Genomic DNA, 51104 nt, shown 5'->3' with positions numbered 1-51104 from the left:
GTGTTTAGCGATTTTATGAAGCCGGTCATCCGCATGGCGGCTCTTCAGGGGCTTCCGGTCAAGTATGTCTTTACGCACGACAGTTTCCGCGTCGGCGAAGACGGCCCGACTCACCAGCCCATTGAACATGAAACGCAGCTTCGGCTTTTGGAAGACCTTGTGAAGGAAGATGGGCGTCCGCAGATGCTCGTCTTGCGCCCGGCAGATGCCGCCGAAACGACGGTTGCATGGGAAATGGCTTTTGAAAACGAGGACAGCCCGACCGCTTTGATTTTGACCCGTCAGAAAGTGGGCGCTCTTCCTGTGCCGCAGGGAACTTCCCGTTATGCGGAAGCCGCCAAATGTCGGCGGGGCGCTTACATTGTCAGCGACAATACGCCGTCTGGCAAAAATCCGGATTTGACCTTTGTGGCTAATGGTTCCGACGTTCTGCTTTGTCATGATGCTGCGGAAATTTTGCGCGGCGAAGGCAAAAATGTGCGGGTCGTTTCCATGATAAGCCCGAAGTTGTTCCTGATTCAGGATGCAGCCTATCGCGAATCCGTCATCGTGCCATGGACGCCGGTGTATGCGCTTTCGAGCGGGCTTCCCGTTCTTTTCAAGGACGTGGTCGGCGGATTTGGCAAGGTTGCTGGGTTGGAACGCTTTGGGGCTTCGGCTCCGGCTTCCGTTCTCGAAAAGAAGTTCGGCTATGAACCGGAATCGGTGGCGAAAAATGCTCGGAAGTATTTGGCTGAATTTGCGCAGAACATTGCGGCCTTTAAAAAGGTGAACGGCTAATTTTTTGGCCCGTTGATTGTTTTTCTATCCCGGTTTCGTTCTTGCGGACCGGGATTTTTTTTGGAAAGGGCTTTGCTTTTTAGGGAAAAACTTCTTTTCAAAGGGGAACAACTTCTCTTTCCAGTGAAACGGCTTTTTTAAATAGTGAATTTCGGATGGGAAGGAAAAGTTTATTCGGGCATTGTACTGCTTTTGCGGATGGCGAGTTGGTGGTTAGCGGTCAGCGGCTAGCGGCTAGTTCGACAACCGGTCCCTGAGCCTTGGTTAGTGAGCCTACCGAACTAGCCGAAGGGCTGGAACTGTGAAAGAGGGGCGTTTGGAGAAACGGTTGCCTGCCCGTTTTTCGTCTGGGACGGCGAATGTCACGATGCCGCGGTCCGTTTTTTGCGCGGGGCAGTGAATGGCACGATGCCACGAATCGTTTTCATCCGGGACAGTGAATGTCACGATGCCGCGCCCCGTTTTTTGAATCGGAAGAAACGAAATTTTTTGGAAAAGGCTTTTAGAAACGGAATAGAAAGGACTCTGTTTTTGCAGGAACGTTGTTTTGAGGAATGGGAAGTAGCTGGAAATGATTTTGCGTGAGGCATGTGGAGGGTGGCGCTTGCGCCAGTGCGAAGCACCGACTGGAAGTGAGCCCGGAACACGCCGACCCGCCGAAGGCGGGGCACGCCCAGAAAGATCAGCGCATAACGAGATACGCGGTATAGCCGACGTAGCAGATGAGAAAGAAGATTCCTTCGATGCGGTCGAAGTATTTGGGCCTGAAGGTGCAGGTGACGAGGAATGTGCAGAGGGTCGCAAAAATCATGACGGCGAAATCTTCTACCCGGACGCCTTGGATGGCAATCGGTTTGGCGACCGACGAGACGCCGAGAATAAGGAAGATGTTGAAGATGTTGGATCCGATGACATTGCCGAAGGCGAGTTCCGAATTTTTTTTGAGGGCGGCGACGATGGATGTAATCAGTTCGGGAAGAGATGTTCCGAGGGCGACGACGGTGATGGCGATGACCGCATCGCTGACTCCCCAAGCCCGCGCCAGATTTTCTGCGGCCCCGAGAAAGAGTTTGCCGCCAAAGACAAGTCCGGCAAGGGACGCGATGGCGATTGGAATCAAAAGGAAAACCGGCTTTCCGGTGAGGCGGGAAATGGCTTCGTCTTCCGTGCCGCTTGTTTCCTTTCGGCTTTTGTAAATCGTGAATCCCATGTAGGCGAAAAAGAGGACGAGAAAAACGATGCCGTCGATGCGGGTGATCGTGTTGGAAAAATTATCGGAGAGCAGGGATTTGTGCCCGAGGAGGGTGACTAGAACGGCGGCGAAAATGCCAAACGGAATGTCCCGGCGGATGATGTTTCCCTGGATGGCAAATGGAAGGATGGTTGCCGATGCGCCGAGAATGAGAAAGATGTTGCAGATGTTGGAACCGATGATGTTTCCTACGGCGACATCGCCGTTGCCGTTCCAGGCCGAGGAGAGCGATACGAACATTTCTGGCGCAGAAGTTCCCATGCCGACAATGGTCAGGCCGATGACGAAGCTGGAAACTTTGGCGCGCTTGGCAATAGCGACGGAGGAATCGACTAGAAATTCCGCTCCCAGAAGCAGCAGGGCTAGTCCGGCAAAAAGAAACAAATAATCCATGGTGAAAAAAATAGATAAAATCCGCATCGTCATATTTGAGGCGTGCGGGCGGAGTTTTGTTAAATTTGTAGATTTGCTCCAATGAATTCTCCTCGTTATGTTTTGATGAAACTCCTCCCGAAGAATCTGGAATCCCGGCTCTTTGGAAATCTTGTGCATCTGAAAATTCCCGTACTTTCAAAATGGGCTCGGAATCTTTTCGCCAAGGCTTACCGTCTGGATATGTCGGAGTCGGCGCTGCCGCTTTCGTCGTATGCGAATATCGGCGAACTGTTTGTTCGGCAGCTGGCGCCGGGCAAGCGCCCGCTGGCGAATGCCGAAGTGGTCAGCCCGGTCGATGGCCGGGAATCGCAGACGGGAATCTTGAACGGAAAAAATCCGCAGATGATCCAGGCAAAGGGCAAGACGTATTCCCTTGCCGAGTTGATCCGGGACGAAGATTTGGCGGCGCATTTTGCGAATGGACGCTTTGCGACGATTTATTTGGCTCCGTTCAATTATCACCGGATCCATTCGCCTGTAGCGGGGAAGCTTCTTTCGGCGAGCTATTGTCCGGGAACGCTTTGGCCGGTAAACCCTTGGAGCGTGGAACGCGTTGAAGGGCTTTTTTGCATTAACGAACGCATAACCACCCGGATAGCCGTTGACGGCGGCGGGGAATTGCTTTTGGTAAAAGTCGGGGCGACGAATGTGGGGCGCATTGTGGTGAATTATGCGCCGAACTGGATAACGAATGTGGGAAAATTGCCGAGAAAAGCGCCGCGAATCGATTACATTCCCCGCTCGGAATACCGTTTTGAACGGGGCGCGGAATTGGGGCGTTTTGAAATGGGCAGCACGGTGATTCTCGTCGCCGACGAAATTCTTGCCAGCCGGCTTCCCGAACTTTTCCAATCGACGCTTGGCAAAGCTATTAAAATGGGCGAATCGCTGGTTTAAAAATCTTCGTTGCACGGACGATTTTTGCACAAAAGATGAGATGGGAAATCGAACATCCGGACGTTATGCGGGCTACGGCAGATTTTGTGCGGGCGTTTGCATCTGTTCCTGATCCGATTGTCGCTGTCGCCGAGCATTCGAAAACGCTGGAAGGCCGTATCGCTTGGGTTTTGTTCGGTTCTTGTCTTGCGCAGGAAATTCCGCTTTATTTGTTGCAGAAAGTTCTCGAAGTCCTCTCTCGGCAATATCCCGATGAAAGGCTTTGGACTTTTCCGCTTCCTCAAGAAGTGGAAATTCGGGATTTGGTTCGCCAAGCCAAAAAGACGTACGACTGGCCTTTGGAAGAAAGCGTTCCCGGCATTTTCTGGAGCGTCGGCAATTTTGTCCGCAGGCGTTCTCCGCTGGTGGGCTGGGCGACTTCTATATCGTATAAAGGAATCCTCAGGGATTTGAGCGAAATTTTTTTTATGGGCAAGGGCGCCTATCAGCCCAAGGCGATTTTTGCCTTGTCCCGCCTTTTTTCGGCGCAGCCCAGAGGTCTTGCCATTTCTAGGAATAAAGAGCCTGGCGATATTTGCCCGATTCCTTTTTCTTTTGGCATTCGCTGCTGGATGGGCTTTTTGGGGCCCGGCAAGGAAATCGGATTTTCCCAAAAAGAGGAACGTCAAAAACGAATGCTTTCGGCGACTTTTTGCAAGGCGCTCTCGCCCCAAGATCCGCATAAGGTTTCTCACGCGTTTCAGTTCTTTTGGGAATCTTCGCCGTCGGGATGGCTTTGCGCAGATTTCACCGAACACTGCGAAAAGTGCCCGCTCGCTGCGTTTTGTCCTCGGAGTTTAAAAAATGAAAAAAATTAAAAGGTGGATGATTTTAGGGGCGCTGCTTGCTTTTTGCGGTTGCAACCAAGAAGAATCTCTTCTGGAATTGAATTTGTACAAATTTCTGTATCGAGAAAAAGCTCCCGTAAATGTGCAGCTGTATGATTCCGTTTCTGTTCTTCGACGAGTTCCTTCGGCTTGGCAGCTGCGGAATTATGCCATTTCCAATATGGCGGAATTGGAATATGTGCCTGTGGAAGGGGACACTCTTCACGTTCGCCTTCTGGAATTTTCTTCCGACATGTCGGCTTTGGCGTTCTTTTTGAATAGCGGGCTTGTGCAGGAATCTTTCCCTGTCGTCGAAGGGAATTTCCGGGAAATCGCTATGCGTGGCGGTCGGCGGCTCTTTGTTTTCCGCTACGGGCTTCTGCGCAATTATGAACGGAGCGAGTTGGAACGCTTTGTGCAAGGATTTCCGAATTATCGCGCTGGCCTTCCACAGGAATTTTTGAGTTTGCCGATTTCGAATCGGGCGATTGGACAGACTTCTATCCAGATGCGGGATTTTTTGGGCGTCGAATCGGAATTTCCGATGTTGATTTTGGGCTATAGGGGCGATGACGTTTTTTGGAATGCGGCTCGGAGTTGGGGCTCTGTCCCGCAGGACGCTTGGCAGGTGTGGGTGGCAAACAGCCGCAAGTTGCATCGGAATGTCGCCCTTTCCGCGGACACTGTCTTTTTTAATGCTGGGGCGGAAACCCGGGGAGCAGCCCTTCGTCTTCCGGACGGTCGGGTAGTTTGCGTTTGGGGCGCCCTTTCCGCAGAAAACCTGCGAAATCATTTTCAAAAGGCGGCGCAGAGCGTTTACGATTCTCCGAAATAATTATATTGGGACTATATGTCACAAATCGATACTTTTGCAGAAACAATTCTTGAAAAGCTCCGTATGGTTTCCCAGGCGGAAACCGTCATCGGCAAACCCATTCAGGCGGGAGCCGTTACCCTTATTCCGGTAAACCGTGTTTCGATGGGCTTTGGACTCGGCGGAAAAAAGGAAAATGTGGCGGCTTCCGGCGGCGGACTCTCTATCCATCCGCTCGCTTTTGTCGTGATTGCGGGCGACGATGTTCGCATCATGCCGGTTTCGCGGGAAAATGACATGGTTTCCAAAATTGCGGATCTGGTTCCGGATGTCCTGTCGGCTTTCAAGAACAAGAAACCTTCGGACGAGTGATATCTCCACTGTAAATTTTCTATATTTTCCCCGTCAGAAAAATTAACCAAGGCTATCTATGCGCTTTTTGAATCTTGTTAAAAAATCCATTCTCCCTGTGATGATTTGCTCGACGCTGGCTTCCGCCCAGCTGATGAGTGGAAGCAATTTGGATGTTATTCGTGTCGGAAAAACCGGTATTTCCCGGGCTCGGATCGATAGTCTCTCCGATGCGTTGGCAAAGGCTCAGGCGCGTGGACGTCAAGTGCCACCCGAAGCGATGAAGCAGGTTCGCTGGGCGGTTATCGACAATCTGGTCGGCCAGGAACTGGTCAAATTGGAAGCGAAGGCTTTGAATATCAAGGTTCCCAAGGCTCGGATTGACAGCGTGGCGGCTCTTTTCAAATCGCAATATCCCAGCACCGAAGTTTTTAAGAACGAACTCAAGAAAAACAACATCAGCGAAAAGCAGTTCAATGAACGCATCGAACAGCAGTTGCAGAGCGACATCATCCTGGAACAGAAAGTGCCGTATCCCAAGGATCCGACTGACAAACAGATTGCCGCTTATTGGGAACTCAACAAGTCCAAGGTTCCTCTGAACGATACGATTAGCGGAGCCCGGATTCTTTTGAAAAGCAAAAAGGGGGAATCCAAGCAGGCGGTTGCCGATAAAAAGGAACTTTTGAAAGGCCTTGCCGCTCAAGTCCGTTTGGGCAAAGCGAGTTTTGCGACCCTTGCCGCTCAATACAGCGACGATGCGGACGCTCGTAAAACCGGCGGCGTGATGAATAAATTCATCGCCAAGTCCAAGGGGGCCGATTTTGCCAAGGCGATTGGCAATCTGAACGTCGGCGACATCTCGGACGTTTTCTCCACTACTGAAGGCCTCCAGATTTTTATGCTTACCGAAAAGAACGACGGCAAGTTTGAAAATTACAAGGTGCAGATTGAATACATCCTTCGCGTGCAGGCGGAACAGGAACGCCAGCTGAAAGTGAAAGCCTATCTCGACGAGCTGGCCGCCAAGTATAAAGTGCAGTATCTGAACAAGGACTACACACCGGAAAATGCGATTGGAGGCTCCAAGTAATGGCTACAACTTCCCATGTAGGGCTTACAGAGCTCCGCTCCCGAATTGACAAACTTCGGGGGTATCTTTGACCTCGAGTCTAAAGAAGTAGAACTCTCCGTCCTTGAAAAGGAGTCCGGAAATCCGGAACTCTGGAACGATCAGGATAAGGCCCAGGCCCTCCTGAAAAAAATCACGTCGCTCAAAAAAGTCATCGCCGATTGGAATGAAGTTTCTTCGACTTGTAACGACTTGTCCGAACTTTATGAAATGGCAAAATCCGAACCGGATTCGCAGGAACTTTTCGACAATGTGGAAGAAGAATTCAAAACCCTTCTCCATCGGGTCGATGAAATGGAATTTCGCCGGATGCTTTCCGGGCCCGATGATGCTTGCGCCGCTGTGCTGACCATTCATCCGGGAGCCGGTGGAACAGAAGCTCACGATTGGGCGGAAATGCTGCTTCGTATGTATAAGCGCTTTTTGGAACGGGAAGGCATGGACTTTAAAGTCATCGATGTTCAGGAAGGTGAAGAGGCGGGAATCAACAGTGCGACCATCGAAGTCAAAGATGAATATGCTTATGGACTTCTCCGCTCGGAAATCGGCGTGCATCGTCTGGTGCGCATCAGTCCTTTCGATGCGAATGCGCGGCGGCACACCAGTTTTTGCGCTGTCTATCTGTATCCGGAACACGACGAAGTGCAATTTGAAATCAACCCCGCGGACATTCGAGTCGATGTCTATCGCTCTTCGGGGGCGGGCGGCCAGTATATCAACAAAACCGATTCCGCCGTCCGTATGACGCATATTCCGACTGGGATTGTCGCCAGTTGCCAGACGGAGCGTTCGCAGATTCAGAACCGAGCTACGGCTTTGAAAATGCTGACGACAATGGTTGCGGAACATTACCGCCAAGAAGAAGAAGCGAAGCGCGATGCCCGCCTTGCCGAGAAGAAAAAAGTGGAATGGGGCTCGCAAATTCGTAGCTATGTTTTGCAGCCGTATCAGCTGGTCAAGGATTTGCGTACAAACGAAGAAACGTCCGATACGACGGGCGTTCTTGACGGGAAAATCAAAGCTTTTGTAAATGCCTACTTGCTGCATGAAGCGCAGCAAGCGTAAGCATTCGACCGCTTATTCCTGAATTTCTTGGAGATACCTTTTCAGGGCGTCTTGCCATGTCGGGAGCGGTTTAAATCCGTTTTTGACAAGCTTGGATTTGTCTAGGCGACTGTTGAAGGGGCGCTTGGCTTTGGAAATGCCGTATTCCGCCGTGGTCACGGGAATGACGCTGGTCTTCAATCCCGCCTGTCGATAGATTTCTCGCGTAAAATCATACCAGCTGATGTAGCCGCCTTCGTTGGTCGCATGGTAATAGCCGTATTTGTCGGATTCTATCATGTCTATCAGCAGGCGTGCCAGATCGTAAGTGTAAGTAGGCGTTCCGATTTGGTCGTGGACTACGCGGACAGTGTCGTGGGATTTTCCTACGTTCAACATCGTTTTGATAAAGTTCTTGCCGTTTTTGCCAAAAACCCAGGCGATGCGAACGATAAAGTATTTATCCAGATTCAAAGCGACGGCGAGTTCCCCTTCTAATTTGGTTTGCCCATAAATGTTTAGAGGTTTGTAATCTTTGCAATCGGGCTCCCAAGGCGTAGTACCTTGTCCGTCGAATACGTAGTCGGTGCTGATGTAAATCATTTTGCAGTCCAGCTGCTTGCACATCCGGGCGATGTTTTCGGTGCCTTTTGCATTGATGGCGCGGACTTTTTCCTGCTTGTCTAGGTCTTCGGCTAAATCAACCGCGGTCCATGCCGCACAATGAATGACCGCATCGGGACGGACTTGCCCCAAAACTTTTTCAACAGTTTCTTTGTCGGTAATGTCCAAAGGAATATAGGTCGCTTTGGTCACATAACTGTCGTCTTGTACACCGCTATAAACGGAAGCGATATCGCTGCCGACGCCTTCGTGATTTCTTTTGGCGAGCTCGTTCATGACATCGTGGCCGAGCTGTCCTGCCACTCCGGTAACAAAAATTTTCATACGATGAAATTTAGAAAAGGGCAAGGAAAAAAACGGGCGATGCAATAAAAGAATGGGGAATGATATGTAATCCTCCCAACTTTCAACTAGTCACCAACCATGGTTCGACAGCTCATCAACCGTGGTTCAACAACCGGTTGCTGAGTCCGTCGAAGCACACCAACCGGCGGTCCCTGAGCCTGCCGAAGGGCAGGGACCGGTTGGAACTGAATCCTGATAACTGATAACCGAATTCCCCTTGCGAAAGAAAATGCCCCGTTTGAAAAGGAGTTCACCATGTGAAAGAAAGTTCAGGTTTTGAAAAAAATTTTATTTGAGGGGATTTGGAGGAAGATTGTATATAATTCCCGAAATTAGCGACAATGATGGGATGATTTCTAAAATAGTTGTGATAAAAAACGAGCAAAGGCGGTGATAAAATGCAGGGCAGATTTCCGCGGAAACGGCATTTTCCATTTGCCTTGAATATCTTCCCGATTGCTTTTTTGTAAATTCTGTTCCATGCGATTTATCGTGATGGCTATCAGTTTTTTAGTTTTTTCTTCCGCCGCGTTTGCGCAGGTGCGGGACTTGTTTGCTGAATTTGACGAGGAAACAAAAAAAGCGGACTCGTTGAGTTCCTCTTCGGTGGCGGTGAGCTCCGCGGTCGAGGAAAGCAGCTCTAGTGCAGAGCCGAGTTCTTCTTCGGAAGCTCTTGTTTCTTCTTCGTCTGCGATGAGTTCCGCTGCCGCAGAAAGCAGTTCCAGTTTAGCTGCGTCCTCTTCGGCGACGTTGCCGAGCAGTTCATCGCAAGAAACGAGTTCATCCTCGGTGGTGGCGTCTAGCAGCAGCCTGATGAGTTCTTCGAGTTTGGCTTTGGATTCTTCTGCGGTGGAAAGTTCCTCGTCTGGATATCTTTCGTCTGCGGTAGCGGATTCGTTGCCGCCGGATTCCGCAGCGGTTGCTTCGGCGGATTCTGCCGTTTCGGATTCGGCGTTGTCGGCTTTGGCGGACACCATATCCAGTTCCTCATCGCTTTCTTCTTCGTCAGCGGCGTCCAGTTCTTCTTCCGTGCTCGTCGCTAGTTCGTCCTCCATTTCCCGTCGGGACATTCTCGGCCCCACGAAGGTTTCCAAGGTTTACAGCATCGATGAAATGAAAGGCAAATACAAGAGTCCGCGAAAGGCTCTCTTCATGTCGCTGGTCGTTCCGGGAGCGGGACAGCTCTATGTGGGCGGTTCGACGTTTAATTATGTCCGCGGAGCCGTATATCTGGCTTTGGAAGGCGCTTTGTGGGGAAGCTGGTATTACTATTCCGTTTACAAGTATGACAAGCAGACGGACCGCTACAAGAATTTTGCGAAAAAGCATTTTTCGGCTCACCAATATGAATCGAAAATGCACGACTTGCGCAACGGGCTGGATGATTCCGATGAAGAAAGCAAATTTGTGGAGCGTTATCTTTCTAGCCGGGAATCCTATTGCAAGTCGATTTATGGGGACGCTTCGACGAATGGCTGCTATACGGGAGACGCTTCTACCGAAATGACGAAGGACAACAATCACGTCAATCATCTGAACGGTTCGTTCAGCCTGTATAATTCGGGTTCGTTCTATTCTACAATTGCCGGTTCGGCTTATGTTTTGGGTTGGGATGATGTGGAAAATGAAACTCCCGTATCTGCACTGAATCTGGGCGATCGCGATTCGGAAGTTGTTCCGCTCGGTGAATCCGCCAACTGGAAAACCTACCGCAGCATGCGAAGCAAGGCGAATGATTATGCCGATATGCAGGCCTGGTTCTTTGGCGGGTTGATTTTGAACCACATTGTTTCCGCTTTAGATGCCGCCTGGTCCGCTCATGCGCATAACAAAGTCCTTTACGAAGAAGAGCTTTCCTGGTTTGACCGGTTGCATTTTGAAGGCGGATTTGTTCCGTCGGATTCCCGTTCGATGTTGAATGTCTATTTCAATTTCTAGACCATGAAAAAATTGCTCGCTGCCTTTGTTCTCTTTCTTTGCGTCGCCGAAATTTCTGCGCAGCCTGTAGTGATTTCGGTGGATGAATCGATCAGCAGAAATTCGCAAAAAAGTTTGCCGCTGGCTATTGGTGCTTCGCTTTTGCTTCCGGGAATGGGACAGCATTATTTGGGCGAGGAAACATTTGTAAAAGCTTATGTTTGGACGGATGTCGCATTGTGGGTCGCCACTTTTGGCAGCTATTTCTTTGGGGAACGGCAAATTGCCAGCGCTCGTTCGTATGCGTCCCGTTATGCGGGAATTTCCAATCCGCCATCAAGCGAAAGCTTTTTGAATCTGCTCGGCGATTACCGGAGTCGTGGGGGGGTCGATGGGGAAAATGCCAATCCGGATTCGGACGAAGATTACAACCAGGCGATGATTCGCAGCGGCTACGCCATTGACAAGGATTATCCTTTTGACGAAGCGCACACCTGGAATTGGGGATCCAGCGACAATCCGGAAACCTCTCGCCGGATGTCGCATTACCGGGATATCTTGCGCAACTATCGGATTTCCCGAATCGCTTTTCAGGTTTCCATCGGGGCGCTGATTTTGAACCGCGTCATTTCGGTTTTGGATGTCATGCGGATTTACCGTTCCACTTCGAGTTCGCTGGCGGAAACATCGGCTGCGCGTCATTTGGCGATTTTCCCGGAATTTAGACCGGAAGGCCCTGGTGCGACATTGTTGCTTTCGTTTTAAAAACGGATTGCGCAAGGAATTATAGCGGTTAGTTTTCAGTTGTTAGTGATGAGTCCGAATTGTTTGTCTGACCACTTTTTCACTCCTCGCTTCTGATTTTTCGGAGATCACTAATCCCTATTTCTTTATTTTAATGCTGGTCTTGAATCGGCTTTGGGACGAAATGGAGTAACGCATCACCGTCTTGTAAATGGCGGAAATCCGAGTGCCTATTTTTTCGATGTCTTTTTGGGAAACGGAAGTTCGTTAAATATCGCTAGAAATAAATCGGTTAGATACGTTGCCGAATCGATATCTTCGATGAGAAGCATCTCTTTTGCTCCCGGATAAGGCGAAGCGAATTCAGGATTTTTCACAAACGCCAAGGCCGATGGCACCGGCTTCACAAGCAATCGATTATCGCATAGATAGGCCGCTATTTTCCCGCGAAAATAAATAATGTATTCGCCCATCATCTGCTTGGACGAAATTTTGTCTAGCGATGAAAGCTGATTGAGGATGAAGTTCCGAAAGTCAGGGCTGGTAGGCATGGGAGTCCTTTTGTTTCGGCAAAATTAAATTTTTTTGAAAAATAAGAAAGAGGGAGGAAAAATCGGAAATGGAAAATAGAATTTAGAGAATGCGCGATGGAAGCGGCAGCTACGTTCGAGGCTGCTGAATACTGGAGAATTCTGTTCTTTTTGTATGAAGAATCCTTTATATTGGCATTTGAAGCTTGGAATTTCTGAAAAGTATTTCTTGGAACAATTTGTTTCAAGGTGCGAATACGATTTTTATGGCGAGTATCTGCAATATAAAATGTGGCTTTGAATTATTCAATATATGAAGATGCGTTTTTTCACAAGGGAGAAGGCTTTTTCAAAGGGAAAATTTCTTCTTAGAAATGGCGCCCTTTCTCGCTGATTGCGAAAAGCTCGCTATTCTATGGGTCTAGAAAATTTCAGTTGGTCGGGAGATCGTCCTTTCTCGCATTTTCACAAAACGGGTTGCGAACAAGATTGATATGGCTTTGTTGCATTCGCGTCTTGCCATAATGTTCTCACTGAAAAATTCCTTTATACATTCACAAACAAGTTCCGCATCCGGTCGTCCCCTCTTCTCGGGTCCTCGTCCCTTTTAGCATAAAAAAAGACGCTTTGCAGCGTCTTTTTGTTTTAGAGCGGGAAAAGGGAGTGATTCGCTCGGAGTCTCGCGCAAGAGCGCGCTCCTCGCTCACCGCAAGGGCTCGACACAGGGCGTCGAGTCCCGTCCGCGTCCATGTTTCGCTACGCTCAGTCCGCGTCCGTTCGGCCTCTCTTCTCGGTTCCTCGTCCCTTTTAGCATAAAAAAAGACGCTTTGCAGCGTCTTTTTGTTTTAGAGCGGGAAAAGGGACTCGGACCCTCGACCCCGACCTTGGCAAGGTCGTGCTCTACCAACTGAGCTATTCCCGCGAGGACACGCCAATAATAACTATAAAAAATCGGAGTGTCAAGGGCAGAAAAGAGGGAAAATGAAAAAAAATGAATTTTTATTCCTCGTCCGACCTGTTTTCTTCGTGAACGTCGGGATGCATGAACTTTAAGGCGTACACGACCGTTTCATGGCTCTTGCCTTTGAGTTCAAAAGTTCCCTTGGGCAGCGGATGGTAACGGCCCACGTTCGGCAAGGCTTCTAAAAGTTCTTTGGAAATCAGGAATTCTTCACCGAGCATTCTGCAAAGATCCTGCAGGCGGGATGTCGTGTTGATGGCGTCGCCGTGGTAAGCCATTTCACTGCGGAAGTTGCCGACTTCGGTCATGGTGACCTTTCCCCAGTGGGCTGCGGCCTTGAAAGTGGGGTAGGCACCGAATTCCGCGCGGAAGCGGCGACGTGTGCGGAAGAAACAACGCTTTAAGTCGCCAAAGCAAAGTATAGGACGGGGATTTTTACGGCAGGCGGAAAGCGGCCAGGTCAGGTAGACGCCATCGCCTGCGATCTGGTAGATGTCGCCGCCGTTTTCTTCGCAGCAGTTCGACAGCAGTCGGTAGTATTCTTTGAGGAATCGGCTGTATTTGATGTGTCCCATCTGTTCGGCGAGGTGTGTCGATTGGCTAAGATCCACGAACATAAAGACGAGTTCGACTTCGGTCGGATTCTGGGTCTTGCCGAGGACCGCGTTGAGAAATACGTTGAGACCGAACTTCTTGTTCACGGAACGGATGAACGTGATAAAGAATCCGCAGAGCACGCCGTAGATGGCGAAGGACTGGACAAATGGCAGTTGGAAAGCGTCGCGGATTGATTCTATTCCTTGCTCATCGATAAAAAATCCATCCTTGTACCAGTTCTGTACCAGAATGCAAAGCGTGATATCGATAAAGACGACGGCGATAAAATACCAGAGACGAATGAGGAAGGCTCCGATAATCGGACGGGGGTCCTGATCGTCGTGAAGAACAATCACGTCGTAAACACCGTGCGAAAGCCCCGTCAGAATCGAGAACTGGAGCGCATTCATGAAAAGGATCGGATCAAGCGCCTGAGGAGTGCCGTAAAAATGGAAATAGCAAAACAGCAAACTGAAAAAAGTCCAACAGCCTATGTAAAAGGCGATGGATTTGATTTTTCTCTTTTGAAGTCTTGTACTGATGATTGCCATAAGAGCCTTTAGTGCAAAAATAAGGGGAGGCTCCACAGCATCAAGGCAAGGAAAATTTCCTTATAGGAAGGCCCAAATAGAAGAGCGGAAACAAGAGCGAGAACGACCGACGACAGCAGAAAAAACAGGATGGAAGGCATCCTTTTTTTTAACAAGGCTTTGAATTTTGATGGAACACTCACGTGGTTAATATATATTCGCTTTGGATGAACGGACTTTATATTCACGTCCCTTTTTGTGCAAAAATTTGTGGCTATTGCGATTTTGCAACGGTCGCGAGTTCTGCACGCCTCTTTCGCGAGTATGTGGATTTGCTGTTGCGGGAAGCGGCAATTCGTTTGGACGAAAATGCGAATTTTGCGAAAGAAATTTCGACTGTCTATTTGGGTGGAGGAACTCCGTCCGCGCTTCCGGTCGAAGAATTGTCGCGTTTGGTGCAAGGTCTTGAAAACCTTGGAATTCATTTGAAGGAAATGCGCGAAGTCGATATCGAATGTAACCCGGAATCCTCTTCAGATGCCTTTTTGGAAGAGGCTTATCGGATCGGGGTGACGCGTTTTAGCCTTGGAATCCAGACCTTTGACGATGCGCTTTTACAGGCGATTGGGCGCAAGGGCTCAGCGGCGGAGAGCCGGGATGCGCTTTCGAGAATTTTGCGTTTTACGCAAAAAAACGGGCTTCATGCGACTGCGGACCTTATGTTTTGGCTTCCGGGCCAGACGCTCGAACGTTTTGAAAAAGATGTGACGGAACTTGCGGAATCGGGCATTGGACATGTGAGCTTTTACGGTCTCACGCTGAATTCGCATACGGTTCTTGGCAGGCGCTTTGAAAAGGGGGAAATCGCCCTCGACGAAGATCTTTACCCGGCGATGTACCAAAGCGGCGTAAACATTCTCAAAGAACATGGGATTGAGCGCTACGAAGTCTCGAATTTTGCGAGAAAAGGCGAAGAAAGCTTGCATAATCGCAATTATTGGCTGCGGGGCGAATATTTGGGCCTTGGACCGGGCGCTCATGGATTTATCGGCGATAAACGCATGGCGACACCGGGAAGATATCTCGCTTGGAAGCGCTGGGTGGAAGCGGGCTGTCCCGAAGCTCAAATGGAAGTCGATTTGCTCGGAAAAAAGGAACGCGTGGACGAAAAAATTTGGCTTTCGTTGCGCACCCGAGAAGGTCTGGATTTGCAATCCCTTGAAAGAGAAGAACTTACGAAAATTCCTGACGAAAAAATCCAGCGTTTTGTGGACCAGGGATACCTCAAAAAGAGCGGCTCTCGCGTATTTCTCGTCGGAGATGGCTGGCTTTTGATGGATTCCATCGTGGAGAATCTTTTGCCGGAATGAGATTTTTGGCGGTTGCAAAAATCTTACATTGTAAATATCTGAGTACATTCCTAAATATTTGGTTTATCTTTATAATAAGAAAGAAACCTTTCGGGCGTTGCTTTGTGAGAATCTAATATGTTTCGTTGGTTCTTGAATTTTGTATCCGTAAGGATTTTTTGTGTCGTTGCTTTTTCGGCTGCGATGGTTTTTTCTGCTGTAGAATGCCCGGTTAAAGGCGCTTGCCGTTATTATTCCATTTATACGTCTCCGATTTCCTATTTGTGGACCGTTCCGGACGGTGTGGACACCTGGAATTCGGAGAGTGCGATTAAAGGCGCAAGCTTTTTGGTTTATGCGCCGAACGACACGCTTCTTTTGAATCCTTGTACAAAGGATTATTCGACGGGAAAAACGACCTGTTCGACAACGGATTCCCTTTCGCATCCGACGGCTTCGGTGACCGCCGATACGGTCAAGGGATTTGTCTATGTGAAGGCTTCTTCGCAGTTCCCGGCGACGCATATTCCGCTTGGAATGGCGGTCGATCCCAATGCGGAACCGGTGATTTTCCGCTATTACACGTTCTACGTGCCATATCTTGAATTTTCCTATATGAATGCGAAGGGCGATACGGTTGTGGTCGATGAAAAATCGGTTTTCAATCTGCCGGTGGATTCGTCTTTGACGGTCTTTGTGCGTTCGGTGATTCCAGTCGGTCCGGATTCCGGTTTGACGGATACGACGATCCACAAGCGTTCTTTTGCGCTGAATCCCAAGCGTGGCTCCGAAAATCTCGTGTTTACGACCTTGGCGGGGGATACGACGGATCAGGTCATTTTGCAAAAGGGCGTTGGCGCTTTCCAGATTCATGCGGTCTCTGCGGTTTCGGGTGGGGAATTTACGGCGAGCGGTTTGGTGAACCCGTCGGATTCCTCGTATTTTGTGAACGAAACCTTCCCCGGTTCGCTCGCCTTTGAGTATTCGGATTTGCCGTCCCTCGACAGCGCCTTTATTTACGATGCAAACGGTGACGGTGTGGGCGATAGTATCATCGCTTATCTTTCTGGTAAAACGCAGACGGTTTCTCTCGACAGCTTCTTTACCACCTGGCCGAACGGCAGCAAGCGCACACAGTATTCGGGCGATTACAATGTGAATGCCGAAGGGACGGTGCTCGAACTTTTAGACGTGAAGACATCCCTTGCCAAGGATTCCGCGACGGGTGAATTGATCGTGTATGTGACGTCGGAAGAGAGCGGTTCTGCGGCAGAACTCAGCACGGTTCTTCTGGACCGTATCGGCCCTGCCATTCAGGGAGTGACTCTCATCAAGGGTCAGGGCGAGGCTCAGGACACCCTCGTCATCGACTTCAACAAGGATTTGGACACGTCGTTTACAGAAGGCTCTGTTCTGCAACTTGCGAACGGCGAAAAAGTGACCGTGAAGGCGATTTCGAAGGACGGCTCCCGTTGGATTTTTACAACGGATCCGGGCACTGTAGAAGTCGGGGATTCGCTTTCGGTGGTCGTCGGACTTGGCGACTTGGGCCTTGTGGCTGCAGACGGTAATGTAGCGACTTACAACTTGCCTGCGGAAGTGACGAATGCGGGCCATGTGTATCTGTCCAATGAAAACAACGGTTTCTTTGATTCGGACGGCGACGGCAAAATGGATTCCGTGACGATCGGCGTAGACAGCCCGATTACGCAAGAAGAACTCGCCAATTTGAACTTCCAATTCTTCTGGCTCGATTCCGCAAAAAATGAAATGATCATCACTCCGGATCCGGAAGATTTGACCCTTTCCGAAGACGGCAAAATTATTTCATACAAGCTTTCGGAAAAGGAACAGGCGATGGTAATGCCGAACCTCACATCGATTGACGATCCGAATGCGTACGGCTATTCCGCAATGGAAAACATTACCGTCGTCAATGGAGATTCCAGCTCGACGATCCAGTATCTGAATATGAATGATCGTATGGCTCCGGTAATCACCTCCACTTTCCTCAATCCGGAATCGAGTAACGAAAAACGTCCGGACCGCTTGGTAATAACCTTCTCGGAATCAATCGATGTGAACGCGATCCGCAATCCGAACTTTATCGGCTTTGTCGTGGACGGTGATTCCGTGTACTTCGACTTCTCTTATGCAATCTGGAACGAAGACAGCTCGGAAGTTTCGCTGTTGCTCGGCGAAAATGACGACCTCTTGAACCGTGCAAATCCGAACGACTCCCTCTTCATCCATCCGTCCGCATCCTTTTCGGATAAGAGCGGTAATGCAGTCAGCGAAACTTCGAAGACCGTGACGATTGAAGGCGATCCGCGCGTGGTGATGGAAACGGCTTCGATGGTGGGTCTTGACCGTGTCGCTTTGGCAGATGACGGCCCAGAATTTACCGAACGTTTCTTCCCGGAAGGAACTTCGACTAAATCGGAAATGGGCAAGTCTTTGGGCGTGATGCTTGACGTCGCGTTCTCGACGATCTTTGCCGATTCTTCGGAAGGTGAACTGGATTTGGACAAGATCGGTTTGCACTGGTCGATGGAAATTTATACGAACACCGGATCCTTTGTGGCAAGTGCGAATAATAAGATTCTTTGCAGCGACGAGGATTTTGGCGGAAACTGCTTTGAAAATGCGAAAAGACTTTACTTGCGCTGGAATTTACGTGCGAATTCAGGACGTAAAGCGGGCGTGGGCGTTTATCTGGCTCAGTTCCATTTGAAGGTGTACGGAAACAAAAATTCCTACACTTATGATAAAATTTTCAAATGGGGTGTCCATGGTGGAAAGAATGGGCTTGCTTTGGATGATTGATAGGAGGAATTGTTTATGTTGATCGGGAAAAAATTCATTGCCTTAGGGTGGCTTTTAGTCGCAACGGCGATCGCATTTGCCGACAGTTCGGATTCCGTGACTGTCAATACTCCATATAATCCGGCAACGGGTATTTGGATTCAGCAGGTGGGTGACCTGTATCCGTCGGCAAGTACAACGGAAACGGTTTATTACACCCGTTACAGCGCACAGCTGAGTGCAAAGTCGCTCGACTATTACTATGATGGTAACGGCTACTTGAAGCTTTCGAACAAGAAGCTCCTTTGCCGCACTCCGGGTGCCGACGGGATTGTACACCATCCGGATGGAGACTTGCTTGTGGCGGGTCAGGGCAACAATGCGGTCTATAAAGTGGACATGGATGCTTCGGATACGCTTACATCCGTTTGCGTGACAAAGACGGTCAAATCGGGCGTCGGTGCTTCGACTTATCACTTGATGGTGAATCCGGATAATTCCGTCCTTTGGTCTGCGGGTATTCCGGGTAACCTGGTGACGTATGCAATTGATTCGGCGACAAACGGTCGTTTGGAAAAGATTCGCCAGGTGAAGGTTTCTGGGGATATTTCGAATATCACGACGATCCTGTGGGATCAGACCGGTCAGGCGTTCTATACGCGTTCGAGTAACCTCGGTACCATTTCCAAGTATTCTTCTAATAACGCTCAGTTCGGTATGATCGTGGATACGGTTTGCGCTATCAATGCGAATCCATGCCCGGCTAAGTACATTACAGGATTAAAAACCAAGACTTTGATCGACTCGTTGAAGGGGGCTCATGGTGCAAGCTTTGACGAATATTCGAATACGATTCTTTTGTTCGGCGACTCCCATATTGTGCAGATCGATCCAACGACGAAAAAAGTCATTGCGGATGTGGACCTGCGTAAATATGTGTTCCCCGATAGTTTGATGACGGGTAGCTATTCGACGAACAGCGCTGAAACGAGCGGTTATGCAATTCGCGGTTCGAATGAAATCCGTTGGCTTTTGGACCAGGGCACGGCGGACCACAAGGGACATATCTTTGTGGCTTCCAACTCGGGTCATTTGATTTTTCTCGACTACACGTCCAATCCGAATAAGCTGATCAATAACAACATTTTGATTCACGTGCAGTGGATCGACAACTACTTGGATGATCTTGCACCGATTGCAGGTGCAGGTTCAAACCGTACTTCCGCAAATACGAGCGGCGGAACGATTCTTTCTTCGAATTCTCACTCCTCTTCGAGTGCGCCGGTTTATCACGAGTCTTCGAGCTCTGCGGTTTCTTCGAGTTCGAAGGAAAATTCTAGCAGTTCTTCGGGCGGCTCTAATACGAATTCCAGTTCAAGTGGTACATCGTATTCATCGAGCAGCGGCACTGGCACAGGCGACGATCCGAATTCATCGAGCAGCGGTACTGGCACGGGCGACAATCCGAATTCATCGAGCAGCGGTACTGGCACGGGCGACAATCCGAATTCATCGAGCAGCGGTACTGGCACGGGCGACGATCCAAAGTCTTCGAGCAGTGGCACTGGCACGGGCGATGACGATGTGCCGGGCAGTTCGAGTTCGAGTGCCTCGGGCACTGGGGACGATTGGGTTCCGCCTTGGGTGAACGATTCGACTTTCTATGAGGGCTTTGGTGATGAAAATACGGAAACGCAGGACGGTTCCGACGTCTATCCGACCAACGATAAGCGCGATAAGGGCGATACCTTGGTGACGGAAGGCTCGAAGCTCATTCCGATTTCTTCGGATTCTTCTTCGGGATTGAATACGGTCGTCATCAACGGCAATACCTATGTGACGGATTCGACGGCCTCTTCGACTCTGCTTCCGAGCTACGGTTCCGATACGACTTCGGCAACGGGTCGTGAAAACGTGAACGTGGGTGACGTTATCCAGATTACGCTTGATGCCGGCAAGATCAAGGAATATTTCGAAGATGCGGATTCGATTTTCGTGTCCGGCTCGGATGGCCTCCTCTTTGTGGATCCGACGAATCCGAGCAATCCGAATGCGAATATCGCTGTCTCGGTCTCCGATTCGGACATTATGATTTGGGTGACGGCAGATACGGTCGTTTCTGTCGGCAGCATCTACTTTACGGATAAAGACGGTCACTTGATCATCTTTGACGGCATTAACTTCTACGATCCGATTCCGAAGGCGGAAACCGCATATATCCAGGATTCGGACGATGACGGTTTCTTGGATTCGCTCGAAGTGATTCTTGCAGATACGATTCCTGATGGCATGTCGGTCACGGGGCTTGCAATCGTCGTGGATGGGGACACCCTTGAAGTCAGCAGTGCGATTACGGTTTCGGGATCGAGAATCTACGCAAGCGCTGAAGGCCTTTCTCTGGAATCGGAAAAGTTCCCGGAAGATGCGCGTGTCATTGTAACCTATACGAGCGAAACGGGTTCCAATTACCGCCGTGATTCTGAACTTTTGCAGCTCGGCTCTCACGTGATCAAGCAGGCTTATGCAATCCGCAACCAGAATGGCCGAGACTCGCTTTTCGTCGAATTCAACATCGACATCATTCCGGCGGATTTGAATAATCCGGAGATGATCGTCTGGTTGAACGGCTTGGGCTTTGATCTCGACGAAGTCAGCGTTTACCTGCCGACGAAGAACATGATCATTCTCGTGGGAGATTCGCTTGGACTGAACGGTAGCACAGACTATGTGACCCTGGCTCCGGCGGCGACTTTCCACAATCTTTCGTTTATTGCAACAGCGGAATACGACCGTCAGGTTCCGGTGACGGTGACGAATCGTTATCCAGCAGCTACTTCGGTGCAGTACTACGATACGGATGGAGACGGCGCTCTCGATTCGATCTCGGTCCAGTTCTCTTCGAAGGTGACCGCGGAAGATCTCGAAAGCTTCTACTTCTCGTTCCCGTGGTACAGCTCTCGTGGGCTTTTGATTGAACTCCAGGCTCAGCCGAGAGATTTAATCTTGAGCGCGGACGGCAAGAGTGTCGGCTGGATTGTGAAGAGCAATGTGAACGTGGCTTCGAACCTTACGAGCATTAGCTCGGAAATTCCGGCCGCAACGCTTTACACGTACTATGACATCTTCGGCAATTCCTTTGTGAATTCCCAGACGATTTCGATCGAAGACAAAATGGCGCCTGTCATTGCATCGGCCACTCTCCATTACGGCGAAGAGTCGAAGCGCGATACGTTGATGGTGACCTTCTCGGAAGAAGTGGACTATTCCTCTCTGACGGGTAAGGACTTCTTTGCTTACATCCATGGCAAGGATACGATTGACCTGAATCCGGTGACGATTCTTTGGGCTTCGGATGGCAAGAGCGTTCGCTTGGTCCTTCGCGAATCCACGGATGGCATTGTGCCGGGAGACTCTTTGATGATCGTCGCTGGCGAAAAGTCGAAGATCTCGGATATCTACGGTAACGAATCGGTGGAAAATGCTTCGCCGGTCGTCATCGGAGGCTTGCTCGGCAAGATCGTGGAATCGGTGAACATGGGCTTCTTCGATCCGGAAAAGTATGTGGAGAACACGCTGAATTCGGTGTCGATCTCGTACGTTTCGAATCAGACGCGTACTTCCGATTTGCGTGACGAAGGGACGCTAGGACATTTGATTTCCCTCGGCGAACGCTTTGTTCCGCAGCTGATTGACGGCGCAAAGATCGATGCAGACGGCAATTACGACTCTTCGGTCCTCGACAGTATCGATCCGGCTGACGTGTTTGTGAACTTCAGCGTAAGCTACTTCGACAATCAGGGGCAGTATGTGACGGACACAACGTTCAACATTCCGTGTAACAGCCCTGCATTCGGAACGAATCAGAACTGCTTGACGACGGATAAGAAGGTGTTTGTCAACTGGAATTATAAGGATCACACCGGTCGTTTGGTCGGCGCAGGGGTCTATATTGTCCAGTTCAAGCTCGTTGTCCGCTACAAACAAAAGAAAATTCAGGAAGAAATGCGTGACAAGTGGGGCGTTCGTCGGAAGAAGCAGAAATAAAAATTCCCCTCTTTCCTATATTTCGGACATGCTTCAAATTGGAAAAACGGAATCAGCCTTGAATGCGGCAATCGAAAAACGCGGCGCTTTGTTCGCCGTGTTGCTCGACCCGGATACTTCGGACGATACAGCTCTCTTGAAAGCGGGCTCCATGGCTGCGGAAAACGGCGCAGACCTTTTGCTTGTGGGCGGCTCGTTCATGGGAAATTTCAAGTTGCCGGACCAGGTGGCGGCTCTCAAGAAAGAAGTTTCGCTTCCGGTGGTACTTTTCCCGGGAGGTGCTTCTCAGGTTGTGCCGGGCTTTGATGCCGTCCTTTTCATTACGCTTGTTTCTGGACGGAATCCGAATTACCTGATCGATGAACAGGTGCGCGGTGGCGTCCTCATCCGTTCTCTTGGCATGGAAGCGATTCCGACCGCTTACGAGCTAATCAATAGCGGAAAACCGACTGCGGTGGAATACATCAGCAATACTTCTCCGATTCCGGCGAATAAACCAAAGCTTTCGATGGTGCATTCGATTGCGGCGGAACTCATGGGCATGCGCTACGTGTATTTAGAGGCGGGTTCTGGCGCAGAATTGCCGGTGCCGGTGGAACATATCGCCTACACGCGAAAAGCGACGCAGATGAAGATTATTACAGGCGGTGGCATCCGTGAACCGGAAACCGCTCACGCTCGCGTTGCTGCGGGAGCGCAGATCATTGTGACGGGTACCCTTTGGGAAAAGGTGAAGGACCCGGTTCTGCTTCAGGAATTCGCGGCGTCAATCCACGTAAAGGGTTAACATTTTTTCTGTTAAAAGAGTATTTTTTCTCCGAAGGAACTTCCCCTCGGAGATTTTTTATGGATAAGAAAATTGTTTTGACGTATGGGCTACGTTTACTCGGTGTCGTTTTGGTTTTGATGTATTTCTTTGGACATCCTTTGCTGAATCGCATCTTCCCGGGTTTTCCGATTTCTTCGCTCAATTATTTCTTCTATGCGGGACTGCTCTGTTATTTGATTGGCGCAGTGCTTTATTACGTATTCAACCGAAAGACGTTGAAGAAGATGGCGAAGGGGAATGAGGACGAATTATGATTGAAGTGGAGAATCTCCAAAAGACGTATCACTCGGGATTTTTCATGCGTCCCAAAAAGGCGCTTACCGATGTGACCTTCCATGTGCCGAAGGGTGTCATCTACGGTTTTATCGGCCCGAACGGCGCCGGAAAATCGACGACGATCAAACTGCTCACAGGGCTTCTCCGTAAGGATTCGGGAAAGATTCTCGTCGCAGGCTTTGAACCTTCGAAGGTCGAAAGTCGCAAGCACTTAGGATATTCCCCTGAACAGCCGTACTTTTACGATTACCTCACCGGTCGCGAACTGATGCGTTTTTACGGACGCTTGTGCGGCCTTGATGGTAAGCCTCTCGAAGACCGCATCACGTGGGCGCTTTCGCTTTTGAATGCGGACAAGGATTGGATCGACCGCAGGCTGCGCACCTATTCGAAAGGGATGATGCAGCGCGTAGGCATTGCCCAGGCGATTCTTTCTAAGCCGGAACTCCTGATTCTCGATGAACCGATGAGCGGACTTGACCCGGTGGGTCGTAAGGATGTCCGTGAAGCGATCCTTTCCTTGAACAAGGAAGGCGTGACCGTATTCTATTCAAGCCACTTGCTTTCGGATGTGGAAACGATCAGTCATCGTGTGGCGATGGTCGTGGGCGGTAAGATCGTTCGCGAAGGTACAGTGGATGACATTACGTTGAATACTTCTGCGGAATATCACGTTCACGTGGCTGCTGACATTCCAGATGCGGATCTTCCGCAAGATGTGAAACCGCAGGGAACGACGCCGCGCGAATGGGTCTGCAAGAATGCAGAAGCCCGCGACCGCTTCATTGATTTTTGTCTCAAGTCTGGACTTCCGATTGAACGCATGGAACATCAGCGTCCGAGCCTGGAAGACGTTTTGACCGAGGAGATTGCTCGTGCAGAACATTAAGAATATTGGAATTATCGCGTTGAACACCTTCCGCGAATCCGTTCGAAACAAGGTGCTCTATAACATCGTGTTCTTGGCGATTGCGCTTGCCTTTTTTAGCATCTTGCTCGGCGAATGGTCTGTCTTTGACCGTGCGCATGTGATCAAGTCTACGACTCTCAGCATCATGTCGATTTCGGGCCTTTTGATTTCCGTCTTTGTGGGCATTAGCCTTGTACAGAAGGAAATCCAGGGACGAACCGTTTTGACCTTGCTTTCGAAGCCGATTAGCCGTGCGGTGTTTATCGTCGGCAAGTATCTTGGCCTTTTGGGAGTGATTGCGGTACACCTTGCCTTGCTGACCGTGGTCTATTACGTGATCCTTGCACTGACCGGTTCGAACCCGACGCTTTCCCTTCTGAACGCGGTGTATTTGATTTTCTGGGAAATGGCGATTGTCGTTGCCGTGGCGCTTCTCTTCTCGACCTTTTCGAGTCCGGTGCTTTCAGCTCTTTTCACAATCGGCATTTACATGGCTGGACGTCTTTCCAATGAACTCATGGAACAGGTGAACTTTGTGCGCCGTGTGGGTGAAATCGAAGGCGGTCAGGGTGTGGTTTTGGAAAAGGTGGCGAGCGTGATTCACGCGGTGTTCCCGGGTCTTTACCGTTTTGATATTTCTGCCTATGTGGTGCATAACGTTGCGCTTCCGACTCATTACATCTTCTGGAATAGCTTGTATGCTCTGGGCTATATCGGAGTGTTCCTTGCGATTGCCAGCTGGTGGTTTAGCCGTAGGGATTTCGTATGATGACAAAAAACCAAATCATGGCCAAGGTCCTGTTCTCGAACAATTTGGTTTCGGAACGGCAGATTCAAGAGTATTGGGGTAAAATCGATGCGTCGCACGACCTCGGCGAACTCTTGCTCGAAGCTGGGATTCTCGATCAGCAGACCTATGCTGCGGTTTCGCAGTATGTCCAGGATTTGGAAGTCAAGCTGAAGGCGGCGGAAGAAGCCAAGGCTGCACAGACAAAACAGGAACAGGCAAATCCTGCATCTTCTGCATTTGAACGCCCGAAGGCGGCCACTCCGAAGCCCGCGCAGAAGCCTGCTCCAACGTCGAAACCCGCTCCAGTTGCAGAAGCTCCGAAGACGGATGCAGAAAAGCCTTTGGCTTTGGAAGGTAATAATCCGTATGGGGAATCCACCGCGACAAGCGTTCAGATTGAAAAGGTCGAAGGCTTGGAACAGACGCGCATTGCCCCGGTCGCCATCGCCTCTGCAGAAGAAGAACTGATGGCAGACGACAAGCCTGTGGAAGAGGCTTTGCCGGACCGCTTTGAAATCGAAAGCGGGGAAGGGTCGATTGCTGTTCCGAGTCAGCTGACGAATGAAAATTCTCTCGCCGAAATCTTGGCGTTTGCCAGAAATTATAAAGCGACGGACGTTTATCTTTCGGCAACCGCTCCGATCGCGATGCGAGTCTGCGGCTCGGTCCATTACGTGAACGAGAATCCGTTTGATGCTTCGCAACTTTCGAAACTGCTTTCCGAAGCCAAACTGGGCTTTGCGGATGGATACGAACCGGTTGTCGGGGTGGATTTTAGCAAGTCCTTTGCTCTTGCTGGTGCAGGCCGTAACCGTTTGACGGTCACGTGGAACGATACGATTCCTTCGCTTGCCATCCGTGTGATTTCGGCGGAATCAATCCCGCTCGATAAGCTTTACCTGCCGCCGTTCTGTGCCGATTTTTTGGATTTGCCGCACGGCCTTGTGTTGATTGCAGGCCCTTCGGGAAGTGGGCGTTCAACGACGATTGGCGCCTTTGGCGAAGCTCTTTCTCAAAAGCGCTTTGTCCTGTTGGAATCCATAGAAAAGCCGGTGGAACGTTTGCTTTCAAATGGGAATGGCATGACGGTGCAGAAGGAAGTCGGCTTGCATGCAAAATCCGGTGTTTCGGCTTTGCACGATGCCGTACAGGCTGGGGCGGGCGTGATTCTTTTTGACCATCTCGAAACGGTCGATGAACTTTGGGCTGCTTTGCAGGCATCTTCGGCAGGCGCGCTCGTGTTTGCTGTGGCTGCCGGCAATGATGTTTACGGTTTGCTTTCTCGCTTGCTCAGTGCGGCTGCGGATCGTGAAGATGAGCTCGCCGCAGCTCTTTCCGATGAACTGAAGGGAGTCATTGTTCAACACTTGATTCCGGTGATCGATAATCAGGATCAGGTGCTCGCTGTAGAAGCGTTGAAGGTGACTTTTTCGATTGCGAATTTGATCCGTCGCAGGGAACTGATTCAGCTTCCGTCTGCGATTGCGGCTGCCAAGAATTTGGGACTCAGCTTGGATGATTCCTTGCAGAACCTGGTGGAATCCGGTTATATTCGCGGGGAAGACGCCTGGCAGCGTTCTTTGAACCGTCGCCGTTTTGCGGCATACCGTCCTAAGAAGTAAAGGAGATGTGAGCATGGCGAATTCTCTGGATACGTTTTTGAATTATGCGTTGCAGATTGGCGCTTCGGATTTGATTTTGGCGGAAGGACTTGTGCCTGCTGTGCGTATTGCAGGACAGGTGCGCATGATCCCGGATGCTCCAAAATTAGAGTTCGGCGATTTGGAAAACTTTTTAGGTCCGCTAGACGGAGAAAGCGGAGCTTTTCGCGGTGGCCCGTGGGAAAATATCGAATGGCGCGTGCGCTATTCACGTGAAGCTTTCGGCAAGATGGCGACATTGCATCCGATTGGCTTGGACGCTCCGATGCTCGCTTCGCTAGAGGTTCCGGATTCGGTGACGAGCCTGCTTGGCGCCTGTTCGGGAATTGTTCTGTTTGCAGGTCCGATGGCGTGCGGTAAGACGACGACGGCTTCGGCTTATGTTTCGGAACTATGCACAAAGAAGGTTCTCCGCGCGAGCTTCCTCGATCCTCTGCCGGAATACAAAATGCAGACCGGTCAGAGCCTTGTCAAAAAGAACCGCGCACATGTATCGCTTGTCGATGAAATCGCCCAGAACGTTCTTTCTGGAACCGACCTTTTCTGGCTCGGAGATCTGCAAGCGGAATCCTGCGTCCCCATGCTCAAAGCCGCAGAATCGGGCGCGCTTGTCGTCGCCACGGTCAATGCAGGCAGTGCCAAGGACGTTTTGACGTATCTGCTTTCCGCAGAAACCGCGGAAAATAAAAAGCTCGCCCAGACGCTTCTCGCCGCAAACTTGAAGGCGATTGTCACGCAAAGGCTTATCCTTTCTGCAGACCAGACATCTCTTGTTTCGGCGTGGGAAGTGCTTTACAACGACACGAACATTGCACCGCTCATTCACGCAGGCGAATATTACAAGGTTCCTCAGGCGATGCGTTCCGCTATTTCGGAAGGAATGCTCCCGCTCGACGATTCCTTGCTCGCACTGGTGAAGGATAACCGCATTACGAAGGATGCGGCTCGCCTTTACGCGGTCGATGAATCGCACTTTCTGTAGTCGGTAAAAGGAGAACGGCTCATGAGCATTTTCCAAAGCGGATGTGCCGCAATCCTTTTTGCAAGTGCATTGATTTTTGCGCAAGGCGAAACTGTCGTTTCAACGCAAGATTCTGCCGTTTCAAATGAACAGCTCGTTTCAAACGAACGGTCTGTTTCAAACGAACAACCCGTTCCACAAAAAACGGTCCTTTATCTCGGCGGGGGAGCATATTCTCCCTGGTATTCGCTCGGCGTCTTGTATGCGGTGCGTGATTACCGCATTCCGGTGGATTCTGTCGTGGGAACATCTTGGGGCGCATTCATCGGAGCCCTTTGGAGTCAAGGCTTTGAACTGGACAACATCCAAAGATTGATCACAGACTCGCTTTTTGTTTCTCAGCTTCTTTCTAAAAATGCAGCGGAAAAGCCTTTGGTGAATCTTCCGATTTCCAAATCGGGAACACCGTCGCTTGCCTTCCGTTATGCGTTCTTTGGGGATTCTGATGGTTATGCGCATTTTCGTGCAAAAGATCTGGATCCGGATTCCGCCGCTTATAGCCGGGCCCTTTTTCGCTTTCAAATTCAAGAGGCTTTAACGCGAGCGGATTCCAGTGTGGTACCGTTTACCGCACTCGCCTGCAAAGAGGGAACTCTTCTTTCGTCAACGGCCTTGGCTTCGCTTCCGTTCCGCGAAACTTCGGGGGAAAACTGCCCGACTTTTGTGCCACAGGATTCCGCTTTTGCCCTTTACGTGAGCGCGTATCCGCTGCGAAAGAGCCTTTCGCACGACGGTGTGATGACTATTGCCGGCTTTGAAAACGCTCTGGAACAGGTGCGCCTGCAAAAAGAAGATTCCTCTCGGCATTTGGTCGTCATCCGTCCGCATGTCGTTTCGGAAGATTCGCCGCTTGCCTTGATGCAGTTGGGTTACTCGGATGCTGAAAAGAAAATGGGGGAGCTTGCTCCGATTGCCAAATTTGCCAAGGATCGCCCGCCTCCACAAGATTCCATTCTTCCGCGCTTTACCATTGAACCGTCTTTTGAAAGTTTGCCGTCTGCTTCCTATTCGCATGTATCTGCGTATTGGAACGAAGCGGATACAGGTCTTCAGGCACCGGCCAAGTTCTTGAAGCGGATTTCTGAATCGCCTTTCTATGATTCTGTACAAATTAATATGGACTCCGTGGGCATCGCCAAAGTCTCGGCAAAGACAACTCCGATTCTAGAATTCCGAGTGGGCGGTTTCGGGTCCAATCTTTTTGGGCCTCTTGCTTATGCGGGCATGGATTTTCGCTATGTGAATCAGTTTGAATATGCGTTTACCGTGGACGGCTATGTGGGGGAACATTCTTACGCGGTCCGTCCGACTCTTGGAATTCACGGTATGTTCGGCGGTCGTGGAAGCGTTTCCGTCCAAGGAAATATTTCCAAGCGGGAACCGCTCAAAGGATATTTTTCGGATTTCGACGAGGAACTTCGCATTCTGGAAGTCCGCGAAAACGATTTGACTTTAGCCTTGGATTACAAGGATTCTGCATTGGACATCGTCGTGAGCGTTCTCCTTGGAGAATCGGAATTCAAAACGTCTCTTTCGGAAGATTTCGGAACGTTACATGTGAATTCCTGGATTCCGCAGGTTTCTCTTGTTCGCAGTCGGGGAGGCTTTGAAGAATGGTTTGGCAGTCGCGGTTACCGCTTGCAGGGAAACTTAGGGCTGCGGTCGGTGAACCTTACCTCCGATGGCTCGGGAAGCGCTCCGCTGTATTTTTCGTCGACGCTCGATGCGCAAAAGGCTTTTGCTCCGACTGATTTTCTAGCTCTTGGAATCGGAGCGTCGGGGGCTGTAAATGTGCGTCGGAAATCGGGCTACGGTTATGAATATCCCGAAGATCTGGAAGTCTTTCCAGAGGTGACGGATCCTGCAATCAGCAACTGGTTTCGCTTGCACGCGGCACTTTCCCCTTGGAGTGAAGCCTGGAATTTTGCGGAACAAAGCTCGCATCATTACGGAGCGATCCGTGCAAATGCGGGCTTGCTCAATGGAATCTTTGGCGCCTGGATTTTTGGCGCGTATATGCGCGACTTTGAAGAGAATCCGACCGTGGAACTCGATGCTGACAGACTTCTCTTGGAATCAATGCTCCGGGTTGCATACCGCAGCGTGGACGTACGCGTCGGTATGAGCCGTCTAGTTTCCTTAAAAGATTTTAGCGACTTCACCCATGTGAAGCAGTATCACTACTTCTTCCAGGTCGGCGCGAATTGGTAAGGCTTATTCGCCGCGGTTCCGAGCGGCGGTCGACTTGAACTTGTTGTGCTGTGACAGCGTCCTTGCAAAGAAATGCGTTCCCGAACCGTCGTCTTTGGCGACAAAGAAAAGCGCATCCGTGTTTGCTGGGTGGAGAGTCGCTTCGATTGCCTTGCGTCCTGGATTAGAGATCGGGCCCGGCATCAGCCCGCGGAAGCGTCTTGTGTTGTAAGGGCTATCGCTTTGCAACTGGCTTCGGTAGATCGGGCCTGTCAGGTTGCGGTAGATAAAGCGGACCGTCGGGTCCGCTCCGAGCGAAATTCCTTGGCGCAAGCGATTCACAAAAACGCCTGCAATCATTGCGCGTTCGTCGGTCTTGCCCGTTTCTTCTTCGACAACGCTTGCAAGGGTCAGTACCTGGTGCCATCCGCCGAGCTCGTTCCAGAGGGGGCTGTTCAAAGCTTCCATCTCGGACTTGAGCTTCAGGTTGGCTCTTACCATCTGCCGGGCGATGTCCTTTTCGGTTGCGCCGTATTCTATTGGGTATGTATCCGGGAGCAGATAGCCTTCCAAGCTGTGGGCGTTTATCCCGAGTTCCTTGGCGAACTCCGCATCGTGGACGAGGTTTTCCCATTGGGTAGAATCAAAGTCCGGGATGGCTTCTCGGAAGTAGGCGGGCATTTCCCAAGAGGCTCGGCCTTCCGGAATCGTGACCTTACGCGTGGCGGTCTTTCCCGAGGAAAGAATTTCGGCAAGACTTGCGATGCTGGTCTTGGGCGGAATATCGTACCAGCCTGCTTTCAACTGGATTTTTTCGAGTCTGCACCACCAGGAAAACAGTTTGCCGTTTGAAATCAGGCCGTTTGCTTCTAAAATTTTGCCAATTTTGACCGCAGAGGAGCCGTTTTCCACCTGGAAAGTGGTCCAATTTTCGGTTTCAGAAGGGGCGAAAATACGCTGTTTGGCAAAATAAAGCGATCCTGCGGCGAGGAAAGCCAATATGAGGAGTGCGAAAAAAAATTTTTTCATATGAACCGAATATAAAAAGAAAAAATCCTTGCCATTTTGCAAAAATAAAGGATATATTTGGGATAAAGATTTAGGAAAAGGGTATCCCCTATTTATCGAGGATGTGAAATGACTAAAAAGATTTTGTTCTGCCTTCTTGCTGTGATGGTTGTTGCTGCTATGGCTGCTCCGAAGACGGTGAAGTCCAAGCGCGGTGATATTGACCTGACTAAGACCAAGGGTGGTTCCGATGTGGTTTGTACCGCTGCTTTCACGGATGAACTTCGCATTGTGAAGGATGACGGCGATGCCGTTCTCGTGAAGGGTGCCTGCGGTCAAGGCTGGGTTGGCAAGAGCGCTGTGGAATATGTCGCTAAGGCTGAAGGCGATAAGTCTTTATCTCTTGAAGGCGTCGACGTTGTTGGTTGGTTGGATAACCCGAGCGCCGTGTTCGTTCTTGATGCAGACGCTGCTGAATTTGACGGTGTGAACATCGATCGTGACTTTAAGGAATACCTTCAGCACACGATGGACCGTGAAACGATGGAAATGCAGAACAACGAAAACTAATTCGTTTATCTGTCACAAAGGTGCTCTCGCAATTCTGCGGGAGCGTTTTTGTTTTCAATGACCAAGATGTTTTGCTGAAGCGGATGGAACAGGCTTTGACGGCTGTCGTTTTGAGATATTGGAACGCAAAAGAAAAAGGCCCGCAGAGTTGCGGACCTTTTCGTGGAGATAAGGGGAGTCGAACCCCTGACCTATAGATTGCGAACCTATCGCTCTACCAACTGAGCTATATCCCCATAGATTGCGGGCTAAATATATCTTAAGAAAAATCCCTTGTCAAGGTGTCCAATCAATTTCCGCAATTCCCTTGCTCTTCAAAAAAGCGTTTGCCAGGCTAAAGTGTTTACAACCAAAGAAGCCCCTATAAGCAGAAAGCGGGCTCGGGTGCGGGGCTTCCAAAATCAGATGGCCGCGGTTCTTGGCGACGAGCATTTTTTTGCGAATGGCAAAGCTTCCCCACAGCAAAAAGACCAGGTTTTCCTTGCGTTCGGAAAGGCGCTGGATAATCGTATCGGTAAACTGTTGCCAGCCGATCTGAGAGTGGGAGGCAGCCTGGTGCGCGCGGACGGTCAGGCTTGCGTTCAACAGAAGAACACCCTGGTGTGCCCAGTTTTCGAGGTTACCGCTCTGTGGAAAGGGGATGCCCACGTCGTCGTGGAGTTCCTTGAAAATGTTCACAAGGGACGGTGGCGGCTGGACGCCGTCGGCTACGGAAAAGCAGAGCCCGTTTGCCTGCCCCGGATTGTGGTAAGGATCCTGGCCGATGATGACCGCTTTGACCTTGTCCACCGGGCATTCGTCGAGGGCTGCAAAAATCTGCGGTCCCGGCGGGTACACGGTGTACTTCTTCTTTTCTTCAGTAAGGACTTGTTTCAAGTGCAAAAAGTACGGCTGCTCAAATTGGTCTTTGAGCATTTCCAGCCATGTCGGATCTAACTTCACCATGTTTCAAAAATAAGAAATTGCGGACGCGTTAAAGAGCTTCGGCTAGAATCGCTGTCTTTTCGCCTGCAACGCGCGTATAAAAGAGAATCGCTTCGCGTCCCCCCTTGGGGGCGAGACGCTTGATTTCGGCTTCTGGGACAATCTCTACGCCACGTTTTTTAAGGGTGAGCTTGCCGACGTCGAATTCCTTCAAAAGCTTTTTGACTTTGCCGGTTGAAATCGGGGCGCTGCCGAGGACGCGGAAGTTATGGAATGCTTCGCTATCGAGTGGGCAATTGCTTGCCGCATAGGCGATGCCTGCAGAAATCAGATGTGCATCCGGTGCGGATTTTAAGGCGGCTTCGGCAAAGAGATGGCTGCGGACAAGAACAGGAATCGGTTCTGAGATATAGGCGCTGAGTTCTCCGAGGGGAAGTTCTTTGGCTGTCGATGAGGCGCTTTCAGAAATCCAACTGTGAGCGCTTCCTTGGTTGTCAATGGCTATGGCGCGGGTCTTGCCCGGGTTTTCGGCGAGGGCACCAAAGAGAACAAGGCATTCGCGGCAATCGTTTTTCGCGCCTAAATAAATGATTTCGGCGTCTGCGGGAAATTCTTCTGTCGGGTATCCCGGGGGAAGCTTTGCCATACCGCCCTTGTAGAGCCTAGAAAGTTCAAGGACTTCGGCAAAGGTCGGGGTGAGCTCTGAAAAGTTTCGCTGGTTATCGCCTTCCTTGGCGCGCCGGGCGGGATCGACGGTAAAGTAATCGCTCCGCTTTTCAAGGGTGCGGATATCGGCGAGGATCGCTTCACGGGGAGCGCCTAAAGCTTTGGTGTTAAAGCGATACATGGCGACGCGTTCTTCTGAAAGGTCTACGCCGCGGACCGGAATCCCTTTGCTCAAAAAAAAGCTGTCGCCGCCCATACCGCAGCAAAGATCGTCGATCGAAGTCGCCTTTTCAAAAAGGCGTGCTTTAAAAATTCCGATATCGGCGGCGGTGGACTGCTCCAGGGCAAGCTTATCGCAGGCGAGGAGCGCATCTGTTCCAAATTTTTTACGGTACTTGGGAACGAGCGCAATGTAGTCGAGAATCGGTCCGCGCAAGTCGGCGAAAGGGCCTTTCGAGATTTTTTCGGCGAGCTTTAGAACATCCGTCTTCTTTTGGACAGCTTCGTTCACAAAGCGCGCAAATTCAGCGTTTTCCCAAGGAATGCTCTGCATTGCGGCGGTTATTTCGGCATGCGTGTGCGCGCGATTTCGTAAAGGCCAAGAGACAGAGCCACGGATGCGTTATAAGACTGGGCTTCCGGATTCATTGGAATGCGAAGAATGTCGGTGCACTGCTTGCCGATAAACGGCGGAAGGCCGACGTCTTCACCGCCCACGGCGAGAACGATCTGGTCGCCGAACTTGTAATCGACGAGAGAAATTTCTGTGGCCGCATCCAGTCCAAGAACCTGGTAACCGGCCTGCTTGAGTTCGCCGATGGTCGCTTCGAGATTGTCCGGACGGCAGATGCGGAGCTTGTCCACAGCGCCGGTAGAAGCTCGGGTGACAGTCGGAGTCAGGCCGCACATTCCCTTCGACGGCATCAAGAAAATGTCGGCGCCGAGTCCGAGGGAAGAACGGATGCATGCGCCGAGGTTTCTCGGGTCTTCGATGTTTGTTGCGACGACGACGAGCTTGCGTTCGCCTTTTTCCTTGGCGTCGAAGAATTCGGACTTGACGTCCTCCCACTTGAGAAGTTCCTTTTCGTTGCAGAGGGCGACAACGCCCTGATTTGGAACGGCATAGGAATCCAGAATGCGGGCTTCCACCTGCTGCACGTGAATGCGATTCTTCTTCGCCATCTTCTGCAAGTTGTAAAGCTTCGGATTTCCGGAATTGTGACGGAAGAGTACGCGGTGTACCTTCATCGGGGAATTCGTCAAAAGTTCAGTGACTTCGCGGATGCCGCCGACAGCTGTCTGCGGAGCGCTTTCGGCATCGCCCAAGGCAACGTTCACCTGGTTTGGACGCGGACGGGCATCTTCGCCTAGAAAACGGCGCGGTGCGCGGTCACGGCGAAAATCGCGGTCTCCACGGTTCAAGTCACGATCGCGGTTGTAGCGCGGAGAACGTCTCTGCGAAAAGGCCGGCCTTTCCGAGAAAGACGGTTCTTCTTCGTTGTTTTCGCGGCCTGCGTTAAACGGTTGCTTCTTCCACATGGGGGTTCTCCTTTTCCGGATCGTTTTTCGGGGCTACAATATAGTTCATTGGAACGTCATGTGGCTTGAGGGTTAAAGGCTTTTCGGATACTTGAGTGCTAAATGCGACGCCACATTTGATTGCCTGCGGATTCTTTTCGAGAAAACGGTCGTAATAGCCTTTGCCGTGACCGTGGCGACCTCCGTCCCAAGAAAATTGAACGCCTGGGGTCAGCACGAACGGAATTTCGCCGCGGTAAATCGGCAGTTCTTTTTTAGGCTCGTGAACGTGAAAGCGTCCTTCGACAAGGTCCTTTTCCAAATCGTGAATTTCGACAAAGTCCATGAGACCGCCGTCGTATGTAATCGGAAGCAGCAAACGGTCTTCCTTGGCGAGTTCCTGAAGGATCGGGCGAATGTCAGGCTCATCCGGGAGAGGATAAAAGGCGGCGACTTTGGCGGCGGCTTTGTAAGGCTCAAAACGGCGAATCGCTTGAACGATCCAGGCGCTTTCTTTTTCTTTGCGGGACGGATTTTTTTGCGTTTCCAAGAGCTCATCCTCCAGGTCAAACTTCAAGCGGTAAAGGCGACCCTTCCAATATTTGAAAGTCGCAACGGCTTTTCCCAAATCCTTGGGCTTAAACAGGAGCAGTGCGAGCAAGAATAAAAGCCCGAATTCCGAAAATCCGATTTCTGCGTTCATCGCGCTCTCCAGGCCATCCGGTAAGTGATTAGACTGATCCCGTATAAAATAATCATCGGAATCGCAACCCAAAAAAGTGACATCAGATCGGGTGGCGTTACAATCGCAGAAAACAGCGCAGAAAGAAAAATCACCAAGCGAAAATGCTTCAGTAGAAAATCCTTGCCCGCGATGCCCGTTCTGCCGAGGAATGTCGCCGCTACGGGCATCTGGAAAATCAGCGCGAACAGCACTTCAAACCGGAACAGAAACGAGACATAAGAAGTCTGTGACCACATCTGCATTGCGGAATTCGAATAGCCGGCGAGAAAGGAAAAAAGAAATGGAATTGCAAAAAAATAGGCAAAGGCGGCGCCTGCAAAAAAGAGGAGGCTCGCCGTGAAAACCGAAAACAGAAAAGTCTTTTTCCGCTCAGTCGGAACGGCTGGGGCGCAAAAGGCGTAAATGTGGTAAAGAAAAATCGGCGACGTCGCAAGAGCCGCGATCATACAGGCGACGAGCAGGTTCACCGAAACGCCTTCCGCGGGAGAAAGGTTCACCAGCGTCACCAGGTTTGTACCGAATAACGGAAGCTCTACAAATCGCCAAAAGAAAGGAAATTGGTAAAAGGCGATACCTGCGACAACAGCAAAGCAAGCGAGACAGGTCAAAAGTCTCGAACGGAGTTCCTGAAAATGCTCAGAGAGCTCCATCGGCAAAAGCCTTAAGCGTTACCGTTGGAATCGTTCTTGGAGTCTTCCGAAGACTTTTCGTCTTCGATATCTTTTTTCGCCTTGCGGAATTCGCGAAGTGCCTTGCCCAAAGAGGCTCCGAGTTCCGGAATGCGGCGGGCTCCTAAAAGGAGAATTGCCAAGAAAACCAACAACAAAAGTTCTGGAATTCCAATGTTCATGAGAACCTCAATGGATTAATTTGTTGTGCAAAATGCCATTCCAAATGGTGCGCTGCCAGTTCAAGAAATGCGCCGCGTCATAACGGTCATCCCAGGTCAAACCGATAGGGGAGGCTAGGGCGATCAACTGCGCCCGATTAGCAAGCATAGCCCCGTCCAAATGGAGCTCTGCGGCGCGTTCGTTTCGCCATTCCTTCAAAGTGTCGATGAGCTCGCCGTCCGGACTGATCAGCGGAGGAGGAACCTTCTGATTTTCTTCGGGCCATTCGGATTCGGGAACCTGCATGGCGTTTTGCAGCATCGTTAAAAAGTCGGTGCGACGTTCCCCAAAAAAGTTTCGGGGGAGTTTTGGCAGGTAATCTTCTCGAAGTTCCGGGAAGGAATAGGTAGCGGATCGGACTATGGCGAGCATCAGTTCGTTGCCAAAAACCTTATACGGCGGACGGTCCAGCTTTTCGGCTTCCTTTTCGCGCCATTCCCAAATGTGCTTCAGAATGTTCAAAGACTTGGATTGCAAACGGAACGAACCCGAAATGCGCCAACGTTCCGGATCTTCTTCCTTTTTTTGACGCGCTTTTTCAATCAGTTCGTTGCAGGTCTCGATCATCCAGGTGAATTTTCCTTGGGCTTTGAGCTGTTCGCCAAGCTTTGCACAGAGTTCATGCAAATAGAAGGTATCGTGAATCGCGTATTCGCACATGTCAGGCGGTAACGGACGTGTTGTCCAGTCGGACTTCTGATTGTCCTTGGGAAGATCGATGCCAAAATATTTGCGGACAAGACTTGCGTAACCCAGACCTTCTTCGCCGAGGAATTTTGCGGCGATCATCGTATCGAAAACGTGCTTGGGAGAGAACCGGTAATGATGCCAGAGCATGCGCAAGTCGTAATCGGCGCCGTGCAGAATCAAACTGTTCATGGCGCGTGTTTTAAAGATCGGGGTAATGTCAATCGGAGCAAACGGATCGACAATGTAATGATGCTCACCGATGGTAATCTGTATTAAGCAGAGACGTACCGTATAATGGTACATCGAATCGGCTTCCGTGTCGACCGCTGCGATTTCGTAGAGAGACAAGTCCTCGATAAGCTTATCGAGAGACTCTTGGTCTGCTACGAGAATGTACGGATCGTTTACCATATGAATTGTAATATAAATACTTATTCCGCTTTCGATGCGGAAGGCACTTTGATTTGGAAGGTTTTGGCGTTGCCCGCTTCATCGCGAATCCGGACCTGGAATTTTTGACCGGCAGGCGGCAAATCGCTCAGGATAAAGACAAGTTCCTTCGGCTCGGAATCGTATTCCGCATAAATATAAGGCATACCTTTTGCCGAAGCCTCGATAGCGTTTCCGTTTTCGATGCCGGATTCTTTTTCGATGACCGGAATGCGAAGAACCGGAGACATCTTTCCCGCGATAACAGCGGAATCCAAACGGACATCGCCGAGTTCCGGCGCGGTCCTGTCTTCGATAAAGCCGATGTCGCGGAGTTCATTCATGCTCGTGAAACGCGTTTGCTTCGTCTTCTTTTGCTTGCTAAAGTAAAACCAAAGGCGCGTTGTTTCGCCGAGGTAATATAGCGGAGCGTTGGCGAGCTTTGCATCGAACGAAACCGTCCAAGCTCCCCAAAAGTGCAGTCCCTTCGGATGAAATTCGTAAGCGGGAACACTGTCATTTGCAAACTTGCGGACGGCAAAGGTTCTTGTCCACGGCACATCGGCAAGCTTTGTCACGGATTGAGAGATCTTTTTACTGCTGAAGGTTGTTTCCCAAGAAAAATCCTTGGCATCTGCCGGAATTTCTGTAACGCGGATCGTATCCGCTTTTCCATTCTGTTCCAAACGGATTTCGTCTAAGTTGGGGTAGAGCGCAAGAATTTTTCCCAAAGGTTGAGGTTCTATAGGGAAGGCTTCGCAGGGATTCAGCTCTTTTCCTTCGCTGTCAAGGACCGGCATTCCCTTTCCGAAAAAGCGGAAGTTCGTCTTCAAAGAATCGGATTTGCAAAGATCCAAACCGATCCAGGTTCGGCTGAGGAACGAGAACATTTCCGGATTTTGGAAGTTTCCGCGCATCCTAGGCTTTGGACCGTTGCATTTTTCGGCAAGGATGAGTTTGCGTTTGGAAATGCGATAGTTCATGTCTTCGGTTTCAAAGGTCAGCGTATCGCCGGGATTTAATTTGTACGGATTCGGGATGTAATGCCAGTCGCCTGCGGTGTCCGCTTCTTCTGCCCAGAGAAGTTCCTCGCGGATCTGAAGCATCGAGGAGAAATGCAGGGTGTCCTTGATGATTTCTCCAATGGTTTCGTTGCCTTTTTTGAGCGTCACGCGGCGCACGGACATCGGGTTGTCTAAAGGTTCGCGACTGTAATCCGCAATTTTAAAGGTAAAGCGGAGGGAGTCTTCGCGGTTGCGAATGTCGGGAACTTCAATGCAACCGTTTTTCAAATCTTCTTCGCCGGTCAGCGCTACGTCTTCCCCTTGGAAAACGGCTGCTCCGAGAATCAGCGGATCCAGTGTGTCACCGCAAAGCACGTTGTGATGGCAAGCGTTTACAAGGTGTTCCCCGAAGCGCAGTTCCAGGTGCAAATGGGGATTTCCGATGCCTGAACTTCCCGTGTACGAAATGGTATCGCCTTTGTGGAAGGCGGGAATTTTCGGATTCACCAAAGAAACGTCGTTCTTTTTCGTTTTTTTCTGCGTATAGCGGATTAAAGAATCCAAGTGCTTGGAAAACCCGCTTTGATGGGCAAAGACCCATGTGCGGCCGAGCTTGTCTTCAAAATAGACGACCTTGCCATAGGCGTAAGGCGAAACCTTGACCTGTACAATTTTACCGTCTTCCGGTGCGATGGAAGGGAAGCCTTCCTTCATTTCTGTCGAATAGTCAATGCCCGCATGGTAACGTGTTCCGCGGTTTTCGCCAAAAGAACTGCTCAAATAGCCTAGTTTTCCAAAGGGAACATAAATCGAGTCTGCGGCAAAAAGGACTCCTGCAGAAATCGCAAGAGTCCCGGGAAAAATCCCCTTCCATTTTTTCATCATCCTATCCTTTTTTCTTAGATCAGTTTTTTGAAAAAACGCGGTTGGTGAAAGTCCGGCTTTTCGGTATTCACCGGGAAATGCACCAAGTGATGCGGACGGCGCGTCTTGTCGCCGCACTTGTAAATATTTCCGTAGATTTCTGCGATCGAAAGATTGCGGCAGCCTATCAAGAATCCCGGAATGGAAACGCGAAGTTCCCAGGTCACCTTGCCGTTTTCAAAAACCGGTTCGGTTTTGGAACGCAGAATCTGCGAATACTGGGTTTGCAAAAATTCCTTGCGGTGCTCGCGGTTCAAACCTCTTGCCGCGTAGCAAAAACCTTTGCTTGTGAATTCAAAGTTGATGTATTCGTTCGCGGAATCGAGGGCTTTCACGAAAATCTCCACGCAACTGTCTTCCCAGGCGTGCCCACCGTCATGGTCAACTGTTGCGGCGTAGCATTCGTCGGGCTCTGTCACTTGGAAGCGCACGTGCAAAAAATGGTGGTCCTTCAAAATGTGGACAATCACTTGGGGAAGCGTATTTTCATCGCCGTTATCCCAACGGCCGTTCGGAATAAGTTTCATATTTTGAAATCTAACAACATTTTTGTCAAAGCAAATTTGCTAGATTGTTTTTGGACTTTTTAGGGAGGTTCCATGCTCGATTTGCCTGTCATTCAGATGGTGCGCGACTCCGATGTCGCAACGATGGTTATTCTTTGTATTTTGGCCGTGATGTCGCTTATGTGTTGGGGAATCATCATTGTCAAAATGATTTTCTTTAAGAAGAACCAGCATGCGAACGCAGTCTTCTACCGCCAGTTTGAAAAAATCGAACGTTTTGTGGACTTGAAGGATCTTTGCGATAACAGCGGAGCTAGCGCGCTGAAGAGCTTGACGGAAGAAGTCCTGATTGAAGCGTCCAAGTTCAGTAATTTTGTGAGTTATGATTCCATTCAGCATCGAGCATCCCTTTTGGAAGATACGATCCAGCGCTCGATTGAAGGTATCCGCTTGAATGAAAACCGTCATGTGAACTTCCTCGGTATGTGTGCAAACCTCGCCCCGTTCTTCGGCCTTCTCGGTACGGTTTGGGGCATTATGACGGCTTTCTTTGAAATCGGTCAGCACGGCTCTGCGGATTTGGCAGTCGTCGCTCCGGGTATTGCAATGGCTTTGATCACGACGGTGGCGGGCCTTGTGGTCGCTATTCCGGCTTCGGGCTCTTACAACTATTTTGTCTCCCGTACGGGTGAAAATGAAATCGCTTATTACAACTTTGGCAGCCGCATGCTCAGTCTCTTCAAACGCGGTGACCTTCTCGCTCTTGAAGAAGTCGCAGGCTAAGGAGTTCTTGTGAAGCGCAGTCGCGGTAAACCGATTAACCAAGAGATGAATCTCACGAACATGATCGACGTCGTGTTCGCGATTCTCATCGTGTTCCTCATTTCCGCTCCGTTGATGAGTCAGGGGATCAAGGTGGAACTTCCGAAGGCGGAAGCCCCGACGATGGAACAGGAAAAGATGTTGAAGGTTTCCATCAATAAGCAGAGTGATATCTACGTCGCCGATATGAAGGTGAAGTTGAAGGATTTCAACAGCATTTTCAAATCGCTGTGGGATGGAAACATGCCGGTCGTTATCAATGCCGACGCATCGGTGGATTACGGCCATGTGATGAAGGTCGTGTCGCTTGTGCAGAATGCGGGAGTCACCAAACTCGGATTCTTGACTCTCCCGGACGAAAAGTAAAACGCGTATAGGTCATGGCAGCAAAGAAGCAAAAAGAGAATACTCCATTCTTTCAGAGTGGATGGAACGGCAAGCTCCCGAAGATTGTCGCGATTTCTTTGTGCTTTCATTTGATGATAGTGATTGGCATCGTCGTTTTGAACAAGTTGAATTTTGAAAGGGAACCGGAACCGGTCAAAATTTTTGAATTGGTGCAACTCCAGCAACCGCAGAAGGTAGCCCCTCCCAAGGCTCGCCCTAAAAAGCAGCCGCCGAAGCCCGAGCCACCGAAAGAAGTAAAAAAGGAACAGCCTAAGCCGAAGCCGGAAGTGAAAAAAGAACTTCCGCCCGAACCGAAAATCGCAAAGGAAGAACCGAAGCCGGAACCAGAACCGCAGCCCGAACCGGAAGAACCGCAGGAAGAACCGGTAGAAGAAACGATGGATTTGCCCGAAGACATGGATCTTCCCGACGAAATCGCTGAAGAATCCGGTTTGAATCCTGTCGGCTACGTGGATATGGACCCGCTGATGCAGGTGTACCTGGAACGCTTAAAGCAAATCATTATGCAGCACTTCAATCCGCCTTCAGGTTTGAATGTGACAAAGAGTACGAAGACTTCGGTACAGTTTACGGTGGACCGCTTTGGCAACATCACGGATATTTCGTTAAGACGATCTTCGGGAAATAAGACATGGGATAATCTTTCGGTGCGAGCCATCAAGATTTCCAAACTCCCGGAACTTCCGCCGAACTATCGTGCACCTGCGCTGTCGCTCAACTTCAACTTTACGCCGAATTGAGCTGGCACACGGCTGGGGGATTAAAAACTTTGTATTATTGAAATGATGCTATCAAAATTGAAATTTTTTGCTTTTGCTCTTTTTGTCGCCTGTACAAGCTCTTTTGCTTTGGTCGATACGATTTCTGTCGATGTTGGAATCGCGGTGTCGAATACGATGCCGATAGGTCTTGTACCATTTGATCAAGAAGCGGATTTTGAAGCGATTTCCTCGAAACCGGATCAAGTTTTAAAACGGGACTTTGAACTTTCGGGCCGTTTTTCGGTCGTGGAAAGCCCGACTTTCAAAATGGTGACTTTTGTTCGCGCCGGTGCAAAGTTCTATGTGACGGGAAAACTGCAAAAGGCGGAAGGTTCCAAGGTGAAGCTTTCTTGCTATCTGTATGCGACACAGACCAAGGATTTGATCCTCGGGGAAGCTTACAAGGTGGCGCAGAAGGATGTGCGCGCAGCTCTCCATGATTTTGTGGACAAGGTCGTGAAACAGCTCTGGGGTGAATTCGGCATCGCTTCGACGGAGCTCGCCTGGGTTTCTAAAGTCGATGGCGTGAAGCAGATTGTGGTCGCAGACTACGATGGTTATAACCGTCGTCAGTTGACTCATGATACGACAATCAGCATGATGCCAACCTGGACGAAGGACAACAATTCGATTATCTACGTGAGCTTCCGCAATGGAAAAGCTCAGCTTTTTGAACGGGAACTTTATACGAGCAAGGAACGTCGCCTGTTCCCGGATAAGTCGCAGACCTTTAGTCCGGCGGTAAATCCGAAAACAGGTGAAGTTTTGTTTGCGGCCATTCACGGCAATACGACCACGGTTTATTTGGGCGATCCGAAGACCGGTGCCAATCATAAGGTGATGTACGGACGCGCTTCGCAGGTGAGCCCTTCTTGGAGCCCGTTTGGAACGGAAATCCTTTATACGAGTGACCGTGGCGGTAGTCCGCAAATCTTTGTCATGGGCAGGGACGGTAGTGATGCGCGCCGTGTGACTTTCATGGGCAATTATAATGAACGCGCTTCCTGGTCTCCGCAGGGGGATCGTATCGTCTACACTTCGATGGACGGCGGAAAGATGAATATCTACACCTGCGCCATCGACGGTTCGGACATTGTGCAGCTCACGAGCAATGCGGGCAACAACGAACATCCGACTTGGTCTCCGGACGGCATGCTGATTGCCTTCTCTAGCGATCGCTCGGGCTCGCATCAGATTTATATCATGCGCAAGGACGGCACAAATGTCACGCGCATTACGAACAGCGGCGACAATACCGCACCGACGTGGTCCTGGTATTCGCCGGAACGTCAGAAACAAATTTCAATTCAAAATGAAGGATGGTAGAACAATGAAAAAGATTCTTTTGCTGACTATTTCTGCAGCTACGGCATTTGCTATTGTCGCATGCTCCAAGAATAAGCCACCTGTAAATCCGGTGGTGAAGGAAGAACCGGCGGCTGTTTCCGCTGAAGATACCGCTGCCGCGGCTCCGGCGAAGGCGGATTCTTTGGAAAAGGCTCGCTTGGAAGCGGAACGCCTTGAATCAGAACGCTTGGAAGCCGAACGCGCTCGCGTAGAAAAGCTCATTAACGAACTCATGTCGGACGATGTTTACTTTGACTTTGACAAGTCCGAACTCACCGAAAAGGCGAAGGAAATCTTGACCCAGGTCGGCGACATCCTGTTGAAGGAACCGCGCTTTGTGATTGTCGTGGAAGGCCATACGGATGCTCGTGGTACCGAAGATTACAACATGACTCTCGGCAGCAAGCGCGCGATGAAGGTGAAGGAATTCCTCTCCGCTTACGGTGTGGGCAATGAACGTATGGAAACGGTGAGCTACGGCAAGGAAAAGCCGAAGGCTGCTGGCGAAAGCGAAGAAGCTTATGCCCAGAACCGCCGTGCGAATTTCAAGGTCAACATCAAGAAGTAAGCGACTTTAGATTCCCAGCTCTCGTCGCTGGGAGAACCTTTTGATTTTGAGGTCTTCATGAAACGTTTGATTCTCGGATCTTTGATTTGTGCTTTTGCACTCACGTCTTGCTCAAGCGTGACACTTCTCCGTACAAAGGAGATGAAAGCGGTCGGCGATGATGTGAAGAAAGATGTGCAAGAAGTAAAAGAGGAAGTGAAAGCTTCGACGGAAGCATCCAAGGCTCGTATTGATTCCTTAGAACAGGTAATCGACTCGCTCGCTTTGGTGCAAAAACGGATGAAAGTGGAACTTTCCATGCTCTCTTCCAAGATTGCAGAAATCAGCGATCGTAACGACAGCCACCACGAAGAGTTGCTCTACCGTTTGGACTTGCTTCTCGGCAAATCCGACAAAATCCTTTCGAAAAAAGTGGTGGTGAATGGTCAAACGGCTGTGGCTCCGGCAGACAGCGATGCGATTTCTGCAGAAAAGATGCAGACTCTTGATTCGCTGTTCAATACGGCTCGTGCAGACTATCACAAGGGTGAAGTCAAGCTCGCTTATTCGGAATTCAAGCAGATCTATGAAGAATCCAAGAAGGGTCAAATCGCAAGTGATGCTCTTTATTGGATGGGCGTCTGCCTTGCGGATGCAAATCAGATGGATAAGGCAAAGGTTGTCTTTGGACGCGTCGTCAAGGCTTTCCCGGACGCTCCGAAGACCTGCGCTTCGCTCTTGAAACTTTCGAATATCGCCGCCTCGGAAGGAGATTTGAAAACACAGAAACAGTATCTGCAGACGATTCTCGGTACGAAGAGCTGCTCCGATTCGAATGAATTCTTGCAAGCTGCGGAAATTCTCGAAACGATTCTGAACAGCGAAACGGCAACGGAACCTGCTCCTGTGGATTCGACGAAGAAGTAACAGTTATCAGAGACGTTGAAAAAAGGCTTTACTGCGAAGTAGAGCCTTTTTTTGTCAATTATCTTTTAGAGTGCTGGATCTTTAACGCCGTTTTCGGCAAAAGCCTTGGCGCGGTCGATGCATGTTCCGCAGGTTCCGCAGGGCTTTTCCCCGCCTTCGTAGCAGCTCCAGGTAAATTCAAACGGGACCTTCAAATCGAGACCTTTTTTCACCACGTCCGCTTTGGACATTCCTGCGAAGGGGGCTTTGACTTTCACGAGTCCATAGGTTCCAATAGAAATCGCCTTTCCCATGGTATTCACAAAGTCCGTGCTGCAGTCCGCATAGGCGTTGCCTGCGGCGTCGTCTCCGTGAGCGCCTAAGTAGAGCGTGACTTCGTCTTTTTCAAAGAGGCTCTGGGCAAGGCTTGCGCACACGCTCAGCATGAGTCCGTTGCGGAAAGGCACATACGTGGAAACTTTTCCGTTTCCGTCAGGACCTTGTTCCGCGATCTGCTCGGCGTAGCTCTTGTGCGAAATTTTTTCTGTAGAACCGGAAAGGAGCGAGCAGTTCGAATACTGCATGACCGAGGAAAGGTCGAACTCGTAATGGGGAAGCTTGTAGAAGTTTGCGATTGCTTTCGCTGCTTTGAGTTCCTTGTCGTGCTTTTGACCGTAAAAGATCGAGGCCGTTGCCACGTTTTCACTGCCGAATTTTTCAACCGCCATGGCTACACACACGGAGGAATCCACACCGCCCGAAGAAAGGACAATCGCTTTTTTCATTTTGGACTTCCTAAAGTTACTTGTGAGAACGTCTGTCGATCGAGGCGAAAAGACGGTCCGTTGCACGGGTTTCGTAAACGGTTCCCGGTTTGCCGTAGCAGGCGAACGGGTATATCGAAATTCCGCCACGCGGCATGAACACTCCTTCCACTTCAATGTATTTCGGATCCATGAGCGCAATCAGATCCTTCATGATGATGTTCACACAGTCTTCATGAAAGTCGCCGTGATTGCGGAAGCTGAACAGATACAGCTTCAGCGATTTGGATTCCACAATGGACTGATCCGGAATGTAGTTGATGTGGATGTCGGCAAAGTCCGGCTGACCGGTCTTCGGGCAAAGCGAAGTGAATTCCGGGCAGTTCAGCATCACCATGTAGTCATTTTCGGGATGCTTGTTCGGAAACTTTTCAAGCAACTTCGGATTGTAATCGTAAGTGTACTTGGTGTTTTGATTGCCAAGCAACGTGACGCCTTCGAGTTCATTTTCGGAACGGCTCATCCAAGTCTCCTTTTATCCAAAGAGATCCGGGGACTCGGAATCCGAATGGACGCTGCTTTCTTCTTCATGGGCGGCGCCCTTGATTCGGGTGAATCTCTTGACCTTCTTGGCTGTGAACTTACTGCCCAAAGCCTTGTATGTCTTGATTTCGGCGAGTTCCGTCAGATCGAGTTCTTCCTGTTCCACCTTGTGACCGGACTGATAATCCATTGTCACGCGGGCGTCTTCCGTAGAGAAGAATTCAATCATCTTGGTATCCGGATGATCGGAAAGGATGTTGAATTCGGTCGTCGTCGGGCAGGTTTCGAGCGTAAAGCGCTTGACCATGTAATTGAAGTTTTCGCCTTCAAAGTACAAAACGGTGAAGACGCGCTTCGGATCGTACTTGCCAAGATAGAGAATATCCGTGCCGACAAGAATCGGATCCTTCATTTCGTGGAGCTTTGCCATACCGTTGTTGCGGATGGAAATCAGCTTTTCTTCGTCTTCGAAGGCTCCGATGCGGTCGCCCTTCTTTTGGGTACTGACGATGCCGGAAATGGCGTCGAAGTAGAAGATCTTGGCGCCGAGCGTGCTTTCGCCGTCGCTTACCTTTTTAATCGAACGGACCGGGTACTTGGTCACAATGTTACCGACTGCGTTACGGCCCTTGATTTCGACTTCGGAGAAGTCCACTTCGAAGTTGAGCTTGACGCGTGGACGTGGCTTGAGAACGACCTTGACCGTTCCCGCTTCGCCGTTGGCATTCGAAGAAATGTAAAGAATCTTTGTGCCCGGCTTGCCCTTGCCCATCGGGTAATCTTTGTTACGGGTAATGCCGCCGACGTTAAAGCGCTTGATAAGAGCCGGACCGTCTTTACCGTCTTGGTAAATGACGTTGTAAATGCGGCGTTCGTCGTCCTTGTTGAATTTTTCGACAAGAACGATGTCTTTGCCGACGAAGTCCTTTGCAGAAACTTTTACGATTTTGTAGGAACCGTCGTTCTTGAACACGATGATGTCGTCGTATTCGGAAACGTCGAACAGGTATTCTTCCTTTTTAAGATCGGTTCCGATAAAGCCTTCCTTGCGGTTCACGTAGAACTTCTGGTTGGCCATGGCGACGTGCACTGCATCGACCTTGCCGAATTCCGCGATCTGCGTTTTGCGTTCGCGGCCTGCTCCGTACTTCTTTTGGATGTTTTTGAAGTGGGCGACGGTATAATCGATGATGTTTTCCAAATTGGCATGGATTTCCGCAATGTGGTCGTCCAAGCTTTTCAAAAGTTCATCGGCCTTTTTACGGTTAAAGCGGGCGATTTTCGACATCGGGAGTGCGGCAAGCTTTTCGATGTCTTCGGTCGTCACTTCGCGACGGAGCTTTTTCGTGAACGGCTTTAAGCCTTCATCGATCAGCTGGATCATTTCGTCGTGGTCTTTCGCCTTTTTCATGACTTCGTAGACTTCTTTTTCGATGAAGATCTTTTCGAGGCTGGTCGCGTGCCACTTTTCTTGCGTGTGCTTCAGGTCGTTTTCGAGTTCCCACTTGAGCAAATGCTTTGTGTGGTCGACGCTCAACTTTAAGAGCTCAGAGGTCGTGGTAAAGCAAGGCTTTTTGTCGATGATGACGCAGGTACATGGAGAAAGCGACTTTTCGCAGTCCGTGAAGGCGTAAAGCGCTTCGATCATCTTCTGCGGTTCGGAACCCGGCAAAAGGTGAATCACGATTTCAACGTTTTGAGCGGTGTCGTCGTCCACGCGCTTGATTTTGATTTTGCCCTTGTCGTTGGCGGCGACAATCGATTCGATGAGGGAGCCGGTCGTTGTGCCGTAAGGAATTTCGCTGATGACGAGGGTCTTTGCGTCTTGGACTTCGATTTTCGCACGAACTTTGATCTTTCCGCCACGGGCACCGTCGTCATAATGGGAAACGTCGATTGTACCGCCGGTAAAGAAGTCCGGGTACAACGTGAACTTTTTGCCCTTGAGATAGGCGACGCTTGCTTCGCAGAGTTCGTTAAAGTTGTGTGGCAGGATGTAGGTCGAAAGACCAACTGCAATACCGTCCACGCCCTGCGCGAGGAGCAGTGGGAACTTGGCCGGGAGAGTGACCGGTTCCTTGCGGGTACCGTCGTAGTTTGGAATCCATTCGGTGGTTTCCGGATTAAAAAGGATTTCTTGCGCAAACTGCGAAAGACGGCCTTCGATATAACGGCCTGCGGCGGCACCGTCGCCTGTTAGCGGGTTTCCCCAGTTTCCTTGCGTATCGATCAGCAAGTCCTTTTGACCGAGACCGACAAGGGCTGTATAGATGGATGAGTCTCCGTGTGGATGGTAGCGCATTGTCGCGCCGACCACGTTCGCCACCTTGATCAGGTGACCGTTGTTCATTTCGGAGAGCGTGTGCAGAATACGGCGTTGCACCGGTTTCAAACCGTCTTCAAAATACGGAACGGCACGGTCGAGAATCACATAGCTCGCATAGTCGAGGAACCAACCGTCGTAAAGCTTTTCCAAATGGTTCGCGTTCGAAAGTCCGAGAATCGCGGTATCGCTCTTGACGTCGGCTTCGGGAGCGTTTGCGTACTTATCTTCGATATCACTCATTACAGTTCCTCCACCGCGTTAGCGCGTAGGTTTTGCACAATGCGGTTCTGACGTTCCGGTGTGTTCTTGCCCATATAGTAGCCGAGCATTTTGCCAAGAGAAGCGTCTGGAGGTGAAACAACGCTTTCGAGGCGCATCGTTTCACCGATGAACTGGCGGAATTCATCCGGGTTGATTTCACCAAGACCTTTGAATCGGCTGATTTCCAAATCCTTGCCGGCAAGAACTTGGGCAGCTTCGTCACGTTCCGTTTCGTCGTAGCAATAAAGAACTTTGTTCTTCTTGGAATTGCGAACGCGGAAAAGCGGGGTCTGCAAAATGTAAAGATGACGTTGTTCTACAAGTTCCGGGAAGAACTGCAAGAAGAATGTCATGAGCAGCAGTCGAATATGCATACCGTCCACATCGGCATCGGTTGCGATAATGACCTTATCGTAACGAAGAGAATCGAGACCGTTCTCGATGTCGAGCGCGTGCTGCAACAAATTGAATTCTTCGTTTTCGTAAACGACTTTTTTGGTAAGGCCGAAGCTGTTGAGCGGCTTACCGCGCAGGCTAAAGACAGCCTGGTTTTGCACGTTGCGCGCCTTGGTCAGTGTACCCGATGCAGAGTCACCTTCGGTCAGGAAGATCATGGTTTCCTTGTGAACCGGATTCTTGGCATCTGTTAAATGCACCTTGCAGTCGCGAAGCTTTTTGTTGTTCAGGTTCGCCTTGCGGGCGCGTTCGTTGGCGAGTTTACGGATGCCTGCGATATCCTTGCGTTCGCGTTCGCTTTGCTGGATGCGGGTAAGGAGAGCCTTTTCCGCTTCCGGATACTTGTGCAGGTAATTGTCCACTTCGGTCGAAACGAAGTCGACAATCCAGGTGCGGAGAGATGGACCGCCCGGAGCCGTCGTGGTGCTGCCGAGCTTTGTTTTGGTCTGGGATTCAAAAACCGGTTCCTGGATGCGGACGGCGATTGCAGCGATGATGCAGTTGCGGATATCCGACGGATCGAGGTCCTTTTTAAAGTGGTCGCGGACGCCTTTCACAAAGCCTTCGCGGAAAGCCTGCTGGTGGGTACCGCCCTGGGTCGTGTGCTGACCGTTCACAAAGCTGAAGTAGTGTTCGCCGTACTGGTTGCCGTGCGTGAAGGCGATTTCGATATCTTTCGTCTTTAGGTGGGCAATCGGATAGCGGAGGGTGTCGTCGACACGGCCCTTGAGCAAATCGAGAAGGCCATTTTCGCTCGTGTAAACCTTGCCGTTCATCACCAGGGTAAGGCCTGTGTTCAGATAGGCGTAGTTCCAAATCTTTTCTTCCATGTAAGCCGGAAGATAGCGGTAATTCTTGTTGAAAATCGTCGCATCCGGCGTAAAGATGATCTCTGTACCGGTCTTTTCGTCCGATTTGCATTCCCCGTATTCTTTGATGAGGACGCCCTTGCTGAATTCCGCCTTTTTGCACTTGCCGTCACGGAAACTCTGGACGATAAACTTGTCGGAAAGGGCGTTCACAGCCTTGGTACCGACGCCGTTTAAACCGACAGACTTCTGGAACGCTTCGGAATCGTATTTGCCACCGGTATTCATCTTGGAAACGCAGTCCACGACTTTACCGAGAGGAATTCCTCGCCCATAGTCACGGACGCGGACTTCACGGTCTTCAATCGTAATTTCAATTTTTTTGCCGGCGCCCATCACGAATTCATCGATTGAGTTATCGATGATTTCCTTTGCGAGCACATAAATACCGTCGTCAGGGCTCTGGCCGTCCCCGAGTTTGCCGATGTACATACCCGGACGCATCCGAATATGTTCATGCCATTCCAACGATTTAATATTGTCTTCTGTATATCTTACTGCCATAAATTTTTGAACCTAAATCGTCTAATTGAATTCAAAGCGTGCAAAAATGAGTAAAATTCGGGAACGAACTTGCGGGTTCGGTCCAAAATACAGACCAAATATAACAAAAATTCAAAACAGTGCACTCGTGTGCAGTGAAAATTTGATTCTATAAATGAGTTCTATGCATGTTGTTGAATAACTACTACTTAATCGTAAATGCATATGAATTACGCCTTCGGTGGTGGATTCTTCACGATTCTAAAAAGATTTAGGACAGATGTGTTCCAAATAAATTCTAGATTACGTTTCCGTAAGATTATTTTAAGGAAATGAATGGAAGACTCTGATCACGGCTGTGGGCTCGAAAGCCGGTACCGCCCTCAAGTCCACCAGCGGCTGGGGAAGCCTCAAAGGCGTGAGCGGCAACGGCACGGATGCTTTCGGTTTCTCGACGTTGCCTGCCGGTTACAGGGACCTCCTTGGGAAATACAACAGCGAGGGCAGCTTCGCGCAGTTCTGGAGTTCTACGGAGGACAAGTCCCTAAACGCGTACTGCATGTACTTGGGCTACGACGTCGACTTCGCGAGCCTGGACGGCACCGGCGATAATTACACCGGGTTCTCTGTCCGTTGCCTCAAGGACTAGGTTGCCAACCGCCAACGGCGGGTAAGTGGCCGTCGCAGGTTGGGCAAGTCCACCTTGTTGAAACCCGGTACGAGGGCTTTGATTCAGTCACCTACCCCGACTGGGAGTCGCTTTTTAGGGCTTTCAACTACAGGTGCGCGAAGGGCTCTACGCTCTGCCTGGACGAGTTCCCGTATCTTGTGAAATCCTGCGAGATGTTGCCCTCTACGCTGCAGAAGCTGCTGGACGAAAAGTCCTTGAACTTCAACCTGGTGATTTGCGGCTCGTCGCAACAGATGATCTTCGATGTTGCCCTTGACGAAAAATCGCCATTGTATGGGCGTGCCCATGAAATTCTCCGGTTGAAGCCTATTCCGGTTTCTTACTTGCCTTCTGCGTTGAAAATTTCGGCAAA

Annotated in this window: 45 protein-coding genes, 2 tRNA genes and 2 pseudogenes; 28 read left to right on the top strand and 21 right to left on the bottom strand. The window is 50.3% G+C overall.

Going from position 1 to position 51104, the window contains the following annotated elements; all coding sequences use genetic code 11:
- The coding region (locus MR847_RS09410) for a transketolase-like TK C-terminal-containing protein (protein WP_276993442.1) at positions 1-780 on the top strand (780 nt) is incomplete at its 5' end.
- Positions 781-1462: 682 nt separating this feature from the next.
- Here MR847_RS09410 and MR847_RS09405 read toward each other — a convergent pair.
- Positions 1463-2425 (bottom strand): calcium/sodium antiporter, encoded by a 963-nt coding sequence (locus tag MR847_RS09405; protein ID WP_158223333.1) that lies wholly within the window; start codon positions 2423-2425, stop codon positions 1463-1465.
- Between the two features lie 81 nt (positions 2426-2506).
- On the opposite strand from MR847_RS09405, the gene asd reads away from it, so the two are divergent.
- From asd to prfB, 6 genes are all read left to right on the top strand, one after another.
- A complete protein-coding gene (gene asd, locus MR847_RS09400; protein WP_073302519.1) occupies positions 2507-3364 on the top strand; it encodes an archaetidylserine decarboxylase in 858 nt (285 codons plus the stop codon).
- A gap of 35 nt (positions 3365-3399) precedes the next feature.
- A complete protein-coding gene (locus MR847_RS09395) occupies positions 3400-4221 on the top strand; it encodes a hypothetical protein (RefSeq protein WP_276993437.1) in 822 nt (273 codons plus the stop codon).
- Positions 4208-5065 (top strand): hypothetical protein, encoded by an 858-nt coding sequence (locus MR847_RS09390; protein ID WP_073302523.1) that lies wholly within the window; start codon positions 4208-4210, stop codon positions 5063-5065. The genes MR847_RS09395 and MR847_RS09390 overlap by 14 nt, the downstream gene beginning before the upstream one ends.
- A 15-nt stretch (positions 5066-5080) precedes the next feature.
- Positions 5081-5416, top strand: a complete 336-nt coding sequence (locus MR847_RS09385) for a GerW family sporulation protein (RefSeq protein WP_073302525.1) — start codon at positions 5081-5083, stop codon at positions 5414-5416.
- Positions 5417-5474: 58 nt separating this feature from the next.
- Positions 5475-6488, top strand: a complete 1014-nt coding sequence (locus MR847_RS09380) for a peptidylprolyl isomerase (RefSeq protein ID WP_073302527.1) — start codon at positions 5475-5477, stop codon at positions 6486-6488.
- Positions 6488-7592 (top strand): peptide chain release factor 2 gene (prfB, locus tag MR847_RS09375; protein ID WP_095849475.1). Its coding sequence is split into 2 segments (ribosomal slippage): positions 6488-6556 and positions 6558-7592, totalling 1104 coding nucleotides; the frame shifts between segments, so codons are not numbered across the junction. Before MR847_RS09380 ends, prfB begins: the two co-directional genes overlap by 1 nt.
- 12 nt (positions 7593-7604) lie before the next feature.
- Here the strand turns inward: prfB and rfbD are convergent.
- Together rfbD and MR847_RS09365 are read right to left on the bottom strand one after the other, a co-directional pair.
- Positions 7605-8519 (bottom strand): dTDP-4-dehydrorhamnose reductase, encoded by a 915-nt coding sequence (rfbD, locus tag MR847_RS09370; protein ID WP_276993431.1) that lies wholly within the window; start codon positions 8517-8519, stop codon positions 7605-7607.
- Between the two features lie 377 nt (positions 8520-8896).
- On the bottom strand, positions 8897-9595 hold the full coding sequence (locus MR847_RS09365) for a hypothetical protein (RefSeq protein WP_287723608.1): 699 nt from the start codon (positions 9593-9595) through the stop codon (positions 8897-8899).
- On the opposite strand from MR847_RS09365, the gene MR847_RS09360 reads away from it, so the two are divergent.
- Positions 9570-10478 (top strand): DUF5683 domain-containing protein, encoded by a 909-nt coding sequence (locus MR847_RS09360; RefSeq protein WP_233126554.1) that lies wholly within the window; start codon positions 9570-9572, stop codon positions 10476-10478. The genes MR847_RS09365 and MR847_RS09360 overlap by 26 nt on opposite strands.
- A 3-nt stretch (positions 10479-10481) precedes the next feature.
- On the top strand, positions 10482-11222 hold the full coding sequence (locus MR847_RS09355; RefSeq protein WP_073302535.1) for a hypothetical protein: 741 nt from the start codon (positions 10482-10484) through the stop codon (positions 11220-11222).
- Between the two features lie 209 nt (positions 11223-11431).
- On the opposite strand, the gene MR847_RS09350 is transcribed toward MR847_RS09355, so the two are convergent.
- The 3 genes from MR847_RS09350 to MR847_RS09340 form a co-directional block, all read right to left on the bottom strand.
- Complete coding sequence (locus MR847_RS09350) at positions 11432-11752, bottom strand: TfoX/Sxy family protein (protein WP_073302537.1); 321 nt, start codon at positions 11750-11752, stop codon at positions 11432-11434.
- A gap of 828 nt (positions 11753-12580) precedes the next feature.
- Positions 12581-12653 (bottom strand) — tRNA-Gly (locus MR847_RS09345).
- A 77-nt stretch (positions 12654-12730) separates the two neighbouring features.
- Complete coding sequence (locus MR847_RS09340) at positions 12731-13759, bottom strand: adenylate/guanylate cyclase domain-containing protein (RefSeq protein ID WP_277000684.1); 1029 nt, start codon at positions 13757-13759, stop codon at positions 12731-12733.
- 263 nt (positions 13760-14022) lie between these two features.
- On the opposite strand from MR847_RS09340, the gene hemW reads away from it, so the two are divergent.
- The 10 genes from hemW to MR847_RS09290 all read left to right on the top strand — a co-directional run bounded on the left by hemW (position 14023) and on the right by MR847_RS09290 (position 29715).
- Complete coding sequence (gene hemW, locus MR847_RS09335) at positions 14023-15189, top strand: radical SAM family heme chaperone HemW (RefSeq protein ID WP_157798004.1); 1167 nt, start codon at positions 14023-14025, stop codon at positions 15187-15189.
- 183 nt (positions 15190-15372) lie between these two features.
- Entirely contained in the window at positions 15373-17994 is a 2622-nt protein-coding gene (locus MR847_RS09330; protein WP_287723607.1) for a hypothetical protein, read from the top strand.
- A gap of 15 nt (positions 17995-18009) precedes the next feature.
- Positions 18010-22017, top strand: coding sequence for a hypothetical protein (locus MR847_RS09325; RefSeq protein ID WP_287723606.1), 4008 nt, complete (start codon positions 18010-18012; stop codon positions 22015-22017).
- A gap of 28 nt (positions 22018-22045) precedes the next feature.
- Positions 22046-22804 carry a phosphoglycerol geranylgeranyltransferase gene (locus MR847_RS09320; protein ID WP_287723605.1) on the top strand — a complete coding sequence of 253 codons (759 nt, stop codon included), beginning with the start codon at positions 22046-22048 and terminating at the stop codon, positions 22802-22804.
- Between the two features lie 59 nt (positions 22805-22863).
- Entirely contained in the window at positions 22864-23100 is a 237-nt protein-coding gene (locus MR847_RS09315) for a hypothetical protein (protein WP_100426118.1), read from the top strand.
- A gap of 44 nt (positions 23101-23144) precedes the next feature.
- Positions 23145-24011, top strand: coding sequence for an ABC transporter ATP-binding protein (locus tag MR847_RS09310; RefSeq protein WP_241899549.1), 867 nt, complete (start codon positions 23145-23147; stop codon positions 24009-24011).
- Positions 23998-24801, top strand: a complete 804-nt coding sequence (locus tag MR847_RS09305) for an ABC transporter permease (protein WP_287723604.1) — start codon at positions 23998-24000, stop codon at positions 24799-24801. Before MR847_RS09310 ends, MR847_RS09305 begins: the two co-directional genes overlap by 14 nt.
- Positions 24798-26444, top strand: coding sequence for a type IV pilus twitching motility protein PilT (locus MR847_RS09300; RefSeq protein WP_287723603.1), 1647 nt, complete (start codon positions 24798-24800; stop codon positions 26442-26444). Before MR847_RS09305 ends, MR847_RS09300 begins: the two co-directional genes overlap by 4 nt.
- 13 nt (positions 26445-26457) lie before the next feature.
- Complete coding sequence (locus MR847_RS09295) at positions 26458-27465, top strand: ATPase, T2SS/T4P/T4SS family (RefSeq protein WP_106519082.1); 1008 nt, start codon at positions 26458-26460, stop codon at positions 27463-27465.
- Positions 27466-27486: 21 nt separating this feature from the next.
- Positions 27487-29715: a patatin-like phospholipase family protein gene (locus MR847_RS09290; RefSeq protein ID WP_287723602.1), complete on the top strand. Its 2229-nt coding sequence runs from the start codon at positions 27487-27489 to the stop codon at positions 29713-29715.
- Between the two features lie 3 nt (positions 29716-29718).
- On the opposite strand, the gene mltG is transcribed toward MR847_RS09290, so the two are convergent.
- Positions 29719-30723, bottom strand: a complete 1005-nt coding sequence (mltG, locus tag MR847_RS09285) for an endolytic transglycosylase MltG (protein WP_100426123.1) — start codon at positions 30721-30723, stop codon at positions 29719-29721.
- A 108-nt stretch (positions 30724-30831) separates the two neighbouring features.
- Between mltG and MR847_RS09280 the strand changes: the two genes are divergently transcribed.
- Positions 30832-31272, top strand: a complete 441-nt coding sequence (locus MR847_RS09280) for a hypothetical protein (RefSeq protein WP_100426124.1) — start codon at positions 30832-30834, stop codon at positions 31270-31272.
- Positions 31273-31435: 163 nt separating this feature from the next.
- Here the strand turns inward: MR847_RS09280 and MR847_RS09275 are convergent.
- The 10 genes from MR847_RS09275 to MR847_RS09230 all read right to left on the bottom strand — a co-directional run bounded on the left by MR847_RS09275 (position 31436) and on the right by MR847_RS09230 (position 39625).
- Positions 31436-31508 (bottom strand) — tRNA-Ala (locus MR847_RS09275).
- 40 nt (positions 31509-31548) lie between these two features.
- The gene (gene ung, locus MR847_RS09270) at positions 31549-32217 is read right to left on the bottom strand and encodes a uracil-DNA glycosylase (RefSeq protein ID WP_106519079.1); all 669 of its coding nucleotides are present in this window, start codon (positions 32215-32217) and stop codon (positions 31549-31551) included.
- 28 nt (positions 32218-32245) lie between these two features.
- Positions 32246-33415 carry a class I SAM-dependent methyltransferase gene (locus MR847_RS09265; protein WP_287723601.1) on the bottom strand — a complete coding sequence of 390 codons (1170 nt, stop codon included), beginning with the start codon at positions 33413-33415 and terminating at the stop codon, positions 32246-32248.
- An 8-nt stretch (positions 33416-33423) separates the two neighbouring features.
- Positions 33424-34401, bottom strand: a complete 978-nt coding sequence (locus MR847_RS09260; protein WP_287723600.1) for a TrmH family RNA methyltransferase — start codon at positions 34399-34401, stop codon at positions 33424-33426.
- Positions 34379-35083, bottom strand: a complete 705-nt coding sequence (locus MR847_RS09255; protein WP_287723599.1) for a 5-formyltetrahydrofolate cyclo-ligase — start codon at positions 35081-35083, stop codon at positions 34379-34381. Before MR847_RS09255 ends, MR847_RS09260 begins: the two co-directional genes overlap by 23 nt.
- Positions 35080-35775: a twin-arginine translocase subunit TatC gene (gene tatC, locus MR847_RS09250; RefSeq protein ID WP_287723598.1), complete on the bottom strand. Its 696-nt coding sequence runs from the start codon at positions 35773-35775 to the stop codon at positions 35080-35082. The genes MR847_RS09255 and tatC overlap by 4 nt, the downstream gene beginning before the upstream one ends.
- A gap of 11 nt (positions 35776-35786) precedes the next feature.
- Entirely contained in the window at positions 35787-35975 is a 189-nt protein-coding gene (locus MR847_RS09245) for a twin-arginine translocase TatA/TatE family subunit (RefSeq protein WP_106519076.1), read from the bottom strand.
- Between the two features lie 7 nt (positions 35976-35982).
- Positions 35983-37116 carry a ribonuclease D gene (locus tag MR847_RS09240; protein ID WP_100426131.1) on the bottom strand — a complete coding sequence of 378 codons (1134 nt, stop codon included), beginning with the start codon at positions 37114-37116 and terminating at the stop codon, positions 35983-35985.
- A 20-nt stretch (positions 37117-37136) separates the two neighbouring features.
- Positions 37137-39023, bottom strand: a complete 1887-nt coding sequence (locus MR847_RS09235; protein ID WP_287723597.1) for a M23 family metallopeptidase — start codon at positions 39021-39023, stop codon at positions 37137-37139.
- A 14-nt stretch (positions 39024-39037) separates the two neighbouring features.
- A complete protein-coding gene (locus MR847_RS09230; protein ID WP_277352385.1) occupies positions 39038-39625 on the bottom strand; it encodes a carbohydrate-binding family 9-like protein in 588 nt (195 codons plus the stop codon).
- A 36-nt stretch (positions 39626-39661) separates the two neighbouring features.
- Between MR847_RS09230 and MR847_RS09225 the strand changes: the two genes are divergently transcribed.
- From MR847_RS09225 to MR847_RS09200, 6 genes are read left to right on the top strand one after another with little or no spacing between them, the layout of a single operon-like run.
- Complete coding sequence (locus MR847_RS09225; RefSeq protein WP_287723596.1) at positions 39662-40351, top strand: MotA/TolQ/ExbB proton channel family protein; 690 nt, start codon at positions 39662-39664, stop codon at positions 40349-40351.
- Positions 40352-40360: 9 nt separating this feature from the next.
- Positions 40361-40756, top strand: a complete 396-nt coding sequence (locus MR847_RS09220; protein WP_100426135.1) for an ExbD/TolR family protein — start codon at positions 40361-40363, stop codon at positions 40754-40756.
- Between the two features lie 14 nt (positions 40757-40770).
- Positions 40771-41538, top strand: a complete 768-nt coding sequence (locus MR847_RS09215; RefSeq protein WP_100426136.1) for an energy transducer TonB — start codon at positions 40771-40773, stop codon at positions 41536-41538.
- A gap of 57 nt (positions 41539-41595) precedes the next feature.
- Positions 41596-42885: a beta-propeller domain-containing protein gene (locus MR847_RS09210; protein WP_287723595.1), complete on the top strand. Its 1290-nt coding sequence runs from the start codon at positions 41596-41598 to the stop codon at positions 42883-42885.
- Between the two features lie 4 nt (positions 42886-42889).
- The gene (locus MR847_RS09205) at positions 42890-43474 is read left to right on the top strand and encodes an OmpA family protein (protein ID WP_287723594.1); all 585 of its coding nucleotides are present in this window, start codon (positions 42890-42892) and stop codon (positions 43472-43474) included.
- A 57-nt stretch (positions 43475-43531) separates the two neighbouring features.
- Positions 43532-44380 (top strand): tetratricopeptide repeat protein, encoded by an 849-nt coding sequence (locus MR847_RS09200; RefSeq protein ID WP_287723593.1) that lies wholly within the window; start codon positions 43532-43534, stop codon positions 44378-44380.
- A gap of 65 nt (positions 44381-44445) precedes the next feature.
- Here the strand turns inward: MR847_RS09200 and queC are convergent, their stop codons facing one another.
- The 4 genes from queC to MR847_RS09180 are packed head-to-tail and all read right to left on the bottom strand — an operon-like array spanning position 44446 to position 50082.
- Positions 44446-45144, bottom strand: a complete 699-nt coding sequence (gene queC / locus MR847_RS09195; protein WP_100426139.1) for a 7-cyano-7-deazaguanine synthase QueC — start codon at positions 45142-45144, stop codon at positions 44446-44448.
- A gap of 16 nt (positions 45145-45160) precedes the next feature.
- Positions 45161-45646: a preQ(1) synthase gene (queF, locus tag MR847_RS09190; RefSeq protein WP_100426140.1), complete on the bottom strand. Its 486-nt coding sequence runs from the start codon at positions 45644-45646 to the stop codon at positions 45161-45163.
- Between the two features lie 12 nt (positions 45647-45658).
- A complete protein-coding gene (locus tag MR847_RS09185; RefSeq protein ID WP_287723592.1) occupies positions 45659-48232 on the bottom strand; it encodes a DNA gyrase/topoisomerase IV subunit A in 2574 nt (857 codons plus the stop codon).
- A complete protein-coding gene (locus tag MR847_RS09180; RefSeq protein ID WP_287723591.1) occupies positions 48232-50082 on the bottom strand; it encodes a DNA topoisomerase IV subunit B in 1851 nt (616 codons plus the stop codon). The genes MR847_RS09185 and MR847_RS09180 overlap by 1 nt, the downstream gene beginning before the upstream one ends.
- A gap of 322 nt (positions 50083-50404) precedes the next feature.
- Here MR847_RS09180 and MR847_RS09175 point away from each other — a divergent pair.
- Positions 50405-50710, top strand: a pseudogene (locus MR847_RS09175) (FISUMP domain-containing protein); the annotation flags it as partial.
- Positions 50711-50904: 194 nt separating this feature from the next.
- Positions 50905-51104 (top strand): annotated as a pseudogene (locus tag MR847_RS11095) (ATP-binding protein); the annotation flags it as partial.

The organism is Hallerella sp. (assembly GCF_022776125.1).
Taxonomy (GTDB): Bacteria; Fibrobacterota; Fibrobacteria; order Fibrobacterales; family Fibrobacteraceae; genus Hallerella; species Hallerella succinigenes.
The sequence above is the reverse complement of the archived record's forward strand: the minus strand, read 5'-3'. Positions and strand labels throughout refer to the sequence as shown.

Bases quoted from the DNA above. Each gene is read 5' to 3' on its own strand.
- MR847_RS09405 (WP_158223333.1), bottom strand. From the start codon at position 2,425: ATGGATTATTTGTTTCTTTTTGCCGGACTAGCCCTGCTGCTTCTGGGA.
- asd (WP_073302519.1), top strand. From the start codon at position 2,507: ATGAATTCTCCTCGTTATGTTTTGATGAAACTCCTCCCGAAGAATCTG.
- MR847_RS09395 (WP_276993437.1), top strand. From the start codon at position 3,400: ATGAGATGGGAAATCGAACATCCGGACGTTATGCGGGCTACGGCAGAT.
- MR847_RS09390 (WP_073302523.1), top strand. From the start codon at position 4,208: ATGAAAAAAATTAAAAGGTGGATGATTTTAGGGGCGCTGCTTGCTTTT.
- MR847_RS09385 (WP_073302525.1), top strand. From the start codon at position 5,081: ATGTCACAAATCGATACTTTTGCAGAAACAATTCTTGAAAAGCTCCGT.
- MR847_RS09380 (WP_073302527.1), top strand. From the start codon at position 5,475: ATGCGCTTTTTGAATCTTGTTAAAAAATCCATTCTCCCTGTGATGATT.
- rfbD (WP_276993431.1), bottom strand. From the start codon at position 8,519: ATGAAAATTTTTGTTACCGGAGTGGCAGGACAGCTCGGCCACGATGTC.
- MR847_RS09365 (WP_287723608.1), bottom strand. From the start codon at position 9,595: ATGGAGGACGAACTAGCGACGAGCACGGAAGAAGAACTGGACGCCGCT.
- MR847_RS09355 (WP_073302535.1), top strand. From the start codon at position 10,482: ATGAAAAAATTGCTCGCTGCCTTTGTTCTCTTTCTTTGCGTCGCCGAA.
- MR847_RS09350 (WP_073302537.1), bottom strand. From the start codon at position 11,752: ATGCCTACCAGCCCTGACTTTCGGAACTTCATCCTCAATCAGCTTTCA.
- MR847_RS09330 (WP_287723607.1), top strand. From the start codon at position 15,373: ATGGTTTTTTCTGCTGTAGAATGCCCGGTTAAAGGCGCTTGCCGTTAT.
- MR847_RS09325 (WP_287723606.1), top strand. From the start codon at position 18,010: ATGTTGATCGGGAAAAAATTCATTGCCTTAGGGTGGCTTTTAGTCGCA.
- MR847_RS09320 (WP_287723605.1), top strand. From the start codon at position 22,046: ATGCTTCAAATTGGAAAAACGGAATCAGCCTTGAATGCGGCAATCGAA.
- MR847_RS09315 (WP_100426118.1), top strand. From the start codon at position 22,864: ATGGATAAGAAAATTGTTTTGACGTATGGGCTACGTTTACTCGGTGTC.
- MR847_RS09310 (WP_241899549.1), top strand. From the start codon at position 23,145: ATGCGTCCCAAAAAGGCGCTTACCGATGTGACCTTCCATGTGCCGAAG.
- MR847_RS09300 (WP_287723603.1), top strand. From the start codon at position 24,798: ATGATGACAAAAAACCAAATCATGGCCAAGGTCCTGTTCTCGAACAAT.
- MR847_RS09295 (WP_106519082.1), top strand. From the start codon at position 26,458: ATGGCGAATTCTCTGGATACGTTTTTGAATTATGCGTTGCAGATTGGC.
- MR847_RS09290 (WP_287723602.1), top strand. From the start codon at position 27,487: ATGAGCATTTTCCAAAGCGGATGTGCCGCAATCCTTTTTGCAAGTGCA.
- mltG (WP_100426123.1), bottom strand. From the start codon at position 30,723: ATGAAAAAATTTTTTTTCGCACTCCTCATATTGGCTTTCCTCGCCGCA.
- MR847_RS09280 (WP_100426124.1), top strand. From the start codon at position 30,832: ATGACTAAAAAGATTTTGTTCTGCCTTCTTGCTGTGATGGTTGTTGCT.
- ung (WP_106519079.1), bottom strand. From the start codon at position 32,217: ATGGTGAAGTTAGATCCGACATGGCTGGAAATGCTCAAAGACCAATTT.
- MR847_RS09265 (WP_287723601.1), bottom strand. From the start codon at position 33,415: ATGCAGAGCATTCCTTGGGAAAACGCTGAATTTGCGCGCTTTGTGAAC.
- MR847_RS09260 (WP_287723600.1), bottom strand. From the start codon at position 34,401: ATGTGGAAGAAGCAACCGTTTAACGCAGGCCGCGAAAACAACGAAGAA.
- MR847_RS09255 (WP_287723599.1), bottom strand. From the start codon at position 35,083: ATGAACGCAGAAATCGGATTTTCGGAATTCGGGCTTTTATTCTTGCTC.
- tatC (WP_287723598.1), bottom strand. From the start codon at position 35,775: ATGGAGCTCTCTGAGCATTTTCAGGAACTCCGTTCGAGACTTTTGACC.
- MR847_RS09245 (WP_106519076.1), bottom strand. From the start codon at position 35,975: ATGAACATTGGAATTCCAGAACTTTTGTTGTTGGTTTTCTTGGCAATT.
- MR847_RS09240 (WP_100426131.1), bottom strand. From the start codon at position 37,116: ATGGTAAACGATCCGTACATTCTCGTAGCAGACCAAGAGTCTCTCGAT.
- MR847_RS09235 (WP_287723597.1), bottom strand. From the start codon at position 39,023: ATGATGAAAAAATGGAAGGGGATTTTTCCCGGGACTCTTGCGATTTCT.
- MR847_RS09225 (WP_287723596.1), top strand. From the start codon at position 39,662: ATGCTCGATTTGCCTGTCATTCAGATGGTGCGCGACTCCGATGTCGCA.
- MR847_RS09215 (WP_100426136.1), top strand. From the start codon at position 40,771: ATGGCAGCAAAGAAGCAAAAAGAGAATACTCCATTCTTTCAGAGTGGA.
- MR847_RS09205 (WP_287723594.1), top strand. From the start codon at position 42,890: ATGAAAAAGATTCTTTTGCTGACTATTTCTGCAGCTACGGCATTTGCT.
- MR847_RS09200 (WP_287723593.1), top strand. From the start codon at position 43,532: ATGAAACGTTTGATTCTCGGATCTTTGATTTGTGCTTTTGCACTCACG.
- queC (WP_100426139.1), bottom strand. From the start codon at position 45,144: ATGAAAAAAGCGATTGTCCTTTCTTCGGGCGGTGTGGATTCCTCCGTG.
- queF (WP_100426140.1), bottom strand. From the start codon at position 45,646: ATGAGCCGTTCCGAAAATGAACTCGAAGGCGTCACGTTGCTTGGCAAT.
- MR847_RS09185 (WP_287723592.1), bottom strand. From the start codon at position 48,232: ATGAGTGATATCGAAGATAAGTACGCAAACGCTCCCGAAGCCGACGTC.
- MR847_RS09180 (WP_287723591.1), bottom strand. From the start codon at position 50,082: ATGGCAGTAAGATATACAGAAGACAATATTAAATCGTTGGAATGGCAT.